Here is a 57047-nt window from a genome sequence, read left to right as displayed (position 1 = left end):
CGAGACCAGCAACTACCTCAAATACCGACGGAAACAGCCAGCCCAACAATGCACCTGTGATGATAGCCAGTGCAACCCAAAGCGAGAGGAGGCGTTCAAAGATTCCCATCAGTGCATCTCCTGGGTCGTGTTTTGGCTGGCTTTAGAGTCTGTAGGGCAACACTGCTCGGTACGTTCGGGCCGATCACCCATGGCCAGTAAGCGCTCAGTGTCCTCTTCTACCCAGTCGGCATTGGCGGCCAGTGTTTCATCGAGCACGGAAAGGCACCAGTCGGGTACATTCGGGTTGATGGAGTAAAATACCCACTGGCTGTTGCGCCGGTCCTGCAGCAGGCCGCTGTTGCGCAATTGCGCCAGGTGTCGTGAAATTTTAGGCTGACTTTCCTGCAAGGCTTCGGTGAGTTCACAGACGCACAGCTCTTGCTGACTGTGGATCAACAGTAGTGCGCGCAACCGGGTATCCTCGGCCAGGTTTTTGAAGAATGCCAGCGGAGTCAGGCTGTGCTGACGGGCGCGAAAGGGTTTACCCTGAATCAGCAGGAACATCTGGAGGCGTTCACTCAGTTCGTTCAGGGTGGTTTCGAACGGACGCAGGCCACTGCGGGTCACCGGGTCTTCAAAGTCCCAGGCGAGTGTCTGGTGCGTACCCTGGACCGACTGACATTCCAGCGTGGCCTTGTTGCACAGGGTAATCACGATGTCGAATGGCTCGTCGAGCACGTCACCGAGCGATTTTGACCGCAACCCGTCCGTCGACATGCCCGCCCCTTTTAGGGCTCGCAGCGCCCGCATATCCGCCTGGCTTGGCTCCATTCCGGCACTAAACACTTGATACCGATCACCGGCCATCTCTCGCATCAGCGCCTCGGCCATTAATGAGCGGGCTGAGTTGGCAGTGCAAATAAAGAGAACACGTTGTTTCGGGCTCATAACACGGACCTGAAGTGCTGGAATTCGAAAAATCATATATATGAAAAAACATATGTCAATAGTGATCGTTAACAGACGGTAAGATCGGAGCACAGTAGACGAATTGTGGTCCGCAACGCCGCGTTGCTCGCCGCTTGCGGTGGGTTTGCGTATGATGGCGGTTTAACTGTCTCGAACTCTGTAAGGTGCCCATGATTACGGACCCAATTTTCTACCTGCTCGCCATTCCCGCTACCCTGCTGTATGGCATCTCCAAGGGCGGTATGGGCGGTGGCCTGGGTATCGTCGCGGTACCGATGATGGCGCTGGTGATCTCACCCAGTCAGGCTGCAGCCATCATGTTGCCCATATTGTGTGTGATGGATCTGTTTGCGGTCTGGGGCTTCCGAGGGGTGTACGACAAGGCAAATCTGCGCATCATTTTACCGGCGTCGCTGGTGGGTATCGGGGTGGGTGCGGCGACGTATCAGTATTTGTCTGATGACCATATCAAGCTGTTTGTGGGTGCAATCGCTCTGGTATTCGCCTTGAACTGGGTGGCTCAGCAAATGCGCGGCAGGGTACTGAACGCCAAGCCAGTCAGCAAAATTGCCGGCGGGATCTACGGTGCTCTGGCGGGCCTGACCAGTTTCAGTGTTCATGCCGGTGGTCCGCCGATCAATATGTATCTGTTGCCCCAGCAAATGAACAAGACGCTCTTTGTCGGCACCACGGTGATCTTTTTTACCGTTGTTAACTACGTCAAACTGGTGCCGTACGCCTGGATGGGGATGCTCGACGGCAACAACCTGATGACATCCCTGGCATTGGTTATACTGGCACCGATCGGCATTCGTATGGGTATGTACATGCACCATAGAATTAATGAAACCTGGTTTTACTGGGTTTGCTATGTGTTGCTGGTCGCGGCGGGTGGCAAACTGATGTATGACGGCGTGATGGGGCTTCTACGATAAGTCGTCGTTCTGAAAAGGCACTTGATATCCGGCGTTATCCACCTACTTTAAGAGGTGAATAATTCACCTGGTAGGTCTATATGGCCAGCGGCTGGGCCGGAGACGGCGCTGTAAACGAACAGATCGAATCTACGGTAAATGACGCCATCGAACGCGTGCGCAGTCAGTTACCCAAGGGCGACAGCGCCGAGTTCTGCGAAGAATGCGAGGCGCCCATCCCCGAGGCTCGCCGTAAAGCCGTACCCGGCGTACGCCACTGCGTGGCCTGCCAGACGGAACTCGACCAGGAGGCCTCCGGGCCAAGCCTGTATAACCGCCGGGGTAGCAAAGACAGCCAGTTGCGTTAGTTGCTCATGCTGTGGTGCCTCAGACTACCCCGCATAGGCCATCCTGGTCGCTGACACTTAATTTGGCGGTCACCTTAGAGGCAACACTTTTATCAGATGATAACCAAGCTTAGTTTTTATCGGCCCGGATTGTGGCGGAGCAGGGGGTTTGTCTTGACACGTAGTGGGTTGAAACGCTGTAGATTATACCTATATTATTATATTCTAATATAAGTGTGCCTACAGCCGCAGGAGTTAATATGATTTTCAGACAGCTTTATGACGCGACCTCGTCGACCTATACCTATCTTCTCGGCGACGAAACGTCTCGCGAAGCCATGCTGATCGATCCGGTGTTCGAGCAGGTGCAGCGCGACCTGGCATTGATTCGGGAGTTAAAACTCAACCTGAAGCTGGTGGTCGACACTCACGCCCATGCCGACCACATCACGGCGGCCTGGGTGCTTAAGCAAAAGACCGGTTGCCAGATTGGCTCAGCCGAAGCGGTAGAAGCTGAAAATGTCGATTTACCGCTGAACGATGGGCAAACCTTCGGCGTCGCCAATATCGCTCTGGAAGCTCGTTCCACGCCGGGTCACACCAGTGGCTGTATGACCTATGTGTTGGCCGACCAGAGCAAAGCGTTTACCGGTGATGCCTTGCTCATTCGTGGCTGTGGTCGCAGTGATTTTCAGCAAGGTGACCCGGCGCGTCTGTACCAGTCGATTAACGGTCAGATTTTCACCCTGCCGGACAATTGCACCCTGTATCCCGCGCACGACTACAACGGTCGTACCTGCACCTCTGTCGCTGAAGAAAAAGAATTCAATGCAAGAGTAGGGGGCGACTCCAACGAAAACGATTTTGTGCGTTACATGAATGCCATGCAGCTACCGCACCCGAAAAAAATCGATGAAGCCTTGCCGAATAATATGCGCTCAGGCAAACCGAAAGATGGCAAATTACCGGACGAGCCGGATTGGGCCGATCTGCGAATAACGTTGGCTGGTTTTGCCGAGGTGGAGCCGGAGTGGGTCATTCAAAATCAACCATCTGTGACTATTCTTGATGTTCGCGAAAAAGAGGAAGTGACGGAAGCAGAGCTGCAAAAACTGGATAACCTGATGGTAATTCCATTGGGCCAACTGAGTGACCGTGTCAGCGAAGTGCCCACTGATAAGCCGGTTGTCACACTGTGCCGTTCTGGCAAGCGTTCCTCACTGGCGATTAGCATTCTGAAGAAGGCCGGTCATGATAAGGTCGCCAATATTCGGGGTGGTGTGTTGCAGTGGCCTTCGGCTTCGTGAACGGCCGTGGGTGACCGCCATGGAGGGCGATCATCCAACGAACCACCGGTAAAAAACGGTTCGACTCCATATTAACCACGCACAAAAAAGCCCGGCACAGGCCAGGCTCTTTCGTTGAATCTTGATGGTGCCCAGAGGCGGAATCGAACCACCGACACGGGGATTTTCAGTCCCCTGCTCTACCGACTGAGCTATCTGGGCGTGTTCGTGGTGCTCGGTGTGCCGTGCGTCGCGAACGAGGCGTATTAAACGAATTTTCGGTTTTGTCGTCAACCTTTTTTGGTTTAAATCTTTGATTTTTTTAAAGATTCCCGAAATCTGGCGATTGTTTGATCAGTGCGAGTGTACTTGTTGTGGGTCACTCCGGCACGTAACCTTCTGCCTGATCATAGTCTTGCCCGCTCAAAAACCGGTCCATCTGCTCCATCAGGTATTTGCGAGACGCCGGGTCGGTCATGGTCAGGTGTTTTTCGTTGATCAGTCGCGTCTGGTGGGCCTGCCATTCTTCCCAGGCCTGTTTCGATACGTTGTCGTAGATGTCCTGGCCTTTAGGGCCGGGGTAGGGCGGCTTGTCGAGGCCTTCCAGTTCCTGGTCATATTTGCGGCAATGTACCGTGCGAGTCATGAATGCATCCTTTGGTATTTGAAGTCTGATTTATGATGAAGATCAAAATAACGTTTTTTACAGTGTAGGAGTTTGCTCAATATGAGCGTCAGGCTCTGGTTAAGCCTCTGCGGGGTAGTCCGCAACATGGAAGTTGCGGCCTAGGCTCCAAGGATGGATTTACGCCGACCCCGCAGTGGTTTAACCAGAGCCTGAGGCGTGCTACGGGCACTGCACAAACCCCAAACTCCGAAATTTGCCTCAGAACAACCGACTCAGCAAAGTTTTAACAGGGGCACTGAGGCCTACCTGGTTGGCGATGCCGGGATGGTACCAGAGGCCTGCATCGCTCGCAGCCTCACGCACGGAATTCGGTACGTTGGCAAGCGGGACGAACAACGGGTGAATGTTCAAGTGATAGTGGCTGAAGGTGTGACGGAAGAGTGTCCAGTCTTCCAGGTCTGCCTCCAGGCCCGTCAGCGCCAGGTGTTGTTCGGCCTGGTCTCGGTTGTCGAACTGGGGGAAGCTGTGCAGGCCGCCCCAGATGCCGCTTTGGGGGCGTTTTTCTAGGTAGACGTTGCCGTCGGGGGCCTGAAGAATCAGCATCCAGGTGTCGCGGGTGGGTTTGTCTTTCTTTGGTTTCGAGGCTGGCAGTTCAGTGGTGCGGCCCTGATGGTAGGCCTTGCATTCGGGTTGTAACGGACAGGCATCGCATTTTGGCCGGCTGCGGGTGCAGACCATGGCGCCTAGATCCATCATCACCTGGTTGAAGTCGCTGACGCGGTTGTCGGGTGTCAGTTGCTCGGCCCAGTCCCAGAGTTGACTGAGGTTAGCCGTGGTGCCGGGCCAGCCTTCCAGAGCGAAGAACCGGCTGAGCACACGTTTGACATTGCCGTCGAGAATGGGCGCGACCGTACCCCGGCTCAGGCTCAGGATGGCGCCAGCGGTGGAGCGGCCGATGCCGGGCAGGTCGCTGACGGCTTCGACGGTTTCCGGGAACACGCCCTTATGGTCTTCCGTCAGTTTCTGAGCTGCTTTGTGCAGGTTCCGCGCCCGGGCGTAGTAGCCCAGGCCGGTCCAGTGGTGGAGTATGTCGTCTTGCGGGGCATCGGCCAGGGCTTCAACGGTGGGAAAACGCTCCATAAAGCGCTGGTAGTAAGGAATGACCGTGGTTACTTGGGTTTGCTGCAGCATGATTTCGGAGATCCATACCCGGTACGGCGTTTTCTGCTGTTGCCACGGCAGGGTTTTGCGGCCGTGGCGGTCGTACCAGTCAAGAACCTGGTGTTGGAACCAGCTCGCGTCGCAATGCATGGGTGTGGTCACTTGCACATCAGTCTTTTAGCATATCCAGGTTGCGAACCGCGCCTTTGTCGGCACTGGTCGCCAGCAAGGCGTAGGCCTTCAGGGCGGCGGTGACTTTGCGTTTGCGCGGTGCGGCCGGTTTCCAGGCCTGGGCACCCCTGCTTGCCATGTCGGCACGGCGTTTTGCTAGCACCTGATCCGAAACATCGACATTGATTGAACGGTTGGGGATGTCGATGACGATGTCGTCGCCGTCCTGAATCAGGGCGATGGCACCACCGGCAGCGGCCTCGGGCGAGGCGTGGCCGATTGATAGGCCGCTGGTGCCGCCGGAGAAGCGTCCGTCGGTGAGCAGCGCGCAGTCTTTACCCAGGCCCTTGGATTTTAGATAACTGGTCGGGTACAGCATTTCCTGCATGCCCGGGCCGCCTTTGGGGCCTTCGTAGCGGATGATGACGACATCGCCAGCTTTCACCTGGTTGTCGAGAATACCGGCGACGGCGGAATCCTGGCTTTCGAAAATGCGGGCCTTGCCGCGGAAGGTCAGAATGCTTTCGTCGACCCCAGCTGTTTTTACCACGCAGCCGTCTTCGGCGATGTTGCCATACAGCACGGCGAGGCCGCCTTCCTGGCTGTAGGCGTGTTCGGCACTGCGAATGCAGCCTTTCTGGCGATCACCATCGAGCGTGGGCCAACGGGTCGACTGGCTGAAGGCTTCCTGGGTGGGAATGCCCGCCGGGCCAGCGCGGAAGAACTGTTTTACGGCTGAGTCTTCAGTGCGCATGATGTCCCACTGGGCCAGGCCTTCGGCCAGAGTGGCGGAATGAACGGTAGGCAGTTCGGAATGTAGCAGGCCAGCGCGGTCGAGTTCACCGAGGAGGCCGTAAACGCCGCCGGCGCGGTGTACGTCTTCCATGTGGTAGTTCGGGTTGTTCGGCGCGACTTTGCACAGCTGGGGAATCTGACGCGACAGGCGGTCGATGTCTTTTAATGTGAAGTCGATTTCGCCTTCCTGGGCGGCGGCCAGCAGGTGCAGAATAGTGTTGGTGGAACCCCCCATGGCGATGTCGAGCGCCATGGCGTTTTCAAAGGCTTTGAAGTTGGCGATGTTGCGCGGCAATAGCGATTCGTCATTGCCTTCGTAGTAGCGTTTGGCAATGTCAACGATGCGATGGCCGGCTTCTTCAAACAGGCGGCGGCGGTCGGAGTGGGTGGCCAGGGTGCTGCCGTTGCCGGGCAGTGAGAGGCCAATGGCTTCGGTCAGGCAATTCATCGAGTTGGCGGTGAACATGCCGGAGCAGGAGCCACAGGTCGGGCAGGCGCTGCGTTCGTATTCGGCGACGGTTTCGTCGTCGGCGCTGTCGTCGGCGGCAATGACCATGGCGTCTACCAAATCCAGGCCATGATCGGAGAGTTTGGTTTTACCGGCTTCCATTGGGCCGCCGGAGACAAAGATGACGGGGATGTTCAACCGCATGGCGGCGTTCAGCATTCCCGGAGTGATTTTGTCGCAGTTGGAGATGCACACCAGGGCGTCGGCGCAGTGGGCGTTCACCATGTATTCGACCGAATCGGCGATGATTTCGCGCGAGGGCAGGCTGTAGAGCATACCGTCGTGACCCATGGCGATGCCGTCATCAACGGCGATGGTGTTGAATTCTTTGGCAACACCACCGGCTTTTTCGATTTCCCGCGCCACCAGTTGACCCATGTCTTTCAGGTGCACATGGCCCGGTACAAATTGGGTAAAGCTGTTGGCGACAGCAATAATGGGCTTCTGAAAATCGTCGTCTTTCATGCCGGTGGCACGCCAGAGGGCGCGGGCGCCAGCCATGTTACGACCGGCGGTGGTGGTTCTGGAACGATACTCGGGCATGGGTAAATCCTGTTGTTTGAATGACAATGCCCATTGGCACCGTCTGATTTATTGGTGTCGGCTCAGTGTAACGCAAGTCGTTGGCCTATGGCTCCGTGGTCTTTTGGCGCCAGGCGTTCGTGTTGGCAACCGGGTAGTCCTGTCCGGGGTCGGCGTGAACCCATCCATGGGGCCTAGACTTCGGCATCCATTCCTCAGACTTCCCCGGACAGGACTACCCGGCAGCCACCACTTAATATGTCGGGTAAATCGTGCCCTGTATTCAGTGCTAAATCTTTGCTGTTACTCAATAGATACGATTGTAACCAAACGGACAGGTGTGGACAGTGCAATATTGCCAATGGATTGTTGCGAAAGCGGTGAAGCCTCTTTGTGTGAGTTACGTATTGAAACAATGCAGCCCGCCTGTTTATCATGTCTTTTCAATTTATTGACTGGAGAAGGGCATGGGGTTTGCCGGGTTGGCTCGTGGTATGAAGGGCATGATGGGGTTGGTTGTTATGATGATTCCAATGTCGGTATTGGCAGAGGAATGGTCTGCAGCTCCTTTGATTGGGTTAGATGGACAGTTTGGTGGTGATTCATTAGCTACGCTTCAATACACGGACGGAACGGAACAAGAGCTTAACGCTGGCAATGGCCTTGTGTTTAACGGGGGCGCTTTGGTGGAAACCCCGGTTACCGGGCTGGATTTGCGAGCAGTTATCGGGTGGAAGTATTCGTCTTCCATGGCATCCAATGTCGATGTTGCGAAAACGGCGTTTCCGGTTGAATTGACCGCTCGGTATGACATTGGCTCTGGTTTATTTGTTGGTGGCGGCCTGACTCGTCATCTGAGCCCAAAATTGACGATAGGAAATGATACCACCGAATATGAAAGCTCAACCGGTTTCGTATTGCGGGCTGGGTGGGAGTTTATAGTTCTAGGCTACTCTAGCTTGGAGTATGACTCGGGGTCGAATACCTATGACGCTTCATCCTTCAATATTGGTTTGGAAGTACCCCTGAACTTTTGAACGGTTGTTTCCGGAGTTGATAAAAAGGGCTGGTTAAAACCAGCCCTTTTGTTGTTGTGAATCACCCGGTAGCCAGCGCGGGCTGAACTCTTAAATCTCGAGTTTTGGAGTTTGCAACATACTGAGTGTCAGGTGCCGGGTATACCTCTCCAGGGTAGTCCGCAACAGGGACGTTGCGGTCTAGGCCCCATGGACGGGTTTACGCCGACCCTGGAGAGGTATACCCGGTGCCTGGCACGGACTCCTGGCAATGCACTAAACCCGAGCCCTCAGTCGTGATAGTGGCACGCTACCTGATGCGTGCCCCGGGCGAACAACAGCTCCGGTTTTTGTTCGGCGCATTTGGCGTCGGCGCGGGGGCAACGGGTGCGGAAGACGCAGCCGGATGGTGGGTTGATCGGGCTGGGCAGGTCGCCTTCGATCAGGATGATCTCTTTGTTGCGTTCGATTTTCGGGTCGGGGATCGGGACCGCTGAAATCAGCGCCTGGGTGTAGGGGTGGCGTGGTTGGCGGTAGATATCCGCCGCATCGGCCACTTCCATTACGTTGCCCAGATAAAGCACCATGATGCGCGTGGAGATGTGCTTGACCACGCTGAGATCGTGGGCGATGAAGATCAACGACAGGCCCATTTTCTTTTGCAGTGACATCAGCAGGTTGATGACCTGGGCCTGAATCGAGACGTCGAGCGCCGAGACCGGTTCGTCGCAGATGATCAGTTTCGGCTTCAGGATCAGCGCCCGGGCGATGCCGATGCGTTGGCACTGGCCGCCAGAAAATTCATGCGGGTAGCGGTTGATCTGGTTGGGGAGCAGGCCGACAGTTTGCATCATGTCGGCGACGCGCTCTTTGACTTCCGCGCGGTTCAGGTTCGGGTAATGGGTTTCCAGCGGCTCGGCGATGATCTGGCCGATGGTCATGCGCGGGTTCAGCGATGCCAGCGGGTCCTGGAAAATCATCTGAATGTCTTTGCGGTGGTTGCGCATGGCTTTGTCTTTCAGCGGGGCCAGATCCTGGCCCAGCCAGACCACTTCGCCGCCTTCAACTGGCAACATGCGGATCACCGCTCGCGCCAGGGTCGACTTGCCGCAGCCGGATTCACCTACGACGCCGAGGGTTTCGCCTTCGTAGAGGTCAAAACTGACGCCGTCGACGGCTTTCAGTTTACCCGGTTTGGTCCACGGCATGGCCCCTTTGGGAAAGATGTCGAAGTAGACTTTCAGGTCGCGGACCGACAGCAGTTTTTCACGCGAATCGGCCGTGGTGGCTGTCAGGTTTTCAGCTTGGATGTGTTCGGTCATACCAGGGCCTCCGGTTCTACGTGGCAGGCGCGTTCACGGTTCAGGCTGTTGTTGTCTGTCAGCGCTGGCTCGGTGTGAATACAGCGATCGTGCGCGAAACTGCATCGTGGCTGAAACGGGCAGCCTTGCGGCGGCTTGAGCATGTTGGGCGGGTTGCCGGGAATGGTTAGCAATTCCTCGCCTTCCTGATCGAGCCGTGGGATGGCGCGCAACAGGCCCTGGGTATAGGGGTGACTCGGGTTTTCGAATAGGGCTTCGGTGGTGCCGTACTCCATCACCCGGCCACCGTACATGACCAGGGTGTTTTCACAGGCTCCGGCGACCACGCCAAGGTCATGGGTGATCAGGATGATGGCAGTTCCGAATTCGTGCTGCAGGTCGCTGAGCAATTTCATGATCTGGGCCTGAACGGTTACGTCCAACGCCGTGGTCGGTTCGTCGGCGATTAGCAGTTGCGGGCGCAGCAGCAGTGACATGGCGATCATCACCCGCTGACGCATGCCGCCGGAGAATTCGTGTGGGTACATGTGAATGCGGTTGCGGGCTTCGGGAATCCGCACCGCATCGAGCATTTTAATCGATTCCTCGAGAGCGTCACGGCGTGACATGCCCTTATGATGCATCAGCACTTCGGTCATCTGGTTGCTGACTTTCATAAAGGGGTTTAGCGAGGTCATCGGGTCCTGAAAGATCATGCCGACTTTGTCGGCGCGAATGCGGTTCATGCCTTGTTCCGGCAAGTTCAGAATTTCAACACCGTCGAATTTGACGCTGCCGCTGGCGTGGCCGTTACGGGCGAGCAGGCCCATGATGGAAAAAGCGGTCTGGCTCTTGCCCGAGCCGGATTCACCGACGATGGCCAGGGTTTCGCCCTTGGCCAGGTCGAAACTGACGCCGTTGACGGCGTTGACCTGGCCATCGAGAGTGTCGAAGCTGACGCCCAGGTCTTTGACTGATAATAAACTCATGATTCAGTGGCTCCTGTGACTCAGCGGTCTTTCGGGTCAAGCGCGTCGCGCAGACCGTCACCGACAAAGAAAAAGCTTAGAAGAGTGGCGATGAAAAAACCGAGTGGGAACAGCAACTGCCAGAGGGTGCCGTAGCGCATGGTGCCCGCGCCGTCGTTGATCAACGCCCCCCAGGAAGTCTGTGGTTCCTGCACGCCTAGCCCCAAAAACGAAATAAATGACTCGGTCAGGATCATCTGCGGAACCAGCAGGGTGGCGTACACCACGACTACGCCAAGCAGATTGGGCACCACATGGCGCAGTACGATTTTGAATGGGCGGACCCCGGAGGCAATGGCGGCTTCTATGTATTCCTTATTCTTGATCGACAGTGTCTGGCCGCGCACGATTCGGGCCATTTCCAGCCAGGAAATGGCGCCAATGCCGATGAAGATCAACAAAATAGACCGGCCGAACATCACCAGCAGCAAGATCAGAAAGAACATGTAGGGAATCGACATCAGGATGTCGACGGTGCGCATCATGATGCTGTCGACGCGGCCGCCGAAGTAGCCGGATATCGCGCCATAGAGTGTACCGATCACCACGGCGATCAAAGCGCCGATGGTGCCTACCAGTAGGGATATTTGGCTGCCCTGAACAGTACGTGCGAACAAATCCCGCCCCAGGTCGTCGATGCCGAAATAGTGACCATTAGCGATGGAAGGTTGGCCCGCATTGGCGGCATTGCCCATTAACGACCAGTCGATGTCCGAATAATGCCAGGCAGCGACAAAGGGGCCAGCAGCGGCAAACACCATGATCAGGCCCAGCATCACAAGCCCGGCCATGGCTGCCTTGTTACGGGAGAAGCGGTGCATGGCATCGCGCCACAGGCTGCGCCCGGCGATGGGTTCGTTGCCGAGGTTTTCGGCAAGCACTTCTACATTGGTTTTCTTGTGCGTCAGCATGATATCAAACCTTAGTAACGAATCTTGGGGTCAATCCAGGCATAAATGATGTCGACCAGCATGTTAAAGGTAATGGTCAGGGTGCCGAGCAGAATGGTGACGCCCATGATGACGGCGTAATCCCGGTTCAGTGCACCATTGATGAAATGCACGCCAATACCGCCGGTGGTGAAGTACGAATCGATGATGACCGAACCGGTGATCATGCCGACAAAAGCCGGGCCGAGATAGGAAACAACCGGCAACATGGCAGGCTTCAGAGCATGGCGCCAAATGATGTAATTGAACGGCAAGCCCTTGGCACGGGCGGTGCGAATGTAGTTGGAATTCAGCACTTCCAGCATACTGGAGCGGGTGATGCGGGCAATGCTGGCCAGAAAGCTGGTGCCGAGTGCAATGGCTGGCAAGATGATGAACTCGATTTGGCCGCCTTGCCAGCCGCCGCCGGGCAGCCAGCCCAGCCAGAGCACGAAGATCAGCACCAGTATCGGCGCCATAACAAAGTTGGGCAGTACCTGGCCGACGATGGCCACGCTGACGGCGCTGTAGTCTGCTGCCGTATTGTGTTTGAGCGCGGCGATGACCCCCAGGCTAACGCCTATACCGACAGCAAATACGAAGGCCCAGAAACCATAGGTCAGGGTAACCGGAAAGCCACTCTCAATCAGATCCAGAACGGTTCTGTCCTGGTAGCGAAATGAAGGGCCAAAATCAAAATCGGTCACAATGTTCCAGATATAGATTCCCAGTTGTTGATAAACCGGTTTATCGAGATTGTACTTGGCTTCAATGTTGTCCATAACCGCCTGGGGAATGGGGCGTTCGGACGTAAACGGACCGCCCGGGGCGGAAAACATTAGAAAAAACGAAACAGATACCAGAATGAGCAGGGTCGGAATCGCAACAGCGATCCGGCGAAGCACGAAATTGAACATAGTGAAGTTGCCTGCAAAATGTTGACCGGCGATTTTACCCAGCCTGATGTTCAAACCGAAAAATAAACCGTACGTAATTCGGTATAAACCCGTAAACCTTTGAAAACAAAAAGGAAACAGTCAAGTGGTTTGAAGAGCAGGGGGGAGTTCTTAAAAACAGCGGCCCGGAGGCCGCTGTGGCTCAGCACGGTGTTAAACGATCACTGTGCGACTTTGTAGAGGTTACGGCTGTAGATGTTCTGCTGAACATCTTCATAAGGCCAGCCTTTCAGATCGGGTTTGACCATAATGATCCCGGTGTAGTGGTAGACCGGCGCTGTGGGCATGTCTTCTGCGGCCAATTCCTCCATTTTGGTGTAGTTGGCGCTTGGGTCAGACATTGTCTGGGCTTCGGCCGACAGGCGGTCGTACTCAGCCGAATTATATTTGGCGTCGTTATAGCCGGAACCGGATTGCATCAGGTCGAGGAAGGTGGAGGCTTCGTTGTAGTCACCGCACCAGGCACCCCGTGCAATCTCAAAATCGCCTTCGCCACGGGTTGTCAGGAAGGTGGTCCACTCCTGGTTTTCCAGAGTGGCTTCAACGCCGAGTTTTTGCTTCCACATCGCGGTGACGGCAATGGCCACTTTGCGGTGGGCTTCGTCGGTGTTGTATAGCAAGGTGGTTCGCAGCGGGTTGTTCGGGCCGTATCCGGCTTCTGCCAGCAATTCTTTGGCACGGGCATCGCGTTCAGCCTGAGTCCACTCGCCCCACTCTACATCAGGTGTGGTGAAGCCTGCCGTCAGCGCTGGTGTGAAGGTGTAAGCCGGGAACTGGCCACCCTGCAACACGTTGTCGACAATGACGTTACGGTCGATGGCATAAGCCAGTGCCTTACGAACACGGGCGTCGTCAAACGGTGCTATTTCGTTGTTAAACGAATAGTAATAATTGCACAGGTGCGGGAATACATGGGCTTCATCAGGGCGCTCGGCTTCCTGAGCCGGGTACTGACCCGCCGGGATCTCCGTTTTGTCCACTTCACCGGCGTCGTAGCGGTTCAGGGCCTGGTTTTCATCGTTAATGACCAGGGTGACCACTTTGTCCATGAAGTTGTTGTCGTTGTCCCAATACAGCTCGTTGCGCTCGCGGACCAGGCGCTCGTTAATCACGTGCTCGGTCAGCACAAAGGCGCCGTTACCGACCAGGTTGCCAGGTTTGGTCCAGTTGTCACCGTGCTCTTCAATCACCCACTGGGGTGACGGGAAGGTGGTGGCGTGGGTGACCATCTGGTCGAAATAGGGCATTGGGCGAGTCAGGTTGACGCGCAGGGTGTGATCATCCAGCGCTTCGACACCCAGTGCCGAGCCTTCCATCTCGCCTTCCAGAATTGCATCGACGTTTTCCAGCGCCATCAGGCTCATGTACCAGGCGTAAGGTGAGGCCAGTTCAGGGTCGACAGCGCGACGCCAGGCGTAGACGAAGTCGTTCGCGGTGACGGGTTCGCCATCGGACCATTGGGCGTCATCACGCAGGTGAAACGTCCAGGTCTGGTTGTCGTCGGTTTCCCAGCGCTCGGCCACGCCTGGCACGATGTTGCCTTCGGCATCGGAATTGAGCAGGCCTTCAAAGAGGTCGCGGACGATGTAGGAGCCATCGACGTCTTCAACGACCTGTGGGTCCAGGGAGGAGGACTCATCCAGCGCGCGGTAGGTGAATACCTGTTCATCAGCCAGCTGTTCGCCGGTGATCGGGTGGGTGTCTTCAGCAAGTACAGGGGTGCCCATCAGTGAGGCTGAAACGACAGCCGCTGCCAGCGTTTTGTGCAGAGTTTTCATGATTAACCCTCTTATAAATTGTTTTATTTTTAGTAGATGACCTATGGAAAGCCGTTACCCGGGTAAAGGAATAGCCCACAACAGTGTCTGTTTCCAGGTCTTAGCCTGATGCGAAACAAGGGATGTAAACTTTCACATCCTGCAATAAACATCAATCTATGCGCCAAAAAAAATGACTGTATGGTTCACTTTACTGGCGATTCTGTGACATGGGCTTGGCAATGGGCTTTGTAAAGAGGGTTTATAGTCGCTGGGTTTTGCAATGTTTCATCGCAGAACCGGGTACGAGGGGGTGGACTGATAAAAAGGAGGCCAGGGTGAGCCCTGGCCTCCTTTTAAACGGTTAGTGGTTTATGTAACCGGCCAGTGTCAGTCGGCAATTTTGTAGAGATTACGGCTATAGATATTTTGCTGAATGTCATCAAAGGGCCAGCCTTTGACATCCGGTTTGAGCATGATGACCTCGGTGTAGTGGTAAACCGGGGCGTTGGGCATGTCGACGGCGATCAGTTCTTCCATGGCTGTGTAGTTGGCACTCGGGTCTCCCTGGGTCTGGGCTTCAGCCGACAGGCGGTCGTATTCTTCGGACTCGTAACCGGCGTCGTTATAGCCCGAGCGGGACTGCATCAGGTCAAGGAAGGTTGAGGCTTCGTTGTAATCACCGCACCAGGCACCGCGCGCAATCTCAAAATTACCTTCGCTACGTGTGGTCAGGAAGGTGGTCCATTCCTGGTTTTCCAGAGCGGCGTTTACACCGAGTTTTTCTTCCCACATGCTGCTAACGGCAATGGCCACCTTGCGGTGGGCTTCATCGGTGTTGTACAGCAGGCTGGTTTCCAGCGGGTTGTCCGGGCCATAACCGGCTTCGGCCAGCAATTCAACGGCGCGGGTGTCCCGTTCTTCCTGAGTCAGCTGCCCCCATTCCACGTCAGGCGTAGTAAACCCTGCGGTAAGCGCCGGGGTAAAGGTGTAAGCCGGGTATTGGCCGCCTTGCAGTACGTTGTCGACAACTACATTGCGGTCGATGGCGTAGGATAACGCCCGACGCACGCGCGGATCGTCGAATGGTTCTACGTTGGTGTTAAAGATGTAGTAATAGTTGCACAGCTGCGGAAAGACGTGGGCCTGGTCCGGATACTCGGACTCCAGGCGTGGGTACTGGCCAGCGGGGACGTCGGTTTTGTCGAGTTCACCAGCGTCATAGCGGTTCAGTGCCTGATTTTCGTCGTTGATGACCAGGGTGACAACCTTGTCCATCAGGTTGTTGTCGTTATTCCAGTATTGTTCGTTACGTTCGCGCACCAGTCGCTCGTTGACCACATGCTCGGTCAGCACGAACGCACCGTTACCGACCAGATTGCCGGGTTTGGTCCAGTCGTCACCGTGTTCTTCAATCACCCATTGGGGTGACGGGAAGGTGGTTGAATGGACCACCATTTGCGCGAAGTAAGGCAATGGCCGACTGAGGCTTACACGCAGAGTGGTGTCATCAATGGCTTCAACGCCCAGCTCAGAGATGTCCATCTCACCTTCGAGGATGGCCTCGACATTCTCAATGGCCATCAGGCTCATGTACCATGAATAGGGTGACGCCAGTTCCGGGTCGACAGCGCGTCGCCAGGCGTAAACGAAATCGTTGGCAGTGACCGGTTCGCCATCGGACCATTTGGCATTATCGCGCAAATGGAAAGTCCAGATCTGGTTGTCTTCGGTCTCGTAGCGCTCGGCCACACCCGGAATCAGGTTGCCCTGCTCGTCTGAGTTGAGCAGGCCTTCAAACAGGTCGCGGACGATGTAGGAGCCGTCGACGTCTTCAACAACCTGGGGGTCCAGTGATGAAGACTCGTCAAGCGCCCGGTAAGTGAACACTTGCTCGTCGGCCAGCGTTTCACCGGTGACTGGGTGGGCATTTTCTGCGGTTTGCCGGGTGTCGGATGATTCAGCCGGCTCCCCGGAGCCGGGTTGCGATGCTGTGTCTTCGCCCTGTGAACAACCTGCCAGCGTAACACCTGCGATCAGTGTGGCGGCCAGTGTCAGGCGCCAATCCATTGCGATGGGTTTCATAATGGGTAATCTCCCTCTATAGAGTTCTATTTGATCTGATTGTTGAATAGGGTCCCGGCCGGAAGAGGTCGTCAGAACGATCGATACGCGTCAAAAGACGGGACCAGACAGCCGAGTGGCGCTGAAACTGTCACAGCCATGGGTAAACATCAACGCGGTATACGAGAAAACGCTACTTATTACGCAATTCTGGCAATGGCGGGGTAAAAATACGGAATCAGGTCACACTGTCAGCCGTGTTCGGCTTCCATCACTTCGACCAGGTTGCTGAGTTCCCGTTGCAGGGCAGCGTCGTCCCCTAGGTTGACTTCGACCAGACGACGCAAGTGAGAGGCAGTGTCGACATCCATTGTCAGAATGTTCAGCCCACAAGCGTGACGTTCCGAGTGGCAGTAGGCCACTTCGACTTCCATGGTTAACACAACGTCACTCTGATCGAGCTGGACGATGAGTTGACCCTTGCTGTTGGTCTCGGGAAGGTGATCGGTGTCACCTAGAACGATCAGAGCACCTTTGAGGCTGATATCCCGTAAGATGCCGGGGTACAGATTGGGGTTTGCCGGGTCACTCAGGCGCAGTTCAACCCGGGCATCGAATTCAATGCGTTGAAAGCGTCTATGGTTGTTAGACATAAAAGTCTCCTGATGACACGACCTTTCCGGTTATCGGCTGAGGCGGGAAAAAGTAAATGGATAATCATTTCCCATTGAATTCACTATAGTTGGCGCTCATTTAGGGTGCAATCATTAAGGAGACCACCATGGCCAGATCCACCGAATTACCCGCCGCCAGCTCAGCGCTGCCCGGTCGGGAGACGCCGTTACCTGTCGATTATCAGCACGCCGTTTTTGACACTGACATGCGTGACACGCCCGATGGCTGCGAAGAGATCATTCTCGCCATGGGCTGCTTCTGGGGCGCAGAGCGCCATTTCTGGACATTGCCTGGTGTGCGCAACACGGCGGTTGGGTATGCCGGTGGTCTGACACCGAACCCGACCTATGAAGAGGTTTGTTCCGGCCTTACCGGTCATACCGAGGCCGTGCGCGTGGTGTATGACCCCAGGCAGGTGTCGCTGGCGGCCCTGTTGAAAGCATTCTGGGAAGCGCACGACCCGACCCAGGGCATGCGTCAGGGTAACGATATTGGTACTCAGTACCGTTCGGCCATTTATGGCTCAGAAGAGCAATTGGTTGTTGTAGAACAGACGCGTGAGGCGTTTGAAAAAGCTTTGAAAGCGCAGAGTAAAGGCAGGATTACCACAGACATAGGCCCGGTGCCGCCGTTTTACTATGCCGAGACCTACCATCAGCAGTATTTGCTGAAAAACCCCAACGGGTACTGCGGTCTCAAAGGCACTGGAGCTGTTTGTCCGCTGTAGTGGCTGATTCAGATTTTCAGAGTTTACTCAGCCTTACACAGGCCTCGGTCAGTTGTGCTTCGTCGTAAAAAGCGAAACACAACCGCATGGCGCTGGCCTGGCCGGGCGAGGCTGAGAACTTGCCACCGGGTTGAAAGCCTGTGCCGAGCTGATGCGCCTGAGGCAGCATCGCTTCAGTATCCGCGCCGTTCAGCCAGTTTGCCCAAATAAAATAGCCGCCCGTGGGTACGGTAAATCTAATACGTTCTCCCAGATGATCCGTCAATCCCGCCACCAGTGTTGCTAGCCGACGCCGATAGACCTCTGTTAATCGCACCAGGTGTTGATCAAATCGACCATCTTCAAGTAAAGGCCTGACCAGGCTGGACGTAACCGGAGCCAGACCACCACCGCTTGCCAGCAAGGCACTACCAGTCAATGGAACCAGAATCTCCGACGATCCCTGGATCCAGCCCAGCCGCAAGCCAGGCGCCAGAAGCTTGGCAAAGGAGCCGATCGACAACACCGGCGCCCGTTCATCCAGGCTTGCCAGCGAGTCAGGCGGTGGCTCGGCATAATGCAGATACTGATACACCTCATCGGCCACCACCGGGCAACCGGTATCCCGTGCGAGCGAGACCAGCTGCGCTCTGCGTTCAGCACTCTGGGTTATACCGGTTGGGTTGTGAAAGGTGGGAATGGTGTAAAAGAAAGCTGGCTTGTGCTGCTCTATCAACGCCGCCAGTTCCAGAATATCGACACCGCCCTGATCCATTGGCACCGCCACAGCGGTGAGGCCATGGTCGGCCAATTGTTTGCGGGCGATAAAATAGGTGGGGTCTTCCACCAGCACCGTATCGCCGGGTTGGCTGAACCGGGTGCAGATCATGTCGAGCGCGTTGGAAGAGCCGGTGGTAATCATCAGGTGTTCGGGACTGGTCGGCCGGGCCTGGCGCTGATTCAACCAGTGCGCCAGTGCGTACCGAAAACGCTCGTCGCCCGCTTCGGTTCCATAGGCCAGAACTGAAGCATCGACACAGGACTGCTCAAATAGGTCCGCGGGAAGCAGAGCCGGATCGGGTTGGCCAATGCCAAGATCAATGCGATCAGCAGTGGGCATTAGTTGCGCGGTTTGCCAGGTCATGCAGCGGGCTCGTCTGACGGGGCTGGGTGGTTTGCCAGTGACAGGCCACTCAGAGTTGCCAGCAGGGAGCAGACGAACATGGCCAGCGCGATGCGCTGAATGGAGCCATCAACGATCCAGGTGGAGGCGGTGCTGATGGTGCCGGCGACAATGAACTGGGCCGCACCGATCAGGGCGCTGGCTGTACCGCTGAGTCGACCAAAGTGTTCGAGATAAGCCGATTGGTTATTCGGGGCAATGGCACCAATGGTGCCGCCAACCAGAATCATCATCGGCAGGAAAGCCCAGAGACTCTGATTATTGATGCCCAGGAACAGATTCATCAGCAACAAAGCCCCGACCTGAATCACCAGAGCGATTTTAAGCAACAGCACCGGCGAATAACTCAGCAACAGACGCCGGTTCAGGGTGCCTAAAACGCCCATGCAGACCACGCCAGAGGCAAACGCGATGGAAAACTGGGCGTTGTTCAAGCCAAACCAGGTCTGGTACATAAACGAAGCGTGGGTGACAAACAGCATCACTGTGCTGAACGCCAGAGACTGAATCACGATGTGTCGCCAGGCCATGGGGTGGCGCAGCACGGCCAGATAATTGGTCAGCAACCGCGAAACCGGTTCTTTGGCCCCGGTTTTCCGCGGCTGATGGCGCAAAAGGCGAAACCACATCAATATACCCACGCCGACGGCGTAGACCGACAGGAAGTAGAAAATCAGCGGCCAACGGCCAATCCACAGCAGAATCGAACCGAGGGAGGGAGCGATAGCTGGAGCAATGAACATGATCAGAGCAATCAGCGAAAACAGCCGCGCTGCATCCCGGCCCCGGGCGGTGTCGCGTACCAGTGCCGGCACGCTGACGGCGATCCAGCCACCACCGAAGGCCTGAGTCAGCCGCCAGAGAATCATCCACTGCACATCGGTGCTTTGGCCGATGGCGATGGCGCTGATAGCGTAAACACCGAGCCCGGTAAGCAACACCGGCGCCCGGCCATACCGGTCTGATAAGGGGCCGCCGATGATTAGGCCCAGGGCAAGACCAAACAGATACAGGCTTAGAGTAAGAGAGACCTGATTCTGGCTGACACCCAGGTCTTCGGCGATCACCGGGAAGGCGGGCAAATAGGCGTCGATGGCCAGCGGGCCGAGGGCCATGGTGGCAGCAAGCAGAATTGAAAATTGCAGCGTGGTTTTCATGCGAACCTGTTAGTTGGGGTCGTACTGCAGGGTCGTTTGGGAGTTACCTGCAAAAGATGACCGATCATACAGAATTTGGCGGGCCAGCGCCGGGTTCCAAAGGTAACCAAATCGGGTCGCAGTGTTCAGATCGGGCTACATTCTAAGGTAGAGAAGGAGGGTAGACTGGCGGACCCGGGCGGGAACCGTTAATCTCCAGCTCACTCAAACACGGTTAAGACGAACTCGAATGTCGACTTCCAGCACTGCATTCACAATCACCCCGTCAACGCCCAAAACTGGCCTGGCTCTGCTCGGTGGTTTGGCCGTCATTGCCATCTGGTCTGGCTGGCTGGTGTTGTCGCGGCTGGGCGTGCAAACCGTGCTGACCCCGGCTGACATCACCTTATTACGCTACGTCACCGCGGCACTGTGCACGCTGCCCTGGGCACTGACCTACCCCTGGCGGAGTGCGCAGTGGGGCCGGGCGCTGGTCGTCGCCCTGGGTTGTGGCTTTCCCTATACCCTGCTCAGTTTTTACGGTCTGCAACTGAGCCCGGCGGCTCAGGCGGGTGTGCTGGTCAATGGCAGTCTGCCGGTGATCAGTGGATTGTTGGCGATCGTGTTATTGAAACAACGCTTTCGAGCAGGTGCCTGGGTGGGCGTTGCTCTGGTAGTCGTTGCCAATGGACTGATGGTAGGGCCAACACTGGTGCATCATTCGGTTCCTGTGGCAGGCCTGCTGCTGTTGTTTTCTGCCGCCTGGATGATGTCGATCTACATGACGGCCATAAAAGCCTGGCAAGTCAGCACCCGCGATATTCTGGTCTGGGTGCCCTGGATCAACGGTTTGATGTTTATTCCCATCTGGTGGCTGATGCCGCATGTTTTACCGGAAGCGCCCCTGAACGATGTACTGCTGCAAGTGGTTTACCAGGGTATCATCGTCAGTGTACTGGCGTTATTTCTGCTCGGCTTCGTGATTCGCGAGCTGGGCTCGATGACCAGTTCGCTGTTTATGGCCTTTGTGCCCGCCAGTGCTGCTTTGCTGGCCATCCCCGTTCTGAACGAATGGCCCGATACCTTGCAATGGGGCGCCATCGCGCTCTGTACTCTGGGGCTGATGGTATATGGCTGCAGCCAGCAACAACAAAATAGAGCTTCAAAACAGTAATACCCTTCACCTTTTCCAACGTCATTTTTTCCAGATTCCGACCGAGTCTAACTCTGATCGTTTTACGCCCAATGTCTAATGGGATCCGAGGGTCATTCGGCGCATAGTTTTTATCAAAGTGTTGAAGCTATGAACGCGATTAGTGCTGGCTGCTGGCACGGCTTCCTGGCAACGCACACGGAACGTACGCCAACAACAATGGTGAACCTATGACCCAGACGCCCGCTGTTCTCGATTATTTTTCTGAATATCAGGCCAGTGTGAACGACCCGGATGCTTTTTGGCTGGCGCAAAGCAAACGCATCGACTGGTACAAGGCTCCGACTCAGGGAGCCAGCCTTGATCAGGAAGGGCTGTATCGCTGGTTTGCCGATGGTGAGCTCAATACCGCCTATCTGGCATTGGATGCACAGATTGATGCTGGCCGGGGCGAGCAGGTGGCGCTGGTTTATGATTCGCCGGTCACCGCAACCGTGAAACGCTTTACCTACCTTGAATTGCGGGATGCGACCGCGCGGGTTGCCGGTGTGTTGCGGGGCTTGGGTGTGGGCAAGGGTGACCGGGTCGTGATTTACATGCCCATGGTGCCGGAAACTGTCATGGCCATGTTGGCCTGTGCCCGCCTCGGGGCTGTGCATTCGGTCGTGTTCGGTGGGTTTGCCGCCCATGAACTGGCGGTGCGTATTGATGATGCCGAGCCGACGGTGGTGATTTCGGCGTCTTGTGGCATCGAAGTCAACCGGGTCATCGAATACAAGCCTATTCTGGATGCTGCACTGAACGAGGCTCGTCACAAACCCGCTTCGACGCTGATTCTGCAACGGCCGCAGGTGGTCGCATCAATGCAGACCGGGCGGGATCTGGACTGGGACGAAGCACTGACGATGGCTGAACCCGCGGATCCGGTTGCGGTAAAGGCGACTGACCCGCTTTATGTGCTGTATACCTCGGGCACCACGGGCAAGCCCAAGGGCGTGGTGCGCGATAACGGTGGCCATGCGGTGGCCATGCATTACAGCATGGAAGTCGTCTATGGCATGAGCCCTGGCGAGGTTTTCTGGGCCGCTTCTGACGTCGGCTGGGTGGTCGGACATTCCTACATTGTCTACGCCCCGCTGATCTTTGGCTGCACCACGGTACTGTATGAGGGTAAGCCGGTTAAAACGCCGGATGCCGGTGCGTTCTGGCGGATGGTCGCCGACCATAAAGTGGCGGCGCTCTTTACCGCGCCTACTGCGTTTCGGGCGGTCAGAAAAGAAGATCCCGACGCCGCCCTGATGGCCCAATACGATACGTCGAGTTTGCAAAAACTGTTTCTGGCCGGAGAGCGCCTCGACCCGCCGACCTACGACTGGCTGGTCGAAAAGACCGGGTTACCGGTGCTCGATCACTGGTGGCAAACAGAGACCGGCTGGGCCATTGCCTGTAACCCGGTGGGTATAGAGCAGATGCCGGTCAAGGCCGGTTCGGCGACGTTGCCGACACCGGGCTTTCAGGTCGAGATACTGGATGCCTACGGAGAACCCTGTGATGTCAACCAGCAGGGTGCGGTCGCCATACGGTTACCGATGCCGCCGGGGTGTCTGCCGACTATCTGGCGCGACAGCGACCGTTTCAGGTCGGGCTATCTGGCGCAATATCCGGGGTACTATTTGTCTGGCGACGGCGGCTACCGGGATGAGGGCGGGTACCTTTTCGTGATGGGCCGCCTGGATGATGTGATCAACGTAGCCGGTCACCGGCTTTCTACCGGCGAGATGGAGGAGATTGTTGCGGCTCACCCGGCCGTTGCCGAATGCGCTGTCTTTGGCGTTCACGATGAATTGAAAGGCGAGTTGCCGCTTGCCATGGTAGTACTGAAAGACGGCTTCGTGGGCGATGAAGACGCCTTAAAGGCGGAGCTGGTCGCTTCGGTACGACAGCAGATCGGCGCCTTAGCCTGTTTTAATCAGTCGCTGGTTGTCGATCGGTTACCGAAGACCCGTTCCGGTAAAATACTGCGCAAAACCCTGCGCCAGATGGTTAATGGCGAAGAATTGCAGGTTCCCTCGACCATCGACGACCCGGCCATTCTGGATGAGATTCGCGAACGTCTGAGTGATTGACGGATGAACACGGTTAGATAGTACCAGAAAACCCCGTTATCCGATTCCTCATATACGCGCCGCTGTCGATTTTCTGGTGACCGAAGTACCGCTGCTGCATAGCTGAGTGGATGGCGTTCGGGTTGGGGTTGCCGGGCACGGTACCCCTGTGGTTTGATCGCACCGGTCGATCTGTTATTCAATTCAAGGCAACTATGCTGCAACTATCCAATGCCGTGTCACTGGCCGACTGGGAAATTGAGATCATCCAGATTCGGGCTCAGGGTGCCGGTGGTCAGAACGTCAATAAGGTCGCCTCAGCCGTGCATTTGCGCTGTGATGTGCCCAAAACCGCTTTGCCCGACTTCTATAAAGAACGTCTGCTGGCGTTGTCGGACCGTCGTATTACCCGGGAAGGCGTTATCGTTATTAAGGCACAGCGCTTCCGCACCTTTGAAAAGAACAAGGAAGATGCATTGCAACGACTGGCAGAGTTGATTCGCAATGCAGTGAAACAGGACAAGGCAAGAAGGCCAACCAAGCCAACCAAAGGGTCGCAACGTCGACGGGTTGAAAACAAGGTTCAACGCGGTAAAACCAAGGCCATGCGCGGCAAAGTTGAGCCCTGAGGCCCCAGCGATTAGGGTAATTGGTTTTGCGAGCGGCTCAGTAAACGATCATACTGTTAACACCGTTTGTCCCCGCAGTTGGCAATGCCCAGAGTGATGCTTGATGACATCGACCACCCCAATCGCTGAACAGCCTGATTCGATGACGCCCTCTATGGTGCCAAGGGTGGCGGACGGGACCAGTGGGTAGTAGTTGCTACCGCATCGCCGGGTACGGGGCTGTGATACACTCGGGCTCAACCAAAGTTCAGGCCCTAAGGGAATCTCAGATCTGATATGCAGCAGTACGATGGAGTTATCATCGGTGGCGGAGCCGCCGGCCTGATGTGCGCCGCTGTAGCGGGTCATCGGGGTAAACGTATGCTGGTGCTTGAGCATACCAAGAAGGTTGGCAAGAAAATTCTGATGTCCGGTGGTGGCCGGTGCAATTTCACCAATTATCAGGTGGAACCCTCTCATTTTATCTCGCACAATCCGCATTTTTGCGTATCGGCGCTGAAGCGTTACACGCCCTACGATTTTTTGTCACTGGTGCAAAAATACGATCTGTCGTTTCATGAGAAGACGCTGGGGCAATTGTTCTGTGACCGGTCTTCAAAGGATATTCTGGCTATTCTACTGGCCGAGTGCGAAGCGGCTGGCGTTGAGATTCGCACCCAGTGCCAGGTTGAGTCAATTGATTACCAGGCTGAAAAACCGGACTCCCGGTATCAATTGATGACCTCCGAGGGGCTGGTCGCGTCGCCTTCTTTGGTGGTAGCAACCGGAGGTCTGTCGATTCCCACCATGGGAGCAACTGGCTTTGGCTATCAGATTGCCGAGCAATTTGGTCTGAAGGTCGTGCGCCGGGATGCGTCTCTGGTGCCCTTTACGCTGTCTGGTGAGCTATTGGCGCTGGCCCAATCTCTGGCCGGGGTGGCTTTACCGGTCAGCGTCTCCTGTGGCGATAGCCGGTTTCGTGAGGCGATGCTCTTTACCCATAAAGGCCTCAGCGGACCCGCCATGTTGCAGATCTCCAATTATTGGATGCCGGGCGAACCGATCGAAATCGACTTTTTGCCAGACGTGTCCATTGCTGATTGTCTGGCACAATGGCGCAACGAGGGCCGCAAAGGGGAACTCAAAAACGCCCTGGCGCAGATGTTGCCCAAGCGGTTTGTGCAGGCCTGGCTGGACCATCATCCGGCGGTCAGCGCCCTGGGTAGCACCGCGTTGGCGAATTTAAGCAAAGCTGATACCGAAGCGCTGGGCCAGGTATTGCATCGCTGGTCTCTGGTCCCCGCCGGTACAGAGGGTTACCGGACAGCTGAAGTCACCCGGGGTGGCGTCAGTACTGATGACGTATCGTCAAAAACCTTTGAGGCGAAGTCAGTTCCGGGGCTCTACTTTATTGGTGAGGTTCTGGACGTCACCGGCTGGCTGGGCGGCTACAATTTTCAGTGGGCCTGGGCCAGCGGTCATTGCGCGGCGCAGCATCTTTGAATGCACAGATCGCGCAAGCTCCGCACATAGAAACAACCATACAGGATTGGAAGAGGAACATAACTGAATGAAAGCCCCCGCACGCCTGCAACCTCTGATTGAGGATGGCGTTATAGATGAAGTGCTCAGTGCGTTGATGAGTGGCAAGGAAGCCGCCGTGTTTGTTGTTCGGTGTGGCGATGAGGTTCGGTGTGCCAAAGTCTATAAAGACGCGAAAAAGCGCAGCTTTAAACAGGCAGCCACCTACACCGAAGGTCGCAAGGTTCGCAGCACCCGTCGTGCCCGTGCCATGGAAAAAGGCTCCCGCTTTGGGCGCAAGCAACAGGAAGAAACCTGGCAAAATGCTGAGGTGGATGCTTTGTACCGGCTTGCCGGTGCGGGCGTTCGGGTACCGGAACCGTTTGGCTGCATCGACGGCGTTATGATCATGGAACTGGTGACTGATGATGACGGCAATGTAGCCCCACGGCTGGATGAAGTTGTGCTGACGCCCGAACAGGCACGGGAAGATCACGCCACCATGATGGACTACGTCAAACTGATGTTGAACGAAGGTCTGATTCACGGCGACTTGTCTGAATTCAATGTGCTGGTCGACGCCTACGGCCCGGTCATTATCGATTTACCGCAAGCCGTTGACGCGGCTGCCAACAACAACGCGCAGAGCATGCTGAAACGCGATGTCGATAACATGACCCGCTATTATGGTCAGTTTGCCCCTGAACTGAATCAGACTCACTACGCCGAAGAACTATGGGCGTTGTATGAGGCGGGGGAACTGAGCGAAGAGACGGAATTAACCGGTCACTTTGACATCGATGAAACAGTCGCCGACGTTGATGGCGTATTGGGTGAAATTGCCTCAATTCTGGCCGAAGAGGAAGAACGCAAGGGCTGGGAGAATGCCGAGGATCTGGATGACTAACGCGGTCGTTTAAATAACCGAGTTCGCTCATACAACCCTTCTATTCGTTTTAACCGCGCGCTGGTTTCTTCCCAGCGCCGCTCCTGAACGCCTGCCAATAATGCCTCGACCAGTGCCATCAGCGGCGTCAGTGAATCCCAGGCTGACGGCGCTTCAATATGGCATGGCATGGTGTAGCGTGCATGGGCCGCAGCGGGAGATACCCAGCGGTCGGTAATCAACACGATCTCAACCCCCTGTTCCCGGGCCAGCTCTACCAGTTGTACCACTGCCGGTTCATAGCGGCGTACATCGAAGGCTACCAGTACGTCGCCATCACACATGTCCAGCAAGGCGGTCGGCCAGGTATTGGGCATGGAAGACAAGATGGCCACGTCACCCCGCATCACCTTAAGTGCCGTTGCGAAATAGTCTGCAATGGTCTGGGTTAGACGCCCACCCAGTGTATAAATACGGCGCCCGGAGTCGGAGAGGAGTTCGGTCGTGGCGTCAAAGCTGCTTTGGTCGATCTGACTCAGAGTGGCATTCAGATTATCAACCAACTTGTCGGCAAAGTGGTTCAGGATATGGGCACCCGGATACACATCGGCCCATTTGTCGTGTTTGGTCAGTGGCGACGCCAGCGTTTCGCTAAGCTCCTCATGCAGCCCCGCCTGAAAATCCGGATAGCCCGCAAAACCCAGTTTTTGCACCAGACGCACGACCGTCGGGTTGGACACCCCGGCCGCCCGGGCCACTGAAGCCACCGAGCCAAGCACCGTCAGCGGGAAATTGCCCAGCATGTAAGTGGCCACCTGCCGTTCAGCCCGTGTCAGCTTGGGCAGGGCAGTGCGTAGTTGGGTTTCAATGGTGTGCGGTTGCAGCGTCATGCGGTCAGGTCTCTGAAGCAGGGTGAAGAAGGGGCGTGCCCGGCGGCAGACTGTCTCAAACCAGTGCGCCTTTGGCCAGCGCAGCCCAAGTCGGTGCATCTTGATGCCTGGTTGAAGTTTACTCATTTTGTTTGATTTGTAACAGAAACATCAAATCTGAAAAAATATTGACAAGATGGGGAGAGCGTCAGAGACTGGTTTTATTGTTGTATAGGGAAGGACAGTCTAATGCTGAACGCCGATGCCTGTACCGAGACCGGCACAGCCGGGTACCTGCGGGCTCACATCGAGACGATACCCTGTTATGACCCGGGAGTTAGGTCATGCCTCGCTTCCTGATTGTCTATGTGCGCTGGGTGGAACGCCTGAATTATGGCGTCGGCCGGGTGGCCATGGTCTCGTTGTTTGCGCTGATGGGCATCCTGCTGTGGGGCGCCATCGCGCGGGCTGGCTGGCAACCCCAGATCTGGACAGATGAAATGGCCCAGTTTTTGTTAATGGGGTATTTCATGCTGGGTGGTGCCTATGCACTGCAACTGGGTTCGGCCGTGCGTATGGATCTGTTGTACAGTCGCTGGTCCGATCGTACCAAAGCTGCGGTCGATGCGGTGACCATTCTTATGCTGGTAATTTACCTCGGTATCCTGCTCTGGGGAGGCATTGAAAGTACCCTCTACGCCCTCGAATACTCGGAACGCCGACGCGGTTTGTGGCGCCCCTACATGGCGCCGGTAAAAATTGTCATGGTCATGGGCATCGTGCTGATGATCCTGCAATGCACCGCCTTTTTTATCCGCGATATTGCCCGGCTGAGAAAGGTGGAGCTCTGATGTCCTACGATCTGATTGCCGCGCTGATGTTTGGTTCCATGCTGATCATGATGCTGACCGGCCAACGCATGTTTGGTGTTATTGGCTTCGTGGCTGTGATCGCCGCGGTCTTTTTGTGGGGCGACCGGGGTGGCTATGACCTCGCCTTTGCCCAAACCATTAAAGTCATGAACTGGTATCCGCTACTGACGTTGCCCATGTTTATTTTCATGGGTTACGTTATGTCGGAGTCGCGCCTGGCCGATGATCTGTATCGCATGTTTCATGTCTGGTTCGGGCCGGTACCGGGAGGCCTGGCCATCGGTACCATTTTGCTGATGGTGCTTATTTCTGCCATGAATGGTTTGTCGGTAGCGGGTATGGCCATCGGCGCCACCATTGCACTGCCCGAACTGCTGAAGCGCTCCTACGATAAACGCATGGTTACTGGCGTTATTCAGGCCGGGGCCAGCCTTGGTATTCTGGTCCCCCCTTCGGTCGTCATGGTGCTGTACGCGATGATTGCTCGCCAGCCGGTCGGTCAGCTCTGGCTGGCCGGTGTGTTCCCCGGGCTGCTGCTGGCGACACTGTTTATCATCTATATCTGGTTGCGCTGCAAGTTGAACCCGGAATTGGGTCCGCCCATTTCCGATGAAGATCGCCAAAGCATTGGTCGAGGCGAAAAATACCGGTTGCTGATGGCTGGCCTGATGCCGCTCGGTATTTTCGCCTTGATGATGGTGCCCTTTGTGATGGGTTATACGCGTCTTGTAGAAAGCTCGGTTATTGGCGCTCTGGCGGCGACGGCTGTTTCAGTTTTTAAAGGCCGGATGAGCTGGCGCGTTCTGGAAATCTGTAGCCGCAATACACTCGCCATCAGCTGTATGTTCCTGTGGATTATCCTGGCTGCGCTTGCCTTCGGTGCCGTCTTCGACGGCCTGAGAGCCGTCGATTTTGTGCGCAATCTGTTTATGGATAACCTCGGGCTGGGACGCTGGGAAATTCTGATCCTGATGCAGTTGAGTTTCATCCTGATGGGTACTTTTTTGGATGATACCGCCATGCTGGTCATCGTGGCACCGCTCTACGTGCCGATCGTCAGTATGCTGGAATTCGATTTGATCTGGTATGGCGTGCTTTACACCATAACCTGTCAGATTGCCTACATGACACCGCCCTTTGGCTACAATCTGTTTTTAATGCGTGCCATGGCACCGGATGACGTAACGCTGAGTGACATTTACCGATCCATAATTCCGTTTGTGGGTGTAATGATTCTCGGGTTAATCATAGTGATGATCTTTCCTCAAATAGCACTCTGGTTACCCGAGACCCTTTACAACCGCTGATTGGAGGCTGCACTGGTGCAACCTCTGCTTCAACTGGAAAGAGGGAATAACCATGACATCAAGACGTACGTTTATTAAGGCCGGTGCGCTGGCTGGCGCGGCTGCCATGACGGCACCCAAAGTACTTGCAGAGTCGACCATACGATGGCGCTTGCAAACCTACGCCGGGTCTTCACTCGGTGCTCAGGTGATCAAACCTGCGGTCGATATGTTTAACGCCATCGCTGGCGATGAAATGCAGATCGACCTGTTCTATGCTGACCAACTGGTGCCAACCTCCGAGTTGTTTCAGGCGATGCAACGCGGCACCATTGACGCGGTACAGTCCGACGACGATTCCATGATGTCGCCCACCGACGTGACGGTGTTTGGTGGTTACTTTCCCTTTGCCAGCCGCTATTCACTGGACGTTCCAGCCTTGTTTAATGACTGGGGGTTAAACGAAATATGGGCCGAGCAATATGCCGCGGTCGGGGTTAAGCACATCTCTGCCGGGTCCTGGGATCCGTGTCATTTTATCACCACATCGCCCATTACCAGTCTGGCGCAATTGCGTGGGAAACGTGTGTTCACTTTCCCGACGGCCGGCCGTTTCCTGAATCAGTTTGGCGTGGTGCCGGTAACCGTTCCCTGGGAGGATGTAGAAATAGCCCTGCAAACCGGCGAGATCGATGGCGTCGCCTGGTGCGGTATTACCGAAGCCTATGAAGTGGGCTGGGCGGATATCTGTTCTCACTTTTTAACCAATAACATTTCCGGCGCCTGGATTGGCCATTTCTTTGCCAATATGGAACGCTGGAACGAACTGCCGGCTCACCTGCAAACCCTGATGGCGGTCTGTTTCGAACAATCGCACTACTATCGCCAGCACTGGTACTGGGCCGGTGAAGCCCGCTTGCGTACCCAGGGCACCAAACTGGAGCTGACGTCCATTCCTGACGCCGAATGGGGGCAGGTCGAGCAGGCAGCCAGGGTTTTCTGGGACGACATCGCGGAAGAGTCTGAAACCGCAGCGCGCGTGGTACAAATTTTTAAAGACTACAATGCGGCTATGGACCGGGCAGGTCGCCCTTACCGCTATAGTTGATGTGCCCAGCGACGAATGGTCAGATAGTCTTGGAGTAGCCGGTCGGGCTCGAAATGCAGCCGACCGGTCAGGGTTCGAGTGGGCTCCAGCACGGCCTGCAACCGGCCTTCGTCGTTTAACAGAAACAGCTTCAACCCATGAGTGACCTGCACCGAGCCTTGAGCATCCCGGGTTACATCGGCATAAATGCCCAGAGCAGACTCAAACGTTCGGGCGTTTGGGTCGGAACCGGCACGCCAGCCGCTGAATTGTTTATGAAACCAGGGCAGGTAGTCGGCCAGTTGTGCCAGCGTATCCCGGCCCGGATCGACGGTATAGAAATGCAGGTTCACATCCGTGAAGTGCGCTTGCTGATCCAGAGTACGTTTAAACTGTGCTAATTCCACCAGGGTGGTCGGGCAGATGTCAGGGCAATGGGTGAAGCCATAGCTGATCAGGTGCCAGGAGCCGGGCAGGGTGTCCGGAGTGACCGCTGCGCCGTCGTGCCGTTCCAGTTGAAAATCCGGTAGTGGTTGGGCTGGCATTAACCAGGCGCCCTGTATCGCGGGAAGCGACGGCACCCCGGGCGTCAGTGTCCATAAGGCGATTCCGGTAAGCACCACCAGAATACCCAGTGGTGCGGTCAATTGAGTCAGATTATTGCCTTGCACAACAACTTGCACAACAGGATTACCCGGCCAGGAACATCAATCGGCTGTTCAGTGTGTAGCTCCCTTCAATGGCCATAAAGGCAATGAATACCGGTATCGCCAGGGTGGGCGTCAGCAACGCAATGCGCAGGGTGATGGGTTCCCAGGCAAAGTGCATGAATACACTGAGGATCAGGCCCGCCTTGAGAAACATAAAGATCAAAATCAGACTCCAACGCAAGAGGCCCTGAAATTGCAAGTAATCAACCATATAGGACATGGCGCTGAGTACAAACAATAGGCCCCAGACTTTAAAATACAGACCTAATGGGTGCTGCTGCCCCTGAGTGTCCGCGCTCATAACACCTCCTGATACCGGACTGAATTGTCCGGCTTACCATAAATAGAAAAATGCGAAAATAAACACCCAGACGAGATCGACAAAGTGCCAGTACAGACCGGTAATTTCGACAATCTGATAGCCCTTTTTATCGTAATGCCCGAGCTTAACCTTGGTAGCAACAATCGTTAAATAGATAACCCCACCGGTAACGTGCAAACCGTGAAAACCGGTAATCATAAAGAAGGTGGAACCAAACTGTGCGGCCCCCATGGGGTTGCCCCAGGGTCGAACGCCTTCTTCAACAATCAGCTTGGTCCATTCAAAGGCCTGCATGCCAACGAAGCTGGCGCCCAGCACGGCAGTGGCAACCATCAACCAGAACGTCGCTGTTTTGTTGCCCTGGTAAGCGGTATTGACCGCCATCGCCATGGTGCCGCTACTGGTGATCAGAATGAAGGTCATAATGGCGATGAGCAGCAACGGGATGTGCTCGCCACCCACCACCAGTGCAAAGACTTCACTGGTCAGCGGCCAGGCTTCGGACGCTGAAATGCGCACGTTCATATAGCCAATCAGGAACAGGCTGAAGATGAAGGTGTCGCTGACCAGAAACACCCACATCATGACCTTGCCCCAGTTGACCTTGAAGGCCTCCTTGTCGGCCGACCAGTCTACAATCATGTGTTGCCAGTAGCCTTTGGGTCTGCTGTTCAGTTCCGTCATTGTGATTACCCCAGACCGCAAGCGGCGGCAATTAAGGCGTAGGTTTCAGGCGTGCGGGTGAGCAAAAAAAACAGCAACAACCACAACGCCAGTAAATAGTGCCAGTAGGTGGTGCAAGCTTTTACGGCCACGGCCACCTGATCCAGGCTGCAACCCTGACCGATGCGAATGAAGACACGCACAACAGCGAGAACGCCACCGAACAGGTGCAGCGCATGCAAGCCGGTAAACAGATAGAAATAGGAGTTGGCCGGGTTTTCGCTGACGCCATAGCCCAGGTTGGCCAGATAATTCCAGGTCGTCCATTGTGCCATTATGAACACCAGCGCCAGAAAGCCTCCCACGCTGATGCCGAGCATAACGCCATCGGGCTGATGCGCTTTTACCGAACGCCAGGCCCAGTGCATGGCCGCACTCGCTGCGACCAACACGGCGGTGGTGGCCCAGAGCCTCGGGCTCTGGTTAAACGGAAGCCAGGGCTCACCCGCCAGGGCCTGAAAATCCGGGTATTGGGAGCGGGTTAAAAAGGTGACGAAGATCAGCACGAAGGCAATGCTGATCACCATCAGCAGGAAGCGTAACGCGATCTGGGCTGTCGGTATCACACCGGACATATCAAGCGGGACACTGCCTTCGGGCATGGCCAGCCAGGGTTTTTCAGACAGAGCGTTAAAGCCTTTCATGTCGGTTCCCTTCCTGAGCTTGTGCGGTCGAAGCCCGGTTCATAGACCACCTCTGAATCGGCCATATGCTGTGGAATAAAGTCTTCTACAACGCCAGGCACACTGTAATCGTAGGCCCAGCGATGTACCGTCGGCAGCTCTTTGCCCCAGTTGCCGTGACGTGGTGGCACATCCGGTGTATGCCATTCCAATGATGCTGCGCCCCAGGGGTTGATCCGTGACTTGGGTTCCCGTTTTACCGTCCAGAACAGGTTAAAAATAAAGATCAGCTGGAACAGCGCAACGATGATGGCGGCTATGGTGATATTGGCATTGAGTGCGTGAGCCGAATCGGGAATGAAGCTGGTATCACCCAGTGCATAGTAGCGTCTTGGCACACCGAGAAAGCCAATGTAGTGCATCGGCAAATAGATCGCGTAAGTACCCAGGAAGGTGCCCCAGAAATGAATCATGCCCAGGCGCGTATTAAGCTGTTTGCCAGTCACCAGCGGGAACCAGTGATAGATGGCCGCAAACAAGACCATGATGGGTGAAACCCCCATCACCATGTGGAAGTGGGCAACCACAAAAAACGTATCGGATAGCGGCAGGTCAATGACCACATTGCCCAGAAAGAGGCCGCTTAATCCGCCATGGGTAAAGGTAAAGATAAAGCCGATGGCGAACAGCATGGGCACGGTCAGGTGGATATTCCCCTGCCACAGTGTCAGCACCCAGTTATAGACTTTTATCGCTGTCGGCACCGCAATGATCAGCGTGGTGGTGGCGAAGAAGAACCCGAAGTAGGGATTCATGCCGCTGACGTACATATGGTGGGCCCAGACGACAAAGCTCAGTCCACCAATGAATACAATGGCCCAGACCATCATGCGGTAGCCAAAGATGTTCTTGCGCGCATGCACACTGAGCACATCACTGACCATGCCGAAGGCGGGCAGCGCAACGATGTACACTTCCGGATGGCCGAAAAACCAGAACAGGTGCTGGAACAGTATCGGGCTGCCGCCTTCATAATCGGTTGCCTCACCAAGTGATACGATGGCGGGCATGAAAAAGCTGGTGCCCAGTAGAGTGTCGAACAGCATCATAATGGCGCTGACCAGCAGGGCGGGGAAGGCGAACAGGCCAAGAATGGTGGCGGTAAAAATGCCCCAGATGGTCAGCGGCATGCGCATCAGGGTCATACCGCGGGTGCGTGCCTGAAGAATGGTCGACACATAATTCAGGCCGCCCATGGTGAAGGCAATGATGAAGATGGCCAGTGAAACCAGCATTAGTACGATGCCCATGCCGGAGCCAGGCGTACCTTCGAGAATGGATTGCGGTGGATACAGTGTCCAGCCAGCCCCGGTGGGTCCACCGGGTACGAAAAAGCTCGCGAGCAACACCAGTACTGATAAAAAATAAAACCAATAGCTGAGCATGTTCAGGTACGGAAAGACCATGTCACGGGTGCCGACCATCAGCGGAATCAGGTAGTTGCCGAAACCACCCAGCAGTAACGCGGTGAGCAGGTAAATCACCATAATCATACCGTGCATGGTCACGAACTGCAGGTACATGTTGGGATTGATAAAATCAAACTGATCGGGAAAACCCAGTTGCAGCCGCATCACAACGGAGAGCAGCAAGGCGATCAGCCCGACAAAGATCGCAGTACAGGCATACTGAATGGCAATGACCTTATGGTCCTGACTCCAGATGTACTTGCCGATGAAGGTTCGAGGGTGATGCAGCTCGGGTTCCTGATCAGCAATGGCGATGTGTGTCATGGTGAATCCCTGTTCAAACGTACGATGTATTCGTCTTGGTGTTGGTCAGAGCGTTGCGATGTAAGCCAGTAAGTCACGCAACCGTTCCGGACTGTGGATGGTGCTCGTCATCAGTCGCATCTGGGTACCAAATTGATCTTGCGGATGCTTGCCCCGCCAGCCCATGCTGAAGTGCTCCAACTGGCGTTTCAGATAAAGATCACTCTGGCCGGCCAGTGCCGGTGCACTGAGCAGTTCCTTGCCTTCTGCGAGCGTGCCGTGGCAGGCTGCGCAGGCACCATAAAGCCGTTGGCCGTTGCTCGTGTCGCCCTGCAGAGTGCCTTCGACATCAACCGGGTCGAGCGATGCGATGTAGGCCAGCAAATCGGCTTCGCTGTCGACATCGGTGCTCTGTGCGATAGAGACCATCGTCTGGCCCGGAGTGTCTTCCCGTTCGGTGCCGCGGATGCCTTCCCGGTAGTGTCGTAACTGGCGCGCCATATAGCGGCGGTCCAGCCGGGTGAGGTTGGGGGTATTCAGGGCATCGTTGCCCCGACCATCAGCCCCGTGGCATCCGGCGCAGGCCTGGTACTGGGTTTCACCGGCCGCAAGATCCACTTCATTACCCGATTGGACCTCGGCGAAGGTCGGGTAGGTGGCAAGCCAGTTCTGAAAGTCCTGATTCGTCTCAACCTGAACCTGACCCTTCATGGTGTAGTGCGCCAAACCGCACAGTTCTTCACACAGCACGTCGAAGCTTCCCAGGCGTGTGGGTGTAAACCACTGGTAGGTTTGTGTACCGGGTACCAGATCCATCTTGACCCGGAACTGGGGTACGGCGAAGTTGTGCAGTACGTCGTTGGAGCGCAGTACCAGTTTGACCGGTTGGTCCACGGGCAGATGCAGGCGATGGTGTTCAATCAGAATGTCGTCGGCTCCGTTGACATCACTGGGATCCAGACCGAAGCGATTGTCGGTGCTGACAAAGCGCGCGTTCGCCGCACCGAGCACACCGTCGTCTCCGGGGAAACGGAAGGTCCATTGCCATTGCTGACCGATGGCTTCCACTTCCATGGCGTCGTCGGGCACATGTACCACTTGGCCCCAGACGATCAAACCGGGTGTCAGCATGGCGATTACGCCCAGCGTGGTCAGTGCGGTTAACCAGATTTCAAGCTTCTTGTTTTCGGGTTCGTAGTGGGAGCGACGGTCCTTGTTATGGCGGTAACGCCAGACGCACCAGGCAAGAAAAAGGTTGACGGCGACGAACACAACACCGGTGATCCAGAACGAGATCTCGATGGTGGTGTCGATGGAGGACCAGTTGGAAGCCAGAGGTGTTAGCCACCAGGGGCTGGCGAAATGCAGGATCAGGGTAATGGCGACCAGACCGACGATGACGATGGCTATATACACACAGTTTCCCTCTTGATCACAACCAACCAGAAACGACACTGGCAAGTGTGCGGCAACACAGCAGCGCAGCGCAGAGCAATGTCTGCGAGCTGCAGCGGGTAGAATGTTTTTATTCTGAAGCGTAGCCGGTTCTCACCAGCTGCTGCCAAGCGAGCTGTTTCATGCCGGTGACCCGGCCTTTGATTCAGCTAAAAACCAATCTCTGTTACACGCGTTTCAGTTTTGAGAACGGTGAGATAAAGTGCCGGTCGACCGCCGCAAGCTGAGCGTCACTGTGACGTTCATCCATGACCTTTTTAACCGCCGACTCCTGATCTTTGCGTGTATAAATAAGAATGAGGTATTTGCCAGCATCTATGTCATTGTGAAATGGCTGCAACTTTTTATTTTCGGTATCTACACCCCAGAGGCCGCCTTCCCAGATACCAAACAAGGTGGTAACAGCGATAAAAATCGCGTTTACCCACCAGGGCAGGTTGTCACTGAAGACACCGGTCAGGTGAAACAGGATGATCAGCAGCAAACCGGCACAGAAACCAATCAGGCCGCCGAGAATGGAGCTGTGATACAGGTCCAGTGTTTCTATGTAATTGGCAGATTGAATGTGTTTTTGGGTAAGCCCGCTTTCATCTTTGCTGACGACATGGATATACCAGTCAGAAATCCCCACTTCGTGCAAATCTTCGGCAATATCGGCGCTTTCTTTCAGTGTCGGCGATAAATAGTATAAGCACTTCATTGGAGACCCTCATTTTCGATAAATTGCCCTTGGATGAATGACAGAGCTTTTTACCTGTAGCTTGGTTTTTTATTGTTTGGCTTAACGTTAATTCAAGCCTGAGCTTTTTCAACCGGTTAAACAAGATGGTTACTCTTTTAAAACAGAGTTCCAGTCGTATTACCGATGTGCAAAAAAGCGGAAGGTTTTTTAAAAAGGGTCGAAATATCAGATGGTTAATACAGTTTAGTCAGGATAATCAACGTACAAACTTCAACTTCACATGATTAATGGCTATTAACAGATATTTTTTAACTTTAAATCAGTATAAAAAAGCACGGCTGATTCTCATTGAGGGCTGAGGAGTTCGGGTATCAGCGATTCCCACTGTCGAACCAGCGCCGGGTTAGTCCAGTCGGCATACCCATCGAGTTGATAGCGTACTTGTCCGTCGCGGTTTACCAGAAAGGTCGCGGGTAACCCTTTCACTGGCAACTGTTGGGTAAATAGGGTGGTGACGTCCAGCAGCACGGGCAGTTCGATGGCCGTGGTCGCCATGAATTGCCTGACCTGTGACAGGCTGTCTCCGTAATTTAACGCGACCCATTGAACTCCGGCATCCGGGTAGCGAGCTTTAAGAGCATTCAGCGCTGGCAGTTCGTCGATACAGGGTTTACACCAGGTGGCCCATATATTGATAAACAAGGGGCCCCGGGGTGGGTCGACCGGAGCGTTGTTGAGCGTCAGCAGTGCCGGTTGGTTCGGCAAGGCCAGGGCGGGTATCGGCGTGAATGAATCCGCCTGGGCACCGGTAGCGATGATCAGGCAGATACTGGCAGTTACTGTGCCATGCACCGCGAGTGTGTACGGATTAAACATCGAACCGGGCTCCTGTGGTAACTAACTGTGCGGGTTTGGTGCACCAAATTACCCTGCAAATACAGTATGACTCAGAATGGTGCGCTCAGCAGACTGGTGGCGCTTGGGTTGTCGAGACCTTTGGTCGCTATCATGAAACTGCCAGCCAGGACATCCGGAGCTGCCCTGGCTGGCGCCTGCATCTGCATCGCAGTGAGTGTCAGTTCTGTAACGCTTCAGCGTGGAAGTGCAGATGATCGTCAATGAAGCTGGCAATGAAATAGTAGCTGTGATCATAACCGGGCTGAGTGCGGCTTTCGAAGGGGTGAGTACTTTGCTGAGCCGCTTCGCTCAGCGCCTTAGGGTGCAATTGCTCCTCCAGAAAATTATCCGCGTCGCCCTGATCTACCAGAATCGGGAACGTTGCCTCACTGCCTGCCAGTAACAGACTGGCATCGTAGTCGCGCCAGCGTGACTGATCGCTGCCCAAATAAGCTTGAAACGCCTTATGACCCCAGGGTACGGCTGTCGGGTTGCAGATAGGTGCAAACGCCGAGACCGATGCGTAGCGCTCGGGGTTTCTCAGGCCAATCACCAATGCGCCGTGGCCGCCCATGGAATGGCCGCTGATGGCACGACGATCGGTCACTGGAAAATGCGCCTCGATCAGGCTGGGCAGTTCCGACACGATATAGTCGTACATCCGGTAGTGGCGATTCCAGGGTGCTTCAGTGGCATTGACGTAAAACCCGGCACCCAGACCCAAATCGTAGGCGCCATCCGGGTCGTCAGCGACGCCTTCACCGCGCGGGCTGGTGTCGGGTGCGACAATGGCAATGCCCAGTTCAGCAGCCATACGTTGCGCACCCGCTTTATGCACAAAATTCTCGTCGGTGCAGGTCAGGCCGGAAAGCCAGTACAGCACCGGCACCGGATGCTGGGCATCGGCACCGGGCGGCAGGAAAACACTGAAACGCATGGTACAGTTCAGCGTGGCCGAGGCGTGTTCGTACTGCTTTTGCCAGCCGTTGAAACACTTGTTGCTGTTCAGATGATTCAAACTCATACAGTCCTCAAGTCTTAGCTTGAGTTTCGGAGAACCAATTGACTGAGTTGCCAGAACTCGCGACGGATAGCAAGGCTGCTCTTGCGGGGGCGCCGTAAATACATCCATGTAGGCTTAACTTCGGGATATGAATCCCATCCCTGGGATTCACCCTCCGGGCTCGCTGAGCTCATGCTAAAACGCTCCCAGCGTTTTAGTCCATGCCTCAGATACCCCCGCAAAAGCAGCCCTGCCACCCGTCGCTAGCCTATTGCGTACTCCGAAACTGGGGATCTTAAGAGCGGATGCCTTATATCGGGAGCATCCGCTCCGCCGGTGTTCTAGTAATGCACAACGCTGCGGATGCTCTTGCCTTCATGCATCAGATCAAAAGCATCGTTGATTTGATCGAGCGACATCGTATGGGTGATGAACTCTTTCAACGGAATCTCACCCGCCAGATACTGCTCAACATAGCCGGGCAATTCAGTGCGCCCTTTAACGCCACCAAAGGCGCTACCGCGCCAGACCCGGCCGGTGACCAGTTGGAACGGACGGGTGCTGATTTCCTGGCCAGCGCCAGCAACACCGATGATGACCGATTCACCCCAGCCCTTGTGGCAACATTCCAGCGCCGAGCGCATTACGTCTACATTGCCGATGCATTCAAATGAGTAATCAACGCCGCCATCGGTCAGCTCGACGATGACTTCCTGGATGGGTTTGTCGTAGTCTTTGGGGTTAATGCAATCGGTTGCGCCCAGTTTGCGAGCCAGATCGAATTTGCTGGTGTTGATGTCAATAGCAATGATGCGGCTGGCCTTCGCCATCACCGCGCCGATTACCGCCGACAGGCCAATGCCGCCGATGCCGAAAATGGCCACCGTCGCGCCTTCTTCAACCTTGGCCGTATTCATCACCGCGCCAATGCCAGTGGTCACACCACAGCCGAGCAAGCAAACTTCTTCCAGCGAAGCTTCCGGATTCACCTTGGCCAATGAGATTTCCGGCAGCACGGTGTATTCGGAGAAGGTAGAGCAACCCATGTAATGGAAAATCGGCTTGCCGTCTTTGTAGAAACGGCTGGTACCGTCCGGCATCAGGCCTTTGCCCTGGGTCGCGCGAATTTTCTGGCACAGGTTGGTCTTGCCGGACAAACAGAATTTGCACTCCCCACATTCGGGGGTGTAGAGCGGAATAACGTGATCGCCGACTTTTACGCTGGTCACGCCTTCACCCACTTGCTCAACGATGCCACCGCCTTCGTGGCCGAGAATGGCCGGGAAGTTACCTTCGGGGTCGTCGCCCGAGAGGGTGAAAGCATCGGTATGGCAAACGCCGGTCGCGACGATGCGCACCAGTACCTCACCCGCCTTGGGTGGCATGACGTCAATTTCTTCAATGCTCAGCGGCTGGCCGGGGCCCCAGGCTATGGCGGCTTTGGATTTGATCATGGTCGAACCTCGTTGGTCAGATAAGTTGGAACAGTAAAGACGATTGTATTAGGGTTCGCCAGGTTAATAATGAGGCTGTTGGGTAAATCATTTTTACCGATTGGCAATAATAGAGTGAGAGAAGCCGATGGCGCGTTGGGATGGCATTGAAGAGTGTGTGGCGGTCGCCGAGACGCGCAGTTTTACCAGGGCTGCTGAACGGCTGGGCAGTTCAGTCGCGAATATCAGCCGTCAGATCAGCCGGTTAGAAGACCGGCTGGATGTTCAGTTGTTTCAGCGCACAACGCGCTCGGTCACTCTGACCGACGATGGCCGGATCTACTATAACCACTGTCGCGCTTTGCTCGATGGCCTGGTCGAGGCCGAACAGGCCATCGGCGAGCGCCTGTCTGAACCGACCGGGCGGTTGCGGATCACCGCGCCGCTGTCTTATGGCGAGCGCTACATCGCCCCATTGATCGCCGAGTTTACAATGCACCACCCGCGGCTCGAAATAGACTTGCAACTGACCAACCAACGCCTCGACCTGATCGAATCCGGCATCGACATGGCGATTCGGGTCGGTGTGCTGGAAGACGAACGCCTGGTGGCCCGGCCACTGGCGCATAGAGCCCAGTTTGTCTGCGCATCACCTGACTATCTCGCCCGGTTCGGGCAGCCACACACCCTGGCCGAACTGAAAAACCATTCCTGCCTGCTGGGCACACTGGACCACTGGCGCTTTACCGACCAGGGTGAGCGGCGGGATATCCGGGTCACTGGCCGGCTTCGATGCAATAGCGGGCCGGCGTTGCGGGATGCGGCCCTGAATGGACTAGGCATTGTTCAATTGCCGGACTACTACGTTAAAGAGGACATTCAGGCTGGGCGGCTGGTGACGGTGCTGGATGCCTTTGCACCGGCGGAAGAGGGTGTATGGGCGCTATACCCGCCCAACCGGCATTTGTCGCCCAAGGTAAGGGCTTGTATAGAGTGGTTGAGGCGGAGATTAAAGGTGGAGTACCCGGTATCCGGTGCGGACCAACGCCTCTGAGTTGAACCGAACTACGAAACTTGAATTTCCAGCACAGGGTTTTACCGCGTAATCGGGTGAGCCCAAAGGTCATATTCATCGGCATCTTCGACATGGACCCAGAGGCGGTCGCCGGGTTTGAGTTGGGTCTGGTTATCGAGAAAGACCTGGCCATCGATATCCGGTGCATCGGCTTTTGAACGGGCAACGGCGCCTTCGGCCACCACTTCATCGACGATGACTTCGATGTCGGTTCCGACCTTGGCCTGCAAGCGGGCCGTGCTGATGCGCTGCTGCACTTCCATAAAACGGTCGTAGCGCTCTTGTTTAACCGCTTCGTCAACATGATTGGGCAGGGCGGCTGAAGCGGCCCCGTCGACGTTTGAGTACTGGAAAGCGCCGACACGGTCTAGCTGTGCTTCTTCCAGAAAATCGAGCAGCATCTGGAAGTCGGCCTCGGTTTCACCCGGGAAGCCGACAATAAAAGTCGAACGCAGGGTTATATCCGGGCAGATTTCACGCCATTTGTGGATGCGATTCAGCACCTTCTCGGCGTGCGCCGGGCGTTTCATTGCTTTCAACACGGAGGGGCTGGCGTGCTGAAAGGGAATGTCCAGATACGGCAGAATACGGTTTTCGGCCATCAGCGGGATGATGTCGTCGACGTGCGGGTAGGGGTAGACGTAGTGCAACCGCACCCAGGCATCCAGTTGACCCAGCTCTTCGCAGAGTTCCTTCATCCGGGTTTTCACCGGCTTGCCGTTCCAGAAATCGGTACGGTATTTCATGTCGACACCGTAGGCGCTGGTGTCCTGTGAGATTACCAGCAGCTCTTTGGTGCCGTTTTTCACCAGACGTTCCGCCTCGCTCAACACCTGTCCGACAGGGCGACTGACCAGATCGCCCCGGAACGACGGAATAATGCAGAAGGTGCAGCGGTGGTTGCAGCCTTCGGAAATTTTCAAATAGGCGTAATGCTTCGGTGTCAATTTGACGCCTGTATCCGGCACAAGCGATATGAAAGGGTCGTGACGCGGCGGCACCACATCATGAACCTGGCGCACCACTTCCTCGTAGGCATGGGGCCCGGTAACGGCCAGCACATTCGGATGGACTTCCCGGATGTCGTTTTCCTTGGCGCCCAGGCAACCGGTGACCAGCACCTTGCCGTTCTCGCGCAACGCTTCGCCGATGGTATCGAGTGATTCCTTAACCGCCGAATCAATAAAGCCGCAGGTGTTAACGATCACCACATCCGCATCGTGGTAAGACGGCACCACATCGTACCCTTCAGCGCGCAGCTGAGTCAGGATGCGTTCGGAGTCGACGGTGTTTTTCGGGCAGCCCAGGCTGACAAAACCAACACGCCCCTGCTCTGAAACAGGCTTGCCTTCGCGGGGGTTGACGATATGGGTGGTCATGAAAACCTCGGTGCTGGTCAAAAAAGGAGCGGTATTGTAGCGCCTTCCAATCTGGCTTCAAGCGCCGCGCTCCTGATTCGCTGTGTTTCTTTGTATTACCTGTTTTTTGAACTGGAGTTTGGAGTTGGCTGGAATGCATACGCTCGCTGCGGTCACCGGGTAAGCCTCTGTGGGGGAGTCCGCAGCATGGATGCTGCGGTCTAGGCTCCATGGATGGATCTACAGGCTTACCCGGTGACCGCTGCTCGCCACCTCTGTAGCCTCTCCTACCAAAGCAGGAGGCCCGCCAGCGCCCGAATTTAGGCGGCCTGTAGGACTCTCCTACTAACGAACGAAAGCCACGCCCGAAGGCTCGGCCTAGCATGCAGTCACTGGCTTACACCCACGGGTCAAGCCAAGCCTCTTTTTGGATGTCGGTTTTGCCGACATCAGGAGGCTCAGAGCCAGACCAGTAGATTTGGTAGAAAGCATTAAGACTCACTCCACAACTACAAAAACAGAGAGACAATGATCATGAAAAAAGCATTGCCCCTGGCCGTACTGGCCACCACCCTGGCCGCTGCGCCCTTTGCCGCTCAGGCTGAATTTAACCGGGTTCGCTGGCAGGTTCCGATGGCGTTTTCATCGTCACTGACTGCATTGGGCGACACCATGCCGGTTGTTGCCGACATGGTTTCCACCATCAGTGATGGTCGGGTAACACTGCAGACGGTAGAGCCCGGTGCGCTGATTCCGGCCTTGTCAGTATTTGATAACGTCAGTGCCGGTAACATTTCAGCCGGTTATTCCTGGATGGGATATGAGTGGGGTCAGGTACCCGGCTCGGCGCTTTATGGCGCGACGCCTTTCGGACTTGAATCCCAGGAATTTCTGGCCTGGATGTATCACCACGGTGGTGACGACCTGCTGAAAGAAATGTTTGAGCCGTACAACGTTTACCCGATTCTGTGTGGCACCATTAGCCCTGAATCAGCGGGCTGGTTTACCGAAGAAATGAACTCGGTTGACGATTTGCGTGGTCTGAAATTCCGTGCTGCGGGCCTCGGTGGCGAAATCATGGGCGAGTTCGGCATGTCGATTAACGTACTGCCCGGTGGTGAGCTGTATCAGGCTCTGGAAACCGGCGTACTGGACGCGACTGAATTCTCGCTGCCAACCGTTGACAAGCAGTTGGGCTTTTCACAGGTTGCCAAGTACTACTACCTGCCAGGTTGGCACCAGCCTTCAACTAACCAGTTCCTGTACATCAATCTGGATGAGTGGAACAAGTTGAACGGCCAGACGCAAAGCCTGATCGAATCTTCGTGCATGGCTGGTAATGCCGTTGCTCTGGCGAAAGCCGAAGCACTGCAGGGCGCTGTGCTGAATGAGTTCGCCGAAGAAGGCGTGAACCTGCGTCAGTACGATGCCGACATGCTGGGTGCCTTTGAAGACGCTACCGCGTCAGTCATGGCCAAGTATTCCGAGCAAGACGACATGTTTGGCCGGATCTACAGCTCCATGAAAACATTCCAGGCGGAACATGCTACCTGGAAGAAGTATGGTTACCTGTCACGTGACTGGCATGCACAGGACTGATCCATGTCTGACATAAAGCTCGATCTTGAACAGGTGGAGCAAGCGGTGGGGCATGGCCCCACCGCCGTTCCTTATCCGAATACCTGGCTGTCCGACCGGCTCGAGGCCTTTCTTGAAGTCGTCGGACGCTTTTTTTCGTGGAGCTGGATACTGTTAATGGTGCTGGTGGTGTTGAACGTCATCCTGCGCTATTTCTTCAGTAACTCCTACGTTGCACTGGAGGAGTTGCAGTGGCACATCTATTCAATCGGTTTCATGATCGGTTTGTCTTACTGCGTATTGCACGACGGACATGTTCGGGTGGATGTACTGGCTGAAAAACTGTCACATCGCAAACGAGCAATGATCGAGCTACTTGGGCTCGGCCTGTTTTTGATGCCGTTTTGTTTGTTTGTACTCTACTACGCCTACCCCTTTGTCGAACGCGCTTACCTGATGGGTGAGGTGTCCGGATCTCCGGGCGGTCTGCCGATGCGCTGGTTGATAAAGTCGGTCATTCTGATTGGGTTTGGATTGTTGTTGTTGGCGGCGCTGAGTCGGTTTGTGCGGGCGTTGTCATTTATTACCGGTTTCCCCCGGGCACGGGTCGCGGCTGATCGCTGATCCAATGTTATCTGTTGTTGTGTTGTAACGGTCGAACTTGCCGTGGAGACTTGTTGTGTTTGAAACCTACGAACTCATCGTCATGGCCATGCTGGGCAGTTTTATTCTGCTTATTTTCACCGGATTTCCGGTGGCCTGGGTCCTGGCGGGCGTATCCGTCTTTTTTAGTATTGGTGCGGTTCTGGCCTATAATTATCTGGACGCTGATACCTATTTTTTAACCGATTGGAATATATTCGGCATCGTCGTTCAGCGAATTTATGACCAGATGACCAAATGGATTATGGTCGCCTTACCCATGTTTATTTTTATGGGGCTGATGCTCGAACGCTCCGGTGTTGCCGAGCGGTTAATGGTCAACTTTGTCAATCTGTTCGGGCGTTTCAATGGTGGCCTCGGGGTCGCTGTTATTCTAATCGGGATTCTGCTGGCGGCCTCAACCGGTATTGTGGGTGCTTCTGTGGTATTGCTGGCCATGTTGTCTTTGCCGGTAATGCTGGACCAAAAATATTCACCAGCCTTCGCCAGTGGCATCGTTGCGTCTTCGGGCACGCTGGGCATTATGATTCCTCCGAGCATTATGCTGATCATCATGGCCGATCAGTTGTCGTTGTCGGTGGGTGATCTGTTTATGGGTGCATTGATACCCGGTGTGATGCTGGGTTTTCTCTATATTGCGTTCGTGGTAATCGCTGCCTGGTTGAAACCTTCTCTGGCACCTCCAAAAGCTGATTTGCCACCGATTACGCGCGACGTTGTCATAGAAACCTTGCGTTCGGTTCTTCCTCCCTTGTCGCTGATTCTTGCGGTACTCGGGTCCATTTTCTTTGGGATCGCGACGCCTACCGAAGCGTCTGGTGTGGGTGCGCTGGGCGCAACGATTCTGGCAGCCATGAACGGCCGGTTGAACTGGGAAGTGCTGCGCGATGTGTCCCGCAAGACAACCATCACGACGGCCTTCGTGTTCGGGATCTTTCTGGGTGCAACGGCGTTTGCAGTCGTACTTCGTTCTCTGGGGGGCGACGAATTCATAGCGGGTTTGTTGACTGGTATCCCGTTGTCGCCAGGCGGCATTATTCTGGTGATATTGTTTATTGCCTTTGTAGCCGGGTTTTTTCTGGACTGGCTGGAAATCAGTCTGATCTTGCTGCCGCTGGTCGGGCCGGTGGTGGTGCAGCTTGGGTTCGATCTGACCTGGTTTGTGGTGTTGTTTGCGCTAACCTTGCAGACGTCATTTTTAACGCCGCCGGTTGGGTTCTCACTGTTTTACCTGAAAGGCGTGGCACCGCCGGAGATTAAAACGACCGATATTTACAAAGGTGTGATGCCCTTTATTGCACTGCAAGTACTGGCGGTAACGCTGGTCTTTTTCTGGGAGCCGCTGGTGTTGTGGTTGCCTGAAATGCGCTACGGGTAAGGAGGCTTTGCTGGGATTCAGGGGCTGATAATCAGCCCCTTTTTTTTAATGAATCAGGTTACTGCGTGACGCTCATGATAGTTGGGCTGATCCCAGGAACGGCTATCAATAATGTCTTTCAGGCATTCAACACTGTCCCATACGTCGACAAAGCGTACATACAGCGGCGCAAAACCAAAGCGCAGAATATCCGGTGCCCGAAAATCACCAATGACACCCCGGTCAATCAGCGCCTGCATGATGGCGTACCCTTCCGGGTGCGCCAAAGCGACCTGGCTGCCACGCTCGTCGGCATTGCGAGGCGATACCAGTTTAAAACCGGCGTTTGGCAGGCGGGTTTCGACCAGCTCGATAAACAGCTGGGTCAATGCGACGGATTTGGCACGTAATTCAGCCATGGTGGTATCGGTGAAAGTATCCAGGCCGACGCTGAGCAACTGGGTAGCAACAACAGAAGGCGTTCCGGTTAGGGCGCGACGGATGTCGCCAGCCGGTGCAAAGTCGTCGCGCATCGCAAACGGGGCTTCATGGCCAAACCAGCCACTGAGTGGCTGTTCGAATGACGCCAGGTGGCGTTCCGCAACGAAGATGTAACCCGGTGCACCCGGTCCACCGTTAAGGTATTTGTAGCCGCAACCGATGGCGAAATCGGCGTTAACACCATTGAGATCCACTTCGACGGCGCCGCCACTGTGGCTCAAGTCCCATACCACCAGTGCACCCTGTTCATGGGCACGTTGCGTAATGGCCGCCATGTCATGAAGTTTGCCGGTTTTGTAATGAACGTGGGTTAGCACGACCACCGCGACATCCTGACCGATGCGATCAATAAGAGCCTCGGCTGGCTGGGTTTCCAGCACTGGCCCGCCGTTCATGAACTGACTGAGGCCCTGCAGCATGTACAGGTCGGTTGGGAAGTTACCCGGCTCCGAGAGGATGACGCGCCGTGACGGGTCTTTGCTCAGCTGTTGTTTCAAGGCGGCTGCGGCGACCTTGAACAGGTTAACCGAGGTCGAGTCGGTCACCACGACTTCTTCCGGTTTGGCACCGATCAGCGCTGCGATCTGGCCACCGACCTGACGCGGCAAATCTATCCAACCCGCCTGATTCCAGCTGCGAATAAGGCCCTGGCCCCATTCCTGTTCGATTACCTGTCGCGCGCGCTCTGAGGCGGCCTTCGGCCGGGCGCCGAGTGAGTTGCCGTCGAGATACAGAACGTCGTGGGGAATGTCGAACTGGTTGCGCAGAGGGGCGAGGGGGTCTTGAGTATCCAGAGAAAGGCAGTGGCTACGATCTAACGACATTAGGCGGGCTCCGTTGTTTTGCGGATACCCTACTGTTTTGTCGTCAGTTGTGGAAGATTTCCAGGTGCAAAAGCACCGTTTCAAAGCGTTGACCAGGCGTTACGGAGTTTGAAGAGGGGGAGCAGGACTCTGAGACAGTGTTCCCCCGGAGCGGTTTAATAGGCGTATGCGCATAACGACTTTAACGCTGTCGTTCAGGGCCTCGGAGTCGGCATAGCCAATGGCTGCAGGATTCGAACCGACGGTGTTGATGACGGTTGTTGAGCTGTCCAGTTCCTGCGGCGGTTGTTGGCCGGTGGTGAGGTCTAGGAGTCCGACAGATTCCTGGGTTCGGGGGATGATTTACCAACTTTGAGTAAAATGATTCACGATTGCCTTTTTACTGGCGGCATTGGTGAGGTAGCATCAATAGCCATTTCAATAACGATGTTTTAGACGGGAGCGAACAGCATGCACATTAATCAGCGCTTTGATGGCGGTAACATTATTTGCCTGGATGCATCCGATCCCGGTGCTGTCGAGTTGCAAATTCGCTCCGATGTTGGCGATGAGCACAAACAGTGGTTTTATTTTCAGGTACTGGATGCGCGCGATCAGCCGTGCCGGTTCGACATCACCAATGCGGGCCAGGTGTCTTTCCCGAGAGCCTTCCACGACTATCAGGCCGTAGCGTCCTACGACCGTGAGTTCTGGTTTCGGGTGCCGACTCGGTATGACGGCCAAACGCTGACCATCGAACACAGCCCCGAGACCGACAGTATTTATTACGCCTATTTTGCGCCCTATAGCTTCGAACGGCACCAGCAGTTGATCGCTGCAACACTGGCGTCGCCTCTGGTTCAGGCCGACACTCTGTGCATTACACCGGATGGCCACCCGCTGACGCAGCTGACCATCGGTGAGCCTGCATCCGATAAAAAAGTCTGCTGGATCATTGGCCGTCAGCACCCGGGTGAGACCATGGCAGAATGGTGGATGGAGGGCTTTCTGGAGCGCCTGCTCGACGAGCAGGACAGCCTGAGCCGCCAACTGCTGGAACATTGTGTCTTCCACGTAGTGCCCAATATGAACCCCGATGGTAGTGTGCGCGGGCATCTGCGCTGCAACGCCCATGGTCGTAACCTGAACCGTGAATGGCTGGAGCCGAGTGAAAAATTTTCACCGGAAGTCTACTTCGTGCGCGAAGCCATGGCTAAAACCGGGGTGGATTTCTGCCTGGATGTGCACGGCGATGAAGAATTGCCTTACAACTTTATTGCCGGAGCCGAAGGCATTCCTGCCTGGAACAAACACATGGCCTTGCAGCTCAGCACCTTCAAGTCGGTGTTGCAAACCGCCTGTCCGGACTTCCAGACCGATGTCGGCTACCCGATGGCTGAGCCCGGCAAGGCGAACCTAACCCTGTGTACGGCTTATGTAGCAGAACATCACAACTGCCTGGCGATGACGCTGGAAATGCCGTTCAAGGACACCACCGCCACACCCATGCCGTCTACCGGCTGGTCGCCGGACCGGTGCCAGCGCCTGGGTGCGGCTAATATTGATGCGATATGGCAGGTATTGCCGTTATTGTAATTCCTGGATCTGAATGAGTAGCCGCGTTATGACAACAACGAATTCCATTGCACTGGTAACCGGCGCTGGCCGGGGCATCGGGGCGGCGACTGCCCGGTTGTTGGCAAAAGAAGGGTACTTCGTGTGCATTAATTATCGGTCCGATGTGGAGTCTGCCCGGGCCGTAGCACTCAGCATTGGCGAAGCGGGTGGGCGTTGTCAGGTTATCCAGGCCGATGTATCCCGGGAAACGGAGGTGGTGCGATTGTTCGAGGCCATTGATCGATTGTCGGGAACACTGCGGGTGCTGGTGAACAATGCCGGCATACTGAAGACCCAGATGCGCCTGGAGGAGATGACCGCAGAGCGCATCAATCAGGTTTTGGCGACCAACGTGACCGGGCCTTTTCTGTGTTGCCGTGAAGCCGTTAAACGCATGTCGCATCGCCATGGCGGGGCCGGTGGGTCCATCGTCAATGTTTCCTCGGCGGCGGCCCGTACCGGCTCGCCGAATGAGTATGTCGACTATGCGGCATCAAAAGGCGCACTCGATTCTATGACCAGGGGGTTGTCACTGGAGGTGGCTGCCGAGGGTATACGAGTGAACGCGGTCAGGCCCGGGCTGATTCATACCGACATTCACGCTGATGGCGGCGAACCGGGCCGGGTGGCGCGTTTAAGCGAACGCATTCCGATGCAGCGGGGCGGTGAGCCCAGGGAAGTTGCCGAAGCCATTCTTTGGTTGGTGTCCGATCGGTCGTCGTACTGTACCGGCAGTGTGATTGATCTTGCCGGTGGGTTGTAAGGCGACGCCAGTGAATGGCATTGCCTGCCCGGGGCGAAGCCGATAGTCTCAGGTTCCAACAGCATCTGTTTAACTGCGTAAGCGAGGTTTTCCCATGTCTATCCAATCCCCGGCGTTATCTCCGTTTCATCTGGCGTTTCCAGTTCATGATCTGGCGGCGGCCCGCCAATTTTATGGTGAGGTTCTGGGGTGTGCCGAAGGGCGCAGTTCCGATCACTGGATCGATTTCGACTTCTTTGGGCATCAGATCGTTGCGCACCTGTCCGATAAGGCTGAAGCCGCGCAGCCCATTTCCAATGCCGTCGATGGACACGAGGTGCCGGTGCCGCACTTTGGTGTGGTGTTGTCGATGGAAGAATGGCAAGCCATGGCCGATCGGTTGACGGCAATGAAGCTGGCGTTCGTGATCGAACCCTACATTCGTTTTAAAGGGCAGCCGGGCGAGCAGGGTACCTTGTTTTTCCGCGACCCCAGTGGCAATGCCATTGAAATGAAGGGTTTCGCCGACCGCAGCAGCCTGTTCGCGACCTGATGGCGCTGGCATTGCAGCGATTGGGTGATGATGAGTTTAGTCTCGCGACAGAGCTTGCGGTGGCACCGGAACAACTGGAATTTACCGGAACGATTGCTGAGGCGCTTGATTGCCTGGGTGATTCACGACACCCCCATGGCATCTGGCTTGATGATTCGTTGGTCGGTTTCTTTATTGTTGATACCGATTTCGCCGCCGAATTTGAGTTTTGCTCAGAGGGGGCTTTGGGTATCCGCACGTTCCTGATCGATAGCCGGCGTCAGGGGCAAGGGCTGGGTAAGGCCGCTGCCCGGGCATTACTTCCTTTTCTTCAGGGCGCATATTCGCAACGCGTATCAGTCTGGCTGACGGTTAATTGCCGGAATCGGGGTGCCTATCACTGCTACGAAACGGCGGGTTTCACCGATACCGGAGCGCTTTATGAGGGTGGGGCCGCCGGCCCCCAGCATGTCATGCGTATGGCGTTGAGATAGTGTCACGCAAAAAAAAGACGGGCAATGCCCGTCTTTTTGATGATGAATCGGTTTGCGCTTAGCGCAGGGATTTCATCGCGGCGGTCCAGGGGACCAACTGGTCGAGCATGGCACTCAGGGATTCGAGGTGCATATCAGCTGGCTTGAATTCGCTGAAGTTTTCGAAATCGGTAAACAACGACAGTTGCACTTGGTTGCGCACGTGCGCCAGTTGCAGTTCTGAAGCGATTTGACGCAAGTGCTCAACGGCACGGACACCACCGGCGGAACCGTAACCGACAAAACCGGCTGCTTTGTTGTTCCACTCAACGCTGATGTAATCCAATGCGTTCTTCAGCGAACCAGAGATGCTGTGGTTGTATTCCGGCGTTACAAAAATGAAACCATCGTATTGGGCGATGGTTTGCGACCACTTTTTTGTATGCTCGTTGGCGTATTGCTGGAAGCCGGCGGGCATGGCTTCGTCCAGTACTGGCAAGTTGAAGTCGGCAATATCAACCAGCTCGAATTGGGCGTCGCTGCGCTTTTGTGCGTTTTCAAGAACCCATTTGGCCACGGCAATGTTATTACGGCCCGGGCGGGTAGTGCCTGTTACGACGGCTATCTTATTCATAATAAGCTCCTCTGGGGTGGCCGGATGGCCAACCGAATTTTGTATGACTCCTACAGTATGAAGACTACCCAGAGGAAATCAATGTCGGTATTATTGACGTAACGTTTCTTAAAAGGAAACCATTGATCATGGATACTTTGCTCAGCATGAAAGTGCTGGTGGCCGTTGTCGATCACGCCAGTTTTGTGCAGGCGGCCGAGCACCTGGGTTTGTCGAAGGCGATGGTCAGTAAGCACGTTATGCATCTGGAAAGTCGATTGGGCGCCCGGTTGTTGAACCGAAATAGCCGCCACTTGAGCGTAACGGAGTCTGGCCGGGTTTACCTGGAGCGCTGCCGGGCTATGCTGGAGGAGCTTGAAGAAGTGGAGTCGACGGTTAGCCGGGCCACGGTAACGCCCCGAGGTACCATTCGATTCACCGCCCCCATGTGGCTGGCAACCGATTATTTCACCCGGCTACTGCGTGAGTTTCGTGAGCAGTATCCTGAGGTCAGTTTCGACATCGACATCAGCGGTCGCTTCGTCGACATTGTCGAAGAGGGCTTTGATCTCGCCCTGCGGGCCAGTCGTACCTTACACCCCAACCTGATCGCCCGCCCGCTGATGACCATCCCGTTTTACATTGTGGCCTCGCCCGATTATCTGGCACGGCACGGTACGCCTGTGCTGGGCAGCGATCTGGAGCGGCATAGTATATTGGGCTATTCGCTGCTCCGTGGGGACAGCTTTACACTGACCGGACCGGAAGGCGAGGTGAAACTTCGCTTCAGTTCGGCACTGCAATCAAACAATGAATCCTTGTTGTTGTCGGCCGCGGTTAATGATATGGGCATCGGTATATTGCCCGGTGGCATGGTGGAACGAGAGATCAAACAGGGCCATTTGAAACAGATATTGACGGACTACACGCCGCTCAACACCCAGTTGTACGCGGTCTATACCAGCCGCCGTTATCTGTCTGCTAAAGTGAGGACTTTCATTGATTTCTTGTCGGATCGAATGGAGTGCCCGGAGCACCTCCAGGGGTGATCAATCGTGGGTGTGGTCTTCGATGTTAGAGGCAAACGCAAGAAGCAGCACCCACCATCTTGACGAGTTCCTCGCCTGTCTGACGGTATGGATGGGATCTCGCCACTCCAGGCCCTGTTTTGGGTGGATTGCCACCCCTCCTGAAGCTTGCCATGGCACCACAAGCGGTCAGCGCCACTGGCGCTATTCTTGCAGCTCAACAGCGTCGGCGCAGTTGCGACCCACAATTATAATAATCTGAATCACAGGAAAAGCTCATGATGCTGCTCACTCTCCGTTGGCTGCGGCTCGCGTTACCCTGCGCGCTGCTCGCCGGGTTCGCAACCGCTGAACCCCAAACCCTGATTTTCTCGCACGTCGTCAGTGAAAACACGCCCAAGGGAAAGATGGCGCTGATGTTCAAATCGATGATCGAGCGTCGGCTGGGGGATCAGTTTCAGGTTGAGATTTATCCGAATACCGAGTTGATGGATGACGATGAGGCGGTAACCGCCATTGCGGAGGGCCGCATTCATTTTGCGGCACCGTCACTGTCGAAGTTCGAAGCCTATACCGGCCAGTTAATGGTGTATGATCTGCCGTTTCTGTTTGCCAATATGGACGCGGTTGAGCGCTTTCAGAACAGCCCGACTGGCCAGGCGCTGCTGACTCATATGCAGCCGGACGGCATTCTGGGATTGGGCTACCTGCACAACGGGCTCAAGCAATTGACCGCTAACCGGGACTTCGCCCGGCCGGATGACCTGGCGGGGCTGCGGTTTCGGACCATGACATCAGAGGTATTGCAAAAGCAGTTTGAATTGCTGGATGCCGAAGCTGTACCCATGGCCTTCGGTCAGGTTTATCAGGCATTGGCCGACAACGAAATTCAGGGGCAGGAGAATACCTGGTCGAACATATATTCCCAGGCCTTCTACGAGCACCAACCCTTTATGATGCAATCGAATCATGGGGTGCTGGATTACATGGTAATCACCAATGCCGAGTTCTGGAACAGCTTAACGGCAGACCAGTTGCGAGAATTTGAATTCGCCATGGAAATGTCGGTGAAATATGGCAATGCCGTGGCGCTGGCCAAAAACCAGAACGACCGTACCTCCATTGCGGCGATGTCGGGTGTTACCCTGCATGAGCCGACCACTGAACAGTTGGCCCAATGGCAAAACGCGATGAAACCGCTGTGGCAGGAGTACGAACCCCTGATTGGGGCCGATGTGATCGAGGCCGCGCTCGATGCCAACCGAGTTCCCTGATCGGCCCCTTATAGTCGGTTCGCCCACTGGAACGCTGGGTTCCGGTGGCTGGTGCTTTCAATGCAAGCTGAGACGACGGGAACACAGCGCTCCATTGATGCTAAAATACCTCATCTAATGACCGTTTAATCCGATTAATGACATGGAATAGATCAGCCCACTATGAGTAATACTGACAAACGCCCGCTCTACATTCCCTACGCCGGACCAACCCTGCTGGAATTGCCGTTGTTGAACAAAGGCAGCGCCTTCACACAGGATGAGCGGGTTTCGTTTAACCTGATCGGGTTGCTACCACAAAATGTGGAAACCATTGAAGAGCAGGCCGAGCGGGCTTACCGCCAATACCAGTTGTGCCAGAGTGATCTCGACCGACACATTACTCTGCGCTCGATTCAGGACGATAACGAAACCCTTTTCTTCCGTTTGCTTGAGGATCACCTCGAGGAAATGCTGCCGATTATTTACACCCCCACGGTCGGCGAGGCGTGCCAGGAGTTTTCCAATATTTATCGCAACCACCGGGGTCTGTTTATCAGCTACCCGGATCGCGATCACATGGACGATATGCTGCGCAGTGCGACCAAAGACAATGTGAAAGTCATCGTCGTGACCGACGGCGAGCGCATTCTGGGCCTGGGCGACCAGGGTATTGGCGGTATGGGTATTCCTATTGGCAAGCTGTCACTGTACACCGCCTGCGGCGGCATCAGCCCGGCCAATACCCTGCCCATAATGCTGGACGTGGGCACCAACAATCAGACTCTGCTGAACGACCCGATGTACATGGGCTGGCGCCATAATCGCATCAGTCAGAACGAGTACGATGCCTTTATCGAGCAGTTCATTCAGGCGGTAAAACGCCGCTGGCCAGAGGCCCTGCTGCAGTTCGAAGATTTTGCCCAGACCAACGCCATGCCGTTGCTGGATCGCTACCGTGATGAGTTGTGTTGCTTTAATGATGATATTCAGGGCACGGCTTCGGTTTGCGTAGCCACCTTGCTGGCGGCCTGTAAAGCCAAAAGTGAACCGGTCAGCGAACAGCGCGTCGCTTTTGTAGGTGCCGGTTCTGCGGGCTGCGGTATTGCCGAGCAAATTATCGTGGCGATGCAGGATGAAGGCCTGTCGGAAGCCGAAGCACGCAAGCGCGTCTTTATGGTGGACCGTTTCGGCCTGCTAACCAGTGATATGTCTGATTTGTATGATTTTCAGGCTCGATTGGCGCAATCTGCCGACACAGTAGCCAACTGGTCCGGTACTGACTTGCTGGATGTTGTGAAGCAGGCGAAGCCGACCATTTTGATCGGTGTGTCCGGTCAACGTGGTTTGTTCACCGAGGAAATCATTAAAGCGCTGCACGCGGGCTGTGCACGACCGGTGGTGATGCCACTGTCGAACCCGACCTCAAAAGTCGAGGCGACGCCAGCCGATGTGCTGACCTGGACCGATGGTCAGGCTCTGGTGGCGACGGGCTCTCCGTTTGCGCCGGTTACCGTTAACGGCCAGACGTACCCCATTGCCCAGTGCAACAATGCTTACATTTTCCCGGGCATTGGCCTGGGTGCGCTGGCGGTTGGCGCCGAACGCATCACCGATACCATGCTGATGGCCGCCTCAAAGGCGCTGGCCAATCAGGCGCCCATGGTACAAGCCGGAGAAGGTGCACTGTTGCCGCCATTGGCCAACATTCGCGAAACCAGCAAACTAATCGCCTTTGAAGTGGCGCGCCAGGCTCAAGCCGATGGCGTGGCCCTGATGAGCAGCGAAGAGCAGGTCCGCGAGACCATCGAAGCGAACTTCTGGACGCCTCGCTACCGGCATTATCGTCGTCGGGCTGTGTGAGTCGTCGGGTTTGAGTTAAGGTTGCGTACAGCCGCATGCCAAGCAGCGGCCACAGCACAGGGGCGGCTTATCAACAACGCAGACTAGCCGCTACCCGGAAAATTGTGCTGTTAACACCGCGGGAAAACCCTATCTATGTCTTACAGGACAGCGTTTCGATAATCCGGCAGTCCATAATCATCCCACCCTCACAACATGCACTCAGTCTTTTCAACTCCTGTTCCATTGCACGCAAGTCTTTTAGTCGGGAGCGTACCTGCTCCAGTTGTTGCTCAACTTTAGCGTCCACGCCGGCACAGGACTCTTGCTGGCTGTCAGCTAACGAGAGTAGTTCTCTGATATCACCCAGGCTAAAACCGAGCGCTCGGCTTCGGCGGATAAACAGAAGCTTGGAATGGTCTTCGACTGAGTATAAACGATAGCCAGATTCCGACCGACTCGCTGCAGGTAAGATTCCAATTTTTTCGTAATAGCGGATAGTCACGGGCTTGATACCCGTGCGATCAGCTAACTGACCTACGGTGAAGATTTTTTTACTCATCGCCATTGACCTTATAGTTACTATAACCTTCAGAGTATCACTATACCGCTAGTTTTATGAGTATCTGCTGTGGATAGCTGCTGTGAAAACAAATCCGGTGAACTGGCACAACTTAGGACCAGTCAGAGCCGTGTGCTATATATTGTGCTTGCCATAAATACCGTGATGTTCCTTGTGGAGTTCACCGCTGGCTGGATAGCAAGTTCAACCGCGTTGCTGGGGGATTCGCTGGATATGTTTGGCGATGCCTCTGTGTATGCACTGACACTCTTCGTGCTGAACAGAGGCCGTCGTGCCCGAGCCAGTGCTGGCCTGTTTAAGGGCGGTTTCATGTTGTTGTTCGGTGTTGTTGTCGTTGCCGATGCTGTTCGTAAGTTGGTGATACAGGAGGTACCTGCCGCCGATTGGATGGGCACTGTAGGCGCCATCGCCCTGCTTGCAAATAGCATTTGCTTCGTGCTGCTTTATCGCCACAGGGCAGACGATTTCAATATGCGTTCCACTTGGCTGTGTTCCAGGAACGACCTGATTGCCAACAGCAGTGTCATCATTGCCGCCGGGCTGGTTGCCTTCACCGATACTATTTGGCCCGACATAATAGTGGGACTTGCTATCGCTGCACTTTTCCTGCGCTCCGCGTGGCAAGTTATCCGCGAGGGAGTCGAGGAATTACGTGTCAGCAATTCCGAACCTGTTAAAACAACAGATCAAGAAAGCCTCGATGGTGGCGCAGTTGGATGCTGCTCTTCGTCACAAAGCACTTGTGCAAGTGAATGCGGAGCGCAGACGCGATGATTACTCTGATCTTGCGATTCACGCTATTTCATCAGGGGTAACGGATGCCCGGCAACGACTGATAGTTATTGGTTATTCATAATAGTGGCTTTTTCAAATTCTTTGCTTGATAAATTGTCCGGTATGGAAGTTATATCGTCACAAAATATAGAAGAAACTTTGTACGGAACATCAGTGGCGTCTGCAGAAAAACCACTCATATTCACGGAGCTAC

54 protein-coding genes and 1 tRNA gene (1 of these 55 running past the window's edge) are annotated in these 57047 nt (G+C 55.4%); 25 read left to right on the top strand and 30 right to left on the bottom strand.

Annotated elements, in window-relative coordinates; all coding sequences use genetic code 11:
- On the bottom strand, positions 1 to 109 hold the beginning of the coding sequence (gene arsB / locus WEB54_RS11345; RefSeq protein ID WP_368054405.1) for an ACR3 family arsenite efflux transporter. Its footprint begins 941 nt before the window's first position; 109 of the gene's 1050 nt are visible here — the first part of the coding sequence; its start codon is at positions 107 to 109; the stop codon falls past the left edge of the window.
- Positions 109 to 930, bottom strand: coding sequence for a metalloregulator ArsR/SmtB family transcription factor (locus WEB54_RS11340; protein ID WP_368054407.1), 822 nt, complete (start codon positions 928 to 930; stop codon positions 109 to 111). Before WEB54_RS11340 ends, arsB begins: the two co-directional genes overlap by 1 nt.
- A gap of 191 nt (positions 931 to 1121) precedes the next feature.
- Between WEB54_RS11340 and WEB54_RS11335 the strand changes: the two genes are divergently transcribed.
- From WEB54_RS11335 to WEB54_RS11325, 3 genes are all read left to right on the top strand, one after another.
- On the top strand, positions 1122 to 1886 hold the full coding sequence (locus WEB54_RS11335) for a sulfite exporter TauE/SafE family protein (RefSeq protein ID WP_368054409.1): 765 nt from the start codon (positions 1122 to 1124) through the stop codon (positions 1884 to 1886).
- Positions 1887 to 1966: 80 nt separating this feature from the next.
- Positions 1967 to 2233: a DksA/TraR family C4-type zinc finger protein gene (locus WEB54_RS11330; RefSeq protein ID WP_368054411.1), complete on the top strand. Its 267-nt coding sequence runs from the start codon at positions 1967 to 1969 to the stop codon at positions 2231 to 2233.
- A 239-nt stretch (positions 2234 to 2472) separates the two neighbouring features.
- Positions 2473 to 3519, top strand: a complete 1047-nt coding sequence (locus tag WEB54_RS11325) for an MBL fold metallo-hydrolase (RefSeq protein WP_368054413.1) — start codon at positions 2473 to 2475, stop codon at positions 3517 to 3519.
- Positions 3520 to 3644: 125 nt separating this feature from the next.
- On the opposite strand, the gene WEB54_RS11320 is transcribed toward WEB54_RS11325, so the two are convergent.
- The 4 genes from WEB54_RS11320 to ilvD form a co-directional block, all read right to left on the bottom strand.
- Positions 3645 to 3720: transfer RNA gene (locus tag WEB54_RS11320), tRNA-Phe, on the bottom strand.
- Positions 3721 to 3877: 157 nt separating this feature from the next.
- Positions 3878 to 4144, bottom strand: a complete 267-nt coding sequence (locus WEB54_RS11315; RefSeq protein WP_368054415.1) for an oxidative damage protection protein — start codon at positions 4142 to 4144, stop codon at positions 3878 to 3880.
- Between the two features lie 240 nt (positions 4145 to 4384).
- The gene (mutY, locus tag WEB54_RS11310; RefSeq protein ID WP_368054417.1) at positions 4385 to 5455 is read right to left on the bottom strand and encodes an A/G-specific adenine glycosylase; all 1071 of its coding nucleotides are present in this window, start codon (positions 5453 to 5455) and stop codon (positions 4385 to 4387) included.
- 1 nt (position 5456) lies between these two features.
- Entirely contained in the window at positions 5457 to 7304 is a 1848-nt protein-coding gene (gene ilvD / locus WEB54_RS11305; protein WP_368054419.1) for a dihydroxy-acid dehydratase, read from the bottom strand.
- A 446-nt stretch (positions 7305 to 7750) separates the two neighbouring features.
- On the opposite strand from ilvD, the gene WEB54_RS11300 reads away from it, so the two are divergent.
- The gene (locus WEB54_RS11300) at positions 7751 to 8320 is read left to right on the top strand and encodes a hypothetical protein (protein ID WP_368054421.1); all 570 of its coding nucleotides are present in this window, start codon (positions 7751 to 7753) and stop codon (positions 8318 to 8320) included.
- A 269-nt stretch (positions 8321 to 8589) separates the two neighbouring features.
- Here WEB54_RS11300 and oppF read toward each other — a convergent pair whose 3' ends face one another.
- The 7 genes from oppF to WEB54_RS11265 all read right to left on the bottom strand — a co-directional run bounded on the left by oppF (position 8590) and on the right by WEB54_RS11265 (position 16987).
- Positions 8590 to 9621 carry a murein tripeptide/oligopeptide ABC transporter ATP binding protein OppF gene (gene oppF / locus WEB54_RS11295; protein WP_368055712.1) on the bottom strand — a complete coding sequence of 344 codons (1032 nt, stop codon included), beginning with the start codon at positions 9619 to 9621 and terminating at the stop codon, positions 8590 to 8592.
- On the bottom strand, positions 9618 to 10589 hold the full coding sequence (locus WEB54_RS11290) for an oligopeptide/dipeptide ABC transporter ATP-binding protein (protein WP_368055710.1): 972 nt from the start codon (positions 10587 to 10589) through the stop codon (positions 9618 to 9620). The genes oppF and WEB54_RS11290 overlap by 4 nt, the downstream gene beginning before the upstream one ends.
- A gap of 20 nt (positions 10590 to 10609) precedes the next feature.
- Positions 10610 to 11539, bottom strand: a complete 930-nt coding sequence (locus WEB54_RS11285; protein ID WP_368055708.1) for an ABC transporter permease subunit — start codon at positions 11537 to 11539, stop codon at positions 10610 to 10612.
- Between the two features lie 11 nt (positions 11540 to 11550).
- Positions 11551 to 12474: an oligopeptide ABC transporter permease OppB gene (oppB, locus tag WEB54_RS11280; RefSeq protein WP_368055706.1), complete on the bottom strand. Its 924-nt coding sequence runs from the start codon at positions 12472 to 12474 to the stop codon at positions 11551 to 11553.
- 200 nt (positions 12475 to 12674) lie between these two features.
- Positions 12675 to 14291, bottom strand: a complete 1617-nt coding sequence (locus WEB54_RS11275; protein WP_368055704.1) for a peptide ABC transporter substrate-binding protein — start codon at positions 14289 to 14291, stop codon at positions 12675 to 12677.
- Positions 14292 to 14660: 369 nt separating this feature from the next.
- Positions 14661 to 16355 (bottom strand): peptide ABC transporter substrate-binding protein, encoded by a 1695-nt coding sequence (locus tag WEB54_RS11270; RefSeq protein WP_368055702.1) that lies wholly within the window; start codon positions 16353 to 16355, stop codon positions 14661 to 14663.
- Between the two features lie 230 nt (positions 16356 to 16585).
- Positions 16586 to 16987 (bottom strand): PilZ domain-containing protein, encoded by a 402-nt coding sequence (locus WEB54_RS11265; RefSeq protein WP_368055701.1) that lies wholly within the window; start codon positions 16985 to 16987, stop codon positions 16586 to 16588.
- Positions 16988 to 17115: 128 nt separating this feature from the next.
- Here WEB54_RS11265 and msrA point away from each other — a divergent pair, with 128 nt between their 5' ends.
- On the top strand, positions 17116 to 17736 hold the full coding sequence (gene msrA, locus WEB54_RS11260) for a peptide-methionine (S)-S-oxide reductase MsrA (RefSeq protein WP_368055699.1): 621 nt from the start codon (positions 17116 to 17118) through the stop codon (positions 17734 to 17736).
- Positions 17737 to 17752: 16 nt separating this feature from the next.
- Here msrA and WEB54_RS11255 read toward each other — a convergent pair whose 3' ends face one another.
- Positions 17753 to 18859 carry a PLP-dependent aminotransferase family protein gene (locus tag WEB54_RS11255; protein ID WP_368055697.1) on the bottom strand — a complete coding sequence of 369 codons (1107 nt, stop codon included), beginning with the start codon at positions 18857 to 18859 and terminating at the stop codon, positions 17753 to 17755.
- Complete coding sequence (locus WEB54_RS11250; protein WP_368055695.1) at positions 18856 to 20055, bottom strand: multidrug effflux MFS transporter; 1200 nt, start codon at positions 20053 to 20055, stop codon at positions 18856 to 18858. The genes WEB54_RS11255 and WEB54_RS11250 overlap by 4 nt, the downstream gene beginning before the upstream one ends.
- 229 nt (positions 20056 to 20284) lie before the next feature.
- Here WEB54_RS11250 and WEB54_RS11245 point away from each other — a divergent pair, with 229 nt between their 5' ends.
- The 5 genes from WEB54_RS11245 (at position 20285) to WEB54_RS11225 (ending at position 26328) form a co-directional block, all read left to right on the top strand.
- Positions 20285 to 21208 (top strand): DMT family transporter, encoded by a 924-nt coding sequence (locus WEB54_RS11245; RefSeq protein WP_368055693.1) that lies wholly within the window; start codon positions 20285 to 20287, stop codon positions 21206 to 21208.
- A 209-nt stretch (positions 21209 to 21417) separates the two neighbouring features.
- On the top strand, positions 21418 to 23313 hold the full coding sequence (locus tag WEB54_RS11240; RefSeq protein WP_368055691.1) for a propionyl-CoA synthetase: 1896 nt from the start codon (positions 21418 to 21420) through the stop codon (positions 23311 to 23313).
- Positions 23314 to 23507: 194 nt separating this feature from the next.
- A complete protein-coding gene (arfB, locus tag WEB54_RS11235) occupies positions 23508 to 23921 on the top strand; it encodes an alternative ribosome rescue aminoacyl-tRNA hydrolase ArfB (protein ID WP_368055230.1) in 414 nt (137 codons plus the stop codon).
- Positions 23922 to 24197: 276 nt separating this feature from the next.
- A complete protein-coding gene (locus tag WEB54_RS11230) occupies positions 24198 to 25403 on the top strand; it encodes an NAD(P)/FAD-dependent oxidoreductase (protein WP_368055232.1) in 1206 nt (401 codons plus the stop codon).
- 67 nt (positions 25404 to 25470) lie between these two features.
- On the top strand, positions 25471 to 26328 hold the full coding sequence (locus WEB54_RS11225; protein ID WP_368055234.1) for a PA4780 family RIO1-like protein kinase: 858 nt from the start codon (positions 25471 to 25473) through the stop codon (positions 26326 to 26328).
- On the opposite strand, the gene WEB54_RS11220 is transcribed toward WEB54_RS11225, so the two are convergent.
- Positions 26325 to 27323, bottom strand: coding sequence for a MurR/RpiR family transcriptional regulator (locus WEB54_RS11220; RefSeq protein ID WP_368055236.1), 999 nt, complete (start codon positions 27321 to 27323; stop codon positions 26325 to 26327). The two genes, WEB54_RS11225 and WEB54_RS11220, sit on opposite strands and share 4 nt — an antisense overlap.
- A 197-nt stretch (positions 27324 to 27520) precedes the next feature.
- Here WEB54_RS11220 and WEB54_RS11215 point away from each other — a divergent pair, with 197 nt between their 5' ends.
- Genes WEB54_RS11215 through WEB54_RS11205 form a run of 3 tightly spaced genes read left to right on the top strand, consistent with a single transcriptional unit; the run spans position 27521 to position 30442 of the window.
- A complete protein-coding gene (locus WEB54_RS11215; RefSeq protein ID WP_368055238.1) occupies positions 27521 to 28027 on the top strand; it encodes a TRAP transporter small permease subunit in 507 nt (168 codons plus the stop codon).
- A complete protein-coding gene (locus WEB54_RS11210; RefSeq protein ID WP_368055240.1) occupies positions 28027 to 29355 on the top strand; it encodes a TRAP transporter large permease subunit in 1329 nt (442 codons plus the stop codon). The genes WEB54_RS11215 and WEB54_RS11210 overlap by 1 nt, the downstream gene beginning before the upstream one ends.
- Positions 29356 to 29407: 52 nt before the next feature.
- Positions 29408 to 30442: a TRAP transporter substrate-binding protein gene (locus tag WEB54_RS11205; protein WP_368055241.1), complete on the top strand. Its 1035-nt coding sequence runs from the start codon at positions 29408 to 29410 to the stop codon at positions 30440 to 30442.
- On the opposite strand, the gene WEB54_RS11200 is transcribed toward WEB54_RS11205, so the two are convergent.
- The 10 genes from WEB54_RS11200 to WEB54_RS11155 all read right to left on the bottom strand — a co-directional run bounded on the left by WEB54_RS11200 (position 30433) and on the right by WEB54_RS11155 (position 40062).
- Complete coding sequence (locus WEB54_RS11200) at positions 30433 to 31104, bottom strand: SCO family protein (RefSeq protein WP_368055688.1); 672 nt, start codon at positions 31102 to 31104, stop codon at positions 30433 to 30435. The genes WEB54_RS11205 and WEB54_RS11200 overlap by 10 nt on opposite strands.
- Before the next feature lie 7 nt (positions 31105 to 31111).
- Positions 31112 to 31432: a cytochrome C oxidase subunit IV family protein gene (locus WEB54_RS11195; protein WP_368055244.1), complete on the bottom strand. Its 321-nt coding sequence runs from the start codon at positions 31430 to 31432 to the stop codon at positions 31112 to 31114.
- Between the two features lie 33 nt (positions 31433 to 31465).
- Positions 31466 to 32137 (bottom strand): heme-copper oxidase subunit III family protein, encoded by a 672-nt coding sequence (locus tag WEB54_RS11190; RefSeq protein WP_368055246.1) that lies wholly within the window; start codon positions 32135 to 32137, stop codon positions 31466 to 31468.
- Between the two features lie 5 nt (positions 32138 to 32142).
- A complete protein-coding gene (locus tag WEB54_RS11185) occupies positions 32143 to 32820 on the bottom strand; it encodes a heme-copper oxidase subunit III (protein WP_368055248.1) in 678 nt (225 codons plus the stop codon).
- Positions 32817 to 34592 (bottom strand): cbb3-type cytochrome c oxidase subunit I, encoded by a 1776-nt coding sequence (locus WEB54_RS11180; RefSeq protein WP_368055250.1) that lies wholly within the window; start codon positions 34590 to 34592, stop codon positions 32817 to 32819. The genes WEB54_RS11185 and WEB54_RS11180 overlap by 4 nt, the downstream gene beginning before the upstream one ends.
- Positions 34593 to 34637: 45 nt before the next feature.
- Complete coding sequence (locus tag WEB54_RS11175) at positions 34638 to 35987, bottom strand: c-type cytochrome (RefSeq protein WP_368055252.1); 1350 nt, start codon at positions 35985 to 35987, stop codon at positions 34638 to 34640.
- Between the two features lie 205 nt (positions 35988 to 36192).
- Positions 36193 to 36726, bottom strand: coding sequence for a hypothetical protein (locus WEB54_RS11170; RefSeq protein WP_368055254.1), 534 nt, complete (start codon positions 36724 to 36726; stop codon positions 36193 to 36195).
- Between the two features lie 327 nt (positions 36727 to 37053).
- Positions 37054 to 37584 (bottom strand): TlpA family protein disulfide reductase, encoded by a 531-nt coding sequence (locus WEB54_RS11165; protein WP_368055256.1) that lies wholly within the window; start codon positions 37582 to 37584, stop codon positions 37054 to 37056.
- A gap of 199 nt (positions 37585 to 37783) precedes the next feature.
- Positions 37784 to 38629, bottom strand: coding sequence for an S-formylglutathione hydrolase (fghA, locus tag WEB54_RS11160; protein ID WP_368055258.1), 846 nt, complete (start codon positions 38627 to 38629; stop codon positions 37784 to 37786).
- A gap of 320 nt (positions 38630 to 38949) precedes the next feature.
- On the bottom strand, positions 38950 to 40062 hold the full coding sequence (locus WEB54_RS11155; protein ID WP_368055260.1) for an S-(hydroxymethyl)glutathione dehydrogenase/class III alcohol dehydrogenase: 1113 nt from the start codon (positions 40060 to 40062) through the stop codon (positions 38950 to 38952).
- Positions 40063 to 40189: 127 nt separating this feature from the next.
- On the opposite strand from WEB54_RS11155, the gene WEB54_RS11150 reads away from it, so the two are divergent.
- Positions 40190 to 41095, top strand: a complete 906-nt coding sequence (locus WEB54_RS11150; RefSeq protein ID WP_368055262.1) for a LysR substrate-binding domain-containing protein — start codon at positions 40190 to 40192, stop codon at positions 41093 to 41095.
- A gap of 41 nt (positions 41096 to 41136) precedes the next feature.
- On the opposite strand, the gene rimO is transcribed toward WEB54_RS11150, so the two are convergent.
- Complete coding sequence (gene rimO, locus WEB54_RS11145) at positions 41137 to 42495, bottom strand: 30S ribosomal protein S12 methylthiotransferase RimO (protein WP_368055685.1); 1359 nt, start codon at positions 42493 to 42495, stop codon at positions 41137 to 41139.
- Positions 42496 to 43008: 513 nt separating this feature from the next.
- Here rimO and WEB54_RS11140 point away from each other — a divergent pair.
- From WEB54_RS11140 to WEB54_RS11130, 3 genes are read left to right on the top strand one after another with little or no spacing between them, the layout of a single operon-like run.
- Entirely contained in the window at positions 43009 to 44073 is a 1065-nt protein-coding gene (locus WEB54_RS11140) for a TRAP transporter substrate-binding protein (protein ID WP_368055683.1), read from the top strand.
- Positions 44074 to 44076: 3 nt separating this feature from the next.
- Positions 44077 to 44676, top strand: coding sequence for a TRAP transporter small permease subunit (locus tag WEB54_RS11135; RefSeq protein ID WP_368055681.1), 600 nt, complete (start codon positions 44077 to 44079; stop codon positions 44674 to 44676).
- A gap of 55 nt (positions 44677 to 44731) precedes the next feature.
- Complete coding sequence (locus WEB54_RS11130) at positions 44732 to 46093, top strand: TRAP transporter large permease subunit (RefSeq protein WP_368055679.1); 1362 nt, start codon at positions 44732 to 44734, stop codon at positions 46091 to 46093.
- A 53-nt stretch (positions 46094 to 46146) separates the two neighbouring features.
- Here the strand turns inward: WEB54_RS11130 and kynU are convergent, their stop codons facing one another.
- On the bottom strand, positions 46147 to 47397 hold the full coding sequence (kynU, locus tag WEB54_RS11125) for a kynureninase (RefSeq protein ID WP_368055677.1): 1251 nt from the start codon (positions 47395 to 47397) through the stop codon (positions 46147 to 46149).
- 450 nt (positions 47398 to 47847) lie between these two features.
- Between kynU and WEB54_RS11120 the strand changes: the two genes are divergently transcribed.
- The 4 genes from WEB54_RS11120 (at position 47848) to WEB54_RS11105 (ending at position 50761) form a co-directional block, all read left to right on the top strand.
- Positions 47848 to 48972, top strand: coding sequence for a M14-type cytosolic carboxypeptidase (locus WEB54_RS11120; protein WP_368055675.1), 1125 nt, complete (start codon positions 47848 to 47850; stop codon positions 48970 to 48972).
- Between the two features lie 28 nt (positions 48973 to 49000).
- Positions 49001 to 49756 (top strand): SDR family oxidoreductase, encoded by a 756-nt coding sequence (locus tag WEB54_RS11115; protein WP_368055673.1) that lies wholly within the window; start codon positions 49001 to 49003, stop codon positions 49754 to 49756.
- Positions 49757 to 49850: 94 nt separating this feature from the next.
- Positions 49851 to 50288, top strand: coding sequence for a VOC family protein (locus WEB54_RS11110; protein ID WP_368055671.1), 438 nt, complete (start codon positions 49851 to 49853; stop codon positions 50286 to 50288).
- Positions 50288 to 50761: a GNAT family N-acetyltransferase gene (locus WEB54_RS11105; RefSeq protein ID WP_368055669.1), complete on the top strand. Its 474-nt coding sequence runs from the start codon at positions 50288 to 50290 to the stop codon at positions 50759 to 50761. Before WEB54_RS11110 ends, WEB54_RS11105 begins: the two co-directional genes overlap by 1 nt.
- A gap of 58 nt (positions 50762 to 50819) precedes the next feature.
- On the opposite strand, the gene WEB54_RS11100 is transcribed toward WEB54_RS11105, so the two are convergent.
- On the bottom strand, positions 50820 to 51374 hold the full coding sequence (locus tag WEB54_RS11100) for an NADPH-dependent FMN reductase (protein WP_368055667.1): 555 nt from the start codon (positions 51372 to 51374) through the stop codon (positions 50820 to 50822).
- A 128-nt stretch (positions 51375 to 51502) separates the two neighbouring features.
- Between WEB54_RS11100 and WEB54_RS11095 the strand changes: the two genes are divergently transcribed.
- The 3 genes from WEB54_RS11095 (at position 51503) to WEB54_RS11085 (ending at position 55497) form a co-directional block, all read left to right on the top strand.
- Positions 51503 to 52402 carry a LysR family transcriptional regulator gene (locus tag WEB54_RS11095; RefSeq protein WP_368055665.1) on the top strand — a complete coding sequence of 300 codons (900 nt, stop codon included), beginning with the start codon at positions 51503 to 51505 and terminating at the stop codon, positions 52400 to 52402.
- A 257-nt stretch (positions 52403 to 52659) separates the two neighbouring features.
- Positions 52660 to 53655, top strand: coding sequence for a DctP family TRAP transporter solute-binding subunit (locus tag WEB54_RS11090; RefSeq protein ID WP_368055663.1), 996 nt, complete (start codon positions 52660 to 52662; stop codon positions 53653 to 53655).
- Between the two features lie 162 nt (positions 53656 to 53817).
- Entirely contained in the window at positions 53818 to 55497 is a 1680-nt protein-coding gene (locus tag WEB54_RS11085; RefSeq protein WP_368055661.1) for an NAD-dependent malic enzyme, read from the top strand.
- 133 nt (positions 55498 to 55630) lie between these two features.
- On the opposite strand, the gene WEB54_RS11080 is transcribed toward WEB54_RS11085, so the two are convergent.
- Positions 55631 to 56038 (bottom strand): helix-turn-helix domain-containing protein, encoded by a 408-nt coding sequence (locus tag WEB54_RS11080; RefSeq protein ID WP_368055659.1) that lies wholly within the window; start codon positions 56036 to 56038, stop codon positions 55631 to 55633.
- 69 nt (positions 56039 to 56107) lie between these two features.
- On the opposite strand from WEB54_RS11080, the gene WEB54_RS11075 reads away from it, so the two are divergent.
- Positions 56108 to 56833 (top strand): cation diffusion facilitator family transporter, encoded by a 726-nt coding sequence (locus WEB54_RS11075; RefSeq protein WP_368055657.1) that lies wholly within the window; start codon positions 56108 to 56110, stop codon positions 56831 to 56833.
- Positions 56834 to 57047: the final 214 nt, after the last annotated feature.

It is taken from the genome of Saccharospirillum sp., assembly GCF_040881935.1.
In the GTDB taxonomy this organism is placed as follows: Bacteria; Pseudomonadota; Gammaproteobacteria; order Pseudomonadales; family Natronospirillaceae; genus Saccharospirillum.
The sequence above is the reverse complement of the archived record's forward strand: the minus strand, read 5'-3'. Positions and strand labels throughout refer to the sequence as shown.

Bases quoted from the DNA above. Each gene is read 5' to 3' on its own strand.
- WEB54_RS11340 (WP_368054407.1), bottom strand. From the start codon at position 930: ATGAGCCCGAAACAACGTGTTCTCTTTATTTGCACTGCCAACTCAGCC.
- WEB54_RS11335 (WP_368054409.1), top strand. From the start codon at position 1,122: ATGATTACGGACCCAATTTTCTACCTGCTCGCCATTCCCGCTACCCTG.
- WEB54_RS11330 (WP_368054411.1), top strand. From the start codon at position 1,967: ATGGCCAGCGGCTGGGCCGGAGACGGCGCTGTAAACGAACAGATCGAA.
- WEB54_RS11325 (WP_368054413.1), top strand. From the start codon at position 2,473: ATGATTTTCAGACAGCTTTATGACGCGACCTCGTCGACCTATACCTAT.
- WEB54_RS11315 (WP_368054415.1), bottom strand. From the start codon at position 4,144: ATGACTCGCACGGTACATTGCCGCAAATATGACCAGGAACTGGAAGGC.
- ilvD (WP_368054419.1), bottom strand. From the start codon at position 7,304: ATGCCCGAGTATCGTTCCAGAACCACCACCGCCGGTCGTAACATGGCT.
- WEB54_RS11300 (WP_368054421.1), top strand. From the start codon at position 7,751: ATGGGGTTTGCCGGGTTGGCTCGTGGTATGAAGGGCATGATGGGGTTG.
- oppF (WP_368055712.1), bottom strand. From the start codon at position 9,621: ATGACCGAACACATCCAAGCTGAAAACCTGACAGCCACCACGGCCGAT.
- WEB54_RS11290 (WP_368055710.1), bottom strand. From the start codon at position 10,589: ATGAGTTTATTATCAGTCAAAGACCTGGGCGTCAGCTTCGACACTCTC.
- WEB54_RS11285 (WP_368055708.1), bottom strand. From the start codon at position 11,539: ATGCTGACGCACAAGAAAACCAATGTAGAAGTGCTTGCCGAAAACCTC.
- oppB (WP_368055706.1), bottom strand. From the start codon at position 12,474: ATGTTCAATTTCGTGCTTCGCCGGATCGCTGTTGCGATTCCGACCCTG.
- WEB54_RS11275 (WP_368055704.1), bottom strand. From the start codon at position 14,291: ATGAAAACTCTGCACAAAACGCTGGCAGCGGCTGTCGTTTCAGCCTCA.
- WEB54_RS11270 (WP_368055702.1), bottom strand. From the start codon at position 16,355: ATGAAACCCATCGCAATGGATTGGCGCCTGACACTGGCCGCCACACTG.
- WEB54_RS11265 (WP_368055701.1), bottom strand. From the start codon at position 16,987: ATGTCTAACAACCATAGACGCTTTCAACGCATTGAATTCGATGCCCGG.
- msrA (WP_368055699.1), top strand. From the start codon at position 17,116: ATGGCCAGATCCACCGAATTACCCGCCGCCAGCTCAGCGCTGCCCGGT.
- WEB54_RS11255 (WP_368055697.1), bottom strand. From the start codon at position 18,859: ATGACCTGGCAAACCGCGCAACTAATGCCCACTGCTGATCGCATTGAT.
- WEB54_RS11250 (WP_368055695.1), bottom strand. From the start codon at position 20,055: ATGAAAACCACGCTGCAATTTTCAATTCTGCTTGCTGCCACCATGGCC.
- WEB54_RS11245 (WP_368055693.1), top strand. From the start codon at position 20,285: ATGTCGACTTCCAGCACTGCATTCACAATCACCCCGTCAACGCCCAAA.
- WEB54_RS11240 (WP_368055691.1), top strand. From the start codon at position 21,418: ATGACCCAGACGCCCGCTGTTCTCGATTATTTTTCTGAATATCAGGCC.
- arfB (WP_368055230.1), top strand. From the start codon at position 23,508: ATGCTGCAACTATCCAATGCCGTGTCACTGGCCGACTGGGAAATTGAG.
- WEB54_RS11230 (WP_368055232.1), top strand. From the start codon at position 24,198: ATGCAGCAGTACGATGGAGTTATCATCGGTGGCGGAGCCGCCGGCCTG.
- WEB54_RS11225 (WP_368055234.1), top strand. From the start codon at position 25,471: ATGAAAGCCCCCGCACGCCTGCAACCTCTGATTGAGGATGGCGTTATA.
- WEB54_RS11220 (WP_368055236.1), bottom strand. From the start codon at position 27,323: ATGAGTAAACTTCAACCAGGCATCAAGATGCACCGACTTGGGCTGCGC.
- WEB54_RS11215 (WP_368055238.1), top strand. From the start codon at position 27,521: ATGCCTCGCTTCCTGATTGTCTATGTGCGCTGGGTGGAACGCCTGAAT.
- WEB54_RS11210 (WP_368055240.1), top strand. From the start codon at position 28,027: ATGTCCTACGATCTGATTGCCGCGCTGATGTTTGGTTCCATGCTGATC.
- WEB54_RS11205 (WP_368055241.1), top strand. From the start codon at position 29,408: ATGACATCAAGACGTACGTTTATTAAGGCCGGTGCGCTGGCTGGCGCG.
- WEB54_RS11195 (WP_368055244.1), bottom strand. From the start codon at position 31,432: ATGAGCGCGGACACTCAGGGGCAGCAGCACCCATTAGGTCTGTATTTT.
- WEB54_RS11190 (WP_368055246.1), bottom strand. From the start codon at position 32,137: ATGACGGAACTGAACAGCAGACCCAAAGGCTACTGGCAACACATGATT.
- WEB54_RS11185 (WP_368055248.1), bottom strand. From the start codon at position 32,820: ATGAAAGGCTTTAACGCTCTGTCTGAAAAACCCTGGCTGGCCATGCCC.
- WEB54_RS11180 (WP_368055250.1), bottom strand. From the start codon at position 34,592: ATGACACACATCGCCATTGCTGATCAGGAACCCGAGCTGCATCACCCT.
- WEB54_RS11170 (WP_368055254.1), bottom strand. From the start codon at position 36,726: ATGAAGTGCTTATACTATTTATCGCCGACACTGAAAGAAAGCGCCGAT.
- WEB54_RS11165 (WP_368055256.1), bottom strand. From the start codon at position 37,584: ATGTTTAATCCGTACACACTCGCGGTGCATGGCACAGTAACTGCCAGT.
- fghA (WP_368055258.1), bottom strand. From the start codon at position 38,629: ATGAGTTTGAATCATCTGAACAGCAACAAGTGTTTCAACGGCTGGCAA.
- WEB54_RS11155 (WP_368055260.1), bottom strand. From the start codon at position 40,062: ATGATCAAATCCAAAGCCGCCATAGCCTGGGGCCCCGGCCAGCCGCTG.
- WEB54_RS11150 (WP_368055262.1), top strand. From the start codon at position 40,190: ATGGCGCGTTGGGATGGCATTGAAGAGTGTGTGGCGGTCGCCGAGACG.
- rimO (WP_368055685.1), bottom strand. From the start codon at position 42,495: ATGACCACCCATATCGTCAACCCCCGCGAAGGCAAGCCTGTTTCAGAG.
- WEB54_RS11140 (WP_368055683.1), top strand. From the start codon at position 43,009: ATGAAAAAAGCATTGCCCCTGGCCGTACTGGCCACCACCCTGGCCGCT.
- WEB54_RS11135 (WP_368055681.1), top strand. From the start codon at position 44,077: ATGTCTGACATAAAGCTCGATCTTGAACAGGTGGAGCAAGCGGTGGGG.
- kynU (WP_368055677.1), bottom strand. From the start codon at position 47,397: ATGTCGTTAGATCGTAGCCACTGCCTTTCTCTGGATACTCAAGACCCC.
- WEB54_RS11120 (WP_368055675.1), top strand. From the start codon at position 47,848: ATGCACATTAATCAGCGCTTTGATGGCGGTAACATTATTTGCCTGGAT.
- WEB54_RS11115 (WP_368055673.1), top strand. From the start codon at position 49,001: ATGACAACAACGAATTCCATTGCACTGGTAACCGGCGCTGGCCGGGGC.
- WEB54_RS11110 (WP_368055671.1), top strand. From the start codon at position 49,851: ATGTCTATCCAATCCCCGGCGTTATCTCCGTTTCATCTGGCGTTTCCA.
- WEB54_RS11105 (WP_368055669.1), top strand. From the start codon at position 50,288: ATGGCGCTGGCATTGCAGCGATTGGGTGATGATGAGTTTAGTCTCGCG.
- WEB54_RS11100 (WP_368055667.1), bottom strand. From the start codon at position 51,374: ATGAATAAGATAGCCGTCGTAACAGGCACTACCCGCCCGGGCCGTAAT.
- WEB54_RS11095 (WP_368055665.1), top strand. From the start codon at position 51,503: ATGGATACTTTGCTCAGCATGAAAGTGCTGGTGGCCGTTGTCGATCAC.
- WEB54_RS11090 (WP_368055663.1), top strand. From the start codon at position 52,660: ATGATGCTGCTCACTCTCCGTTGGCTGCGGCTCGCGTTACCCTGCGCG.
- WEB54_RS11085 (WP_368055661.1), top strand. From the start codon at position 53,818: ATGAGTAATACTGACAAACGCCCGCTCTACATTCCCTACGCCGGACCA.
- WEB54_RS11080 (WP_368055659.1), bottom strand. From the start codon at position 56,038: ATGAGTAAAAAAATCTTCACCGTAGGTCAGTTAGCTGATCGCACGGGT.